At 44.9% G+C, this 57,671-nt stretch carries 52 protein-coding genes and 1 pseudogene (1 of these 53 running past the window's edge); 34 read left to right on the top strand and 19 right to left on the bottom strand.

Translation table 11 applies throughout. The features are described from left to right. The 3 genes from AAA952_RS19540 to pepQ form a co-directional block, all read right to left on the bottom strand. Positions 1 to 837 carry the 5' portion of a TrkH family potassium uptake protein gene (locus AAA952_RS19540; RefSeq protein ID WP_105250821.1) on the bottom strand. The gene continues 621 nt to the left of window position 1, outside the view, so 837 of the gene's 1,458 nt are visible here — the first part of the coding sequence; it begins with the start codon at positions 835 to 837; its stop codon lies off the left edge, out of view. Between the two features lie 77 nt (positions 838 to 914). After that, positions 915 to 1,529 carry a YigZ family protein gene (locus AAA952_RS19535; RefSeq protein WP_338258964.1) on the bottom strand — a complete coding sequence of 205 codons (615 nt, stop codon included), beginning with the start codon at positions 1,527 to 1,529 and terminating at the stop codon, positions 915 to 917. Between the two features lie 27 nt (positions 1,530 to 1,556). After that, entirely contained in the window at positions 1,557 to 2,879 is a 1,323-nt protein-coding gene (gene pepQ / locus AAA952_RS19530; protein WP_338258962.1) for a Xaa-Pro dipeptidase, read from the bottom strand. 490 nt (positions 2,880 to 3,369) lie between these two features. Between pepQ and fadB the strand changes: the two genes are divergently transcribed. The 6 genes from fadB (at position 3,370) to AAA952_RS19500 (ending at position 12,464) form a co-directional block, all read left to right on the top strand. Further along, positions 3,370 to 5,520, top strand: coding sequence for a fatty acid oxidation complex subunit alpha FadB (gene fadB, locus AAA952_RS19525; protein ID WP_338258961.1), 2,151 nt, complete (start codon positions 3,370 to 3,372; stop codon positions 5,518 to 5,520). A 22-nt stretch (positions 5,521 to 5,542) separates the two neighbouring features. After that, complete coding sequence (gene fadA, locus AAA952_RS19520; protein ID WP_006083808.1) at positions 5,543 to 6,706, top strand: acetyl-CoA C-acyltransferase FadA; 1,164 nt, start codon at positions 5,543 to 5,545, stop codon at positions 6,704 to 6,706. A 242-nt stretch (positions 6,707 to 6,948) separates the two neighbouring features. Next, positions 6,949 to 8,115 (top strand): diguanylate cyclase domain-containing protein, encoded by a 1,167-nt coding sequence (locus AAA952_RS19515; protein ID WP_113941402.1) that lies wholly within the window; start codon positions 6,949 to 6,951, stop codon positions 8,113 to 8,115. A gap of 175 nt (positions 8,116 to 8,290) precedes the next feature. After that, a complete protein-coding gene (gene tusA, locus AAA952_RS19510) occupies positions 8,291 to 8,536 on the top strand; it encodes a sulfurtransferase TusA (protein WP_338258956.1) in 246 nt (81 codons plus the stop codon). A 48-nt stretch (positions 8,537 to 8,584) separates the two neighbouring features. Then, the gene (locus AAA952_RS19505; RefSeq protein WP_338258954.1) at positions 8,585 to 9,031 is read left to right on the top strand and encodes an MOSC domain-containing protein; all 447 of its coding nucleotides are present in this window, start codon (positions 8,585 to 8,587) and stop codon (positions 9,029 to 9,031) included. 244 nt (positions 9,032 to 9,275) lie between these two features. Then, a complete protein-coding gene (locus AAA952_RS19500; protein ID WP_338258952.1) occupies positions 9,276 to 12,464 on the top strand; it encodes an amidohydrolase family protein in 3,189 nt (1,062 codons plus the stop codon). A 190-nt stretch (positions 12,465 to 12,654) separates the two neighbouring features. On the opposite strand, the gene AAA952_RS19495 is transcribed toward AAA952_RS19500, so the two are convergent. Next, entirely contained in the window at positions 12,655 to 13,251 is a 597-nt protein-coding gene (locus AAA952_RS19495) for a DNA-3-methyladenine glycosylase I (protein WP_338258951.1), read from the bottom strand. A 117-nt stretch (positions 13,252 to 13,368) separates the two neighbouring features. Here AAA952_RS19495 and glyQ point away from each other — a divergent pair, with 117 nt between their 5' ends. Beyond that, complete coding sequence (gene glyQ / locus AAA952_RS19490; protein WP_006084781.1) at positions 13,369 to 14,274, top strand: glycine--tRNA ligase subunit alpha; 906 nt, start codon at positions 13,369 to 13,371, stop codon at positions 14,272 to 14,274. Positions 14,275 to 14,284: 10 nt separating this feature from the next. Further along, positions 14,285 to 16,354, top strand: a complete 2,070-nt coding sequence (glyS, locus tag AAA952_RS19485; RefSeq protein WP_338258946.1) for a glycine--tRNA ligase subunit beta — start codon at positions 14,285 to 14,287, stop codon at positions 16,352 to 16,354. 100 nt (positions 16,355 to 16,454) lie between these two features. Here glyS and AAA952_RS19480 read toward each other — a convergent pair. Further along, a pseudogene (locus tag AAA952_RS19480) lies at positions 16,455 to 17,497 on the bottom strand (HDOD domain-containing protein). 333 nt (positions 17,498 to 17,830) lie between these two features. On the opposite strand from AAA952_RS19480, the gene AAA952_RS19475 reads away from it, so the two are divergent. Continuing rightward, entirely contained in the window at positions 17,831 to 18,751 is a 921-nt protein-coding gene (locus AAA952_RS19475; protein ID WP_338258944.1) for a 5-oxoprolinase subunit C family protein, read from the top strand. A gap of 93 nt (positions 18,752 to 18,844) precedes the next feature. Here the strand turns inward: AAA952_RS19475 and AAA952_RS19470 are convergent, their stop codons facing one another. From AAA952_RS19470 to AAA952_RS19455, 4 genes are read right to left on the bottom strand one after another with little or no spacing between them, the layout of a single operon-like run. Continuing rightward, complete coding sequence (locus AAA952_RS19470; RefSeq protein WP_198573716.1) at positions 18,845 to 19,180, bottom strand: c-type cytochrome; 336 nt, start codon at positions 19,178 to 19,180, stop codon at positions 18,845 to 18,847. After that, positions 19,177 to 19,560: a cytochrome C gene (locus AAA952_RS19465; protein WP_338258943.1), complete on the bottom strand. Its 384-nt coding sequence runs from the start codon at positions 19,558 to 19,560 to the stop codon at positions 19,177 to 19,179. Before AAA952_RS19465 ends, AAA952_RS19470 begins: the two co-directional genes overlap by 4 nt. Further along, entirely contained in the window at positions 19,560 to 20,786 is a 1,227-nt protein-coding gene (locus AAA952_RS19460; protein WP_338258941.1) for a sulfite oxidase, read from the bottom strand. Before AAA952_RS19460 ends, AAA952_RS19465 begins: the two co-directional genes overlap by 1 nt. Before the next feature lies 1 nt (position 20,787). Then, positions 20,788 to 21,090, bottom strand: a complete 303-nt coding sequence (locus AAA952_RS19455) for a c-type cytochrome (protein WP_006083821.1) — start codon at positions 21,088 to 21,090, stop codon at positions 20,788 to 20,790. 238 nt (positions 21,091 to 21,328) lie between these two features. Here AAA952_RS19455 and AAA952_RS19450 point away from each other — a divergent pair, with 238 nt between their 5' ends. Continuing rightward, positions 21,329 to 21,991, top strand: coding sequence for a glutathione S-transferase family protein (locus AAA952_RS19450; protein WP_338258987.1), 663 nt, complete (start codon positions 21,329 to 21,331; stop codon positions 21,989 to 21,991). Positions 21,992 to 22,101: 110 nt separating this feature from the next. Here AAA952_RS19450 and gyrB read toward each other — a convergent pair whose 3' ends face one another. Genes gyrB through dnaA form a run of 5 tightly spaced genes read right to left on the bottom strand, consistent with a single transcriptional unit; the run spans position 22,102 to position 28,328 of the window. Beyond that, positions 22,102 to 24,519, bottom strand: a complete 2,418-nt coding sequence (gene gyrB / locus AAA952_RS19445) for a DNA topoisomerase (ATP-hydrolyzing) subunit B (RefSeq protein ID WP_338258936.1) — start codon at positions 24,517 to 24,519, stop codon at positions 22,102 to 22,104. A 16-nt stretch (positions 24,520 to 24,535) separates the two neighbouring features. Further along, entirely contained in the window at positions 24,536 to 25,618 is a 1,083-nt protein-coding gene (recF, locus tag AAA952_RS19440; RefSeq protein ID WP_219255772.1) for a DNA replication/repair protein RecF, read from the bottom strand. After that, positions 25,615 to 25,845, bottom strand: coding sequence for a hypothetical protein (locus AAA952_RS19435; RefSeq protein WP_147250508.1), 231 nt, complete (start codon positions 25,843 to 25,845; stop codon positions 25,615 to 25,617). Before AAA952_RS19435 ends, recF begins: the two co-directional genes overlap by 4 nt. Beyond that, positions 25,820 to 26,920, bottom strand: a complete 1,101-nt coding sequence (gene dnaN / locus AAA952_RS19430; protein WP_105250803.1) for a DNA polymerase III subunit beta — start codon at positions 26,918 to 26,920, stop codon at positions 25,820 to 25,822. The genes AAA952_RS19435 and dnaN overlap by 26 nt, the downstream gene beginning before the upstream one ends. A gap of 19 nt (positions 26,921 to 26,939) precedes the next feature. Beyond that, entirely contained in the window at positions 26,940 to 28,328 is a 1,389-nt protein-coding gene (dnaA, locus tag AAA952_RS19425) for a chromosomal replication initiator protein DnaA (RefSeq protein WP_006083826.1), read from the bottom strand. Positions 28,329 to 28,773: 445 nt separating this feature from the next. Between dnaA and rpmH the strand changes: the two genes are divergently transcribed. The 5 genes from rpmH (at position 28,774) to mnmE (ending at position 32,604) form a co-directional block, all read left to right on the top strand. Beyond that, positions 28,774 to 28,911, top strand: coding sequence for a 50S ribosomal protein L34 (rpmH, locus tag AAA952_RS19420; protein ID WP_006083827.1), 138 nt, complete (start codon positions 28,774 to 28,776; stop codon positions 28,909 to 28,911). Between the two features lie 15 nt (positions 28,912 to 28,926). Beyond that, positions 28,927 to 29,283: a ribonuclease P protein component gene (gene rnpA / locus AAA952_RS19415; RefSeq protein ID WP_105250802.1), complete on the top strand. Its 357-nt coding sequence runs from the start codon at positions 28,927 to 28,929 to the stop codon at positions 29,281 to 29,283. Next, positions 29,250 to 29,504, top strand: a complete 255-nt coding sequence (gene yidD / locus AAA952_RS19410) for a membrane protein insertion efficiency factor YidD (RefSeq protein ID WP_006083829.1) — start codon at positions 29,250 to 29,252, stop codon at positions 29,502 to 29,504. Before rnpA ends, yidD begins: the two co-directional genes overlap by 34 nt. Before the next feature lie 3 nt (positions 29,505 to 29,507). Further along, entirely contained in the window at positions 29,508 to 31,136 is a 1,629-nt protein-coding gene (gene yidC / locus AAA952_RS19405) for a membrane protein insertase YidC (RefSeq protein WP_286992498.1), read from the top strand. Positions 31,137 to 31,242: 106 nt separating this feature from the next. Beyond that, positions 31,243 to 32,604 (top strand): tRNA uridine-5-carboxymethylaminomethyl(34) synthesis GTPase MnmE, encoded by a 1,362-nt coding sequence (mnmE, locus tag AAA952_RS19400; RefSeq protein WP_131524518.1) that lies wholly within the window; start codon positions 31,243 to 31,245, stop codon positions 32,602 to 32,604. A gap of 90 nt (positions 32,605 to 32,694) precedes the next feature. Here mnmE and AAA952_RS19395 read toward each other — a convergent pair whose 3' ends face one another. Then, on the bottom strand, positions 32,695 to 34,248 hold the full coding sequence (locus AAA952_RS19395; protein WP_338258923.1) for a POT-type proton-dependent oligopeptide transporter: 1,554 nt from the start codon (positions 34,246 to 34,248) through the stop codon (positions 32,695 to 32,697). A 250-nt stretch (positions 34,249 to 34,498) separates the two neighbouring features. On the opposite strand from AAA952_RS19395, the gene mioC reads away from it, so the two are divergent. The 14 genes from mioC to AAA952_RS19325 all read left to right on the top strand — a co-directional run bounded on the left by mioC (position 34,499) and on the right by AAA952_RS19325 (position 46,904). Beyond that, entirely contained in the window at positions 34,499 to 34,939 is a 441-nt protein-coding gene (mioC, locus tag AAA952_RS19390) for an FMN-binding protein MioC (RefSeq protein ID WP_105250799.1), read from the top strand. A gap of 439 nt (positions 34,940 to 35,378) precedes the next feature. Beyond that, entirely contained in the window at positions 35,379 to 37,268 is a 1,890-nt protein-coding gene (gene mnmG / locus AAA952_RS19385) for a tRNA uridine-5-carboxymethylaminomethyl(34) synthesis enzyme MnmG (protein ID WP_338258920.1), read from the top strand. A gap of 117 nt (positions 37,269 to 37,385) precedes the next feature. Continuing rightward, on the top strand, positions 37,386 to 38,006 hold the full coding sequence (gene rsmG / locus AAA952_RS19380; RefSeq protein WP_263212659.1) for a 16S rRNA (guanine(527)-N(7))-methyltransferase RsmG: 621 nt from the start codon (positions 37,386 to 37,388) through the stop codon (positions 38,004 to 38,006). A 73-nt stretch (positions 38,007 to 38,079) separates the two neighbouring features. Next, positions 38,080 to 38,868: a ParA family protein gene (locus AAA952_RS19375; RefSeq protein WP_105250796.1), complete on the top strand. Its 789-nt coding sequence runs from the start codon at positions 38,080 to 38,082 to the stop codon at positions 38,866 to 38,868. A 9-nt stretch (positions 38,869 to 38,877) separates the two neighbouring features. After that, entirely contained in the window at positions 38,878 to 39,756 is an 879-nt protein-coding gene (locus AAA952_RS19370; protein ID WP_105250795.1) for a ParB/RepB/Spo0J family partition protein, read from the top strand. A gap of 225 nt (positions 39,757 to 39,981) precedes the next feature. Continuing rightward, a complete protein-coding gene (locus AAA952_RS19365; protein WP_105250794.1) occupies positions 39,982 to 40,365 on the top strand; it encodes an ATP synthase subunit I in 384 nt (127 codons plus the stop codon). Between the two features lie 12 nt (positions 40,366 to 40,377). Continuing rightward, entirely contained in the window at positions 40,378 to 41,172 is a 795-nt protein-coding gene (atpB, locus tag AAA952_RS19360; protein ID WP_105250793.1) for a F0F1 ATP synthase subunit A, read from the top strand. 64 nt (positions 41,173 to 41,236) lie between these two features. Further along, entirely contained in the window at positions 41,237 to 41,488 is a 252-nt protein-coding gene (gene atpE / locus AAA952_RS19355) for a F0F1 ATP synthase subunit C (RefSeq protein ID WP_006083840.1), read from the top strand. 37 nt (positions 41,489 to 41,525) lie between these two features. Next, positions 41,526 to 41,996 (top strand): F0F1 ATP synthase subunit B, encoded by a 471-nt coding sequence (gene atpF, locus AAA952_RS19350; RefSeq protein ID WP_006083841.1) that lies wholly within the window; start codon positions 41,526 to 41,528, stop codon positions 41,994 to 41,996. A 15-nt stretch (positions 41,997 to 42,011) separates the two neighbouring features. Beyond that, the gene (gene atpH, locus AAA952_RS19345; protein WP_006083842.1) at positions 42,012 to 42,545 is read left to right on the top strand and encodes a F0F1 ATP synthase subunit delta; all 534 of its coding nucleotides are present in this window, start codon (positions 42,012 to 42,014) and stop codon (positions 42,543 to 42,545) included. 14 nt (positions 42,546 to 42,559) lie between these two features. Next, a complete protein-coding gene (gene atpA / locus AAA952_RS19340; protein WP_168827626.1) occupies positions 42,560 to 44,101 on the top strand; it encodes a F0F1 ATP synthase subunit alpha in 1,542 nt (513 codons plus the stop codon). Positions 44,102 to 44,151: 50 nt separating this feature from the next. Beyond that, entirely contained in the window at positions 44,152 to 45,012 is an 861-nt protein-coding gene (atpG, locus tag AAA952_RS19335) for a F0F1 ATP synthase subunit gamma (protein WP_006084762.1), read from the top strand. A 35-nt stretch (positions 45,013 to 45,047) separates the two neighbouring features. Further along, the gene (gene atpD, locus AAA952_RS19330) at positions 45,048 to 46,439 is read left to right on the top strand and encodes a F0F1 ATP synthase subunit beta (RefSeq protein WP_105250791.1); all 1,392 of its coding nucleotides are present in this window, start codon (positions 45,048 to 45,050) and stop codon (positions 46,437 to 46,439) included. Between the two features lie 36 nt (positions 46,440 to 46,475). Further along, positions 46,476 to 46,904 (top strand): F0F1 ATP synthase subunit epsilon, encoded by a 429-nt coding sequence (locus AAA952_RS19325; protein ID WP_105250790.1) that lies wholly within the window; start codon positions 46,476 to 46,478, stop codon positions 46,902 to 46,904. A 48-nt stretch (positions 46,905 to 46,952) separates the two neighbouring features. Here the strand turns inward: AAA952_RS19325 and AAA952_RS19320 are convergent, their stop codons facing one another. Next, positions 46,953 to 47,225: a hypothetical protein gene (locus AAA952_RS19320; protein WP_338258985.1), complete on the bottom strand. Its 273-nt coding sequence runs from the start codon at positions 47,223 to 47,225 to the stop codon at positions 46,953 to 46,955. 140 nt (positions 47,226 to 47,365) lie between these two features. On the opposite strand from AAA952_RS19320, the gene glmU reads away from it, so the two are divergent. The 4 genes from glmU to glmS all read left to right on the top strand — a co-directional run bounded on the left by glmU (position 47,366) and on the right by glmS (position 53,974). After that, entirely contained in the window at positions 47,366 to 48,730 is a 1,365-nt protein-coding gene (glmU, locus tag AAA952_RS19315) for a bifunctional UDP-N-acetylglucosamine diphosphorylase/glucosamine-1-phosphate N-acetyltransferase GlmU (protein ID WP_338258908.1), read from the top strand. Between the two features lie 276 nt (positions 48,731 to 49,006). Continuing rightward, positions 49,007 to 51,127: a TonB-dependent receptor gene (locus AAA952_RS19310; protein WP_338258907.1), complete on the top strand. Its 2,121-nt coding sequence runs from the start codon at positions 49,007 to 49,009 to the stop codon at positions 51,125 to 51,127. 202 nt (positions 51,128 to 51,329) lie between these two features. Next, a complete protein-coding gene (locus tag AAA952_RS19305; RefSeq protein WP_011791272.1) occupies positions 51,330 to 52,100 on the top strand; it encodes a DeoR/GlpR family DNA-binding transcription regulator in 771 nt (256 codons plus the stop codon). A gap of 44 nt (positions 52,101 to 52,144) precedes the next feature. Continuing rightward, positions 52,145 to 53,974 carry a glutamine--fructose-6-phosphate transaminase (isomerizing) gene (gene glmS / locus AAA952_RS19300; RefSeq protein WP_131524527.1) on the top strand — a complete coding sequence of 610 codons (1,830 nt, stop codon included), beginning with the start codon at positions 52,145 to 52,147 and terminating at the stop codon, positions 53,972 to 53,974. Positions 53,975 to 54,082: 108 nt separating this feature from the next. Here the strand turns inward: glmS and AAA952_RS19295 are convergent, their stop codons facing one another. The 3 genes from AAA952_RS19295 to AAA952_RS19285 all read right to left on the bottom strand — a co-directional run bounded on the left by AAA952_RS19295 (position 54,083) and on the right by AAA952_RS19285 (position 55,850). Next, a complete protein-coding gene (locus AAA952_RS19295) occupies positions 54,083 to 54,286 on the bottom strand; it encodes a DUF2061 domain-containing protein (protein ID WP_105250772.1) in 204 nt (67 codons plus the stop codon). A gap of 183 nt (positions 54,287 to 54,469) precedes the next feature. Continuing rightward, positions 54,470 to 55,375 carry a 1,4-dihydroxy-2-naphthoyl-CoA synthase gene (locus tag AAA952_RS19290; RefSeq protein WP_113941423.1) on the bottom strand — a complete coding sequence of 302 codons (906 nt, stop codon included), beginning with the start codon at positions 55,373 to 55,375 and terminating at the stop codon, positions 54,470 to 54,472. A 124-nt stretch (positions 55,376 to 55,499) separates the two neighbouring features. After that, positions 55,500 to 55,850, bottom strand: a complete 351-nt coding sequence (locus tag AAA952_RS19285) for a hypothetical protein (protein ID WP_105250770.1) — start codon at positions 55,848 to 55,850, stop codon at positions 55,500 to 55,502. Positions 55,851 to 55,941: 91 nt separating this feature from the next. Here AAA952_RS19285 and ccoG point away from each other — a divergent pair, with 91 nt between their 5' ends. Continuing rightward, the gene (gene ccoG, locus AAA952_RS19280) at positions 55,942 to 57,369 is read left to right on the top strand and encodes a cytochrome c oxidase accessory protein CcoG (RefSeq protein ID WP_105250769.1); all 1,428 of its coding nucleotides are present in this window, start codon (positions 55,942 to 55,944) and stop codon (positions 57,367 to 57,369) included. Positions 57,370 to 57,671: the final 302 nt, after the last annotated feature.

Genomic DNA, 57,671 nt, shown 5'->3' with positions numbered 1-57,671 from the left:
CAGCATCTTAAATTCAGCATCTTTAAAATAGACTCTAACGTTAATCCCACGTCGTGAGAATGCCGCAAAATGCACGCTAAAGTTAACCGCAGAAACAATTAAAAAGAACACACAAATAAGGTTAATAGTAGGACTATCGAAATAGCCCATGCTGGCATCGTGGGTCGAAAAACCTCCGATGGCTATGGTCGAAAATGAATGACAAATGGCGTCAAAAATACTCATGCCCGCCCACCAATAAGCCGTCGCGCAGGAAATCGTTAGCAGTAAATAGATATACCACAGTGCTTTAGCGGTTTCGGCTATCCGCGGGGTCATCTTACTGTCTTTCACTGGCCCCGGAATTTCTGCGCGATAAAGCTGCATTCCTCCCACACCGAGCACAGGTAAAATAGCCACTGCGAGCACAATAATCCCCATGCCGCCAAGCCATTGCAGCATATGGCGGTAAAACAAAATGGCCTTAGGTAGGAAATCGAGCCCGACAATGACAGTGGCTCCGGTGGTGGTTAACGCAGAAAAAGATTCAAAGAAGCTGTCTGTCCAGCTTAAGTCTGGCTGACTCGAAAAGATAAACGGCAAGGCACCAATAGAACCCAGTACAGTCCAGAACAGCACGACAATCAGGAAGCCCTCTCGCGTACGCAATTCTTCTTTGCAGTGGCGGTTTGGATACCAGAGCCAAAAACCAATAAATAGGCTAACAAAAAATGCCTGCATAAACGCCGTGCCGCCGCCATCGTTATACCAAACAGCGATCAGTGCTGGTGGCAGCATAGTGATTGAAAATAAACCAATCAGCAGGCCTATGATTCTAATTATGGTTTTATATTGCATTACGCGAGTTCAATTATTCCATTGGCTGTAAAGGTATTTTCAGCATTTGGGCTATTTTGGCATAATTTACGCAGGCATCACAGCTCAAACTCGGGCCTCAAACTTCCTTGACTCAGTGTCGCCAGTGACTCACAAAGCCATGCCTGTTGCTCTCGCCCTATCTCAAACACAATATCGACCGCTGCGGCAAATTGCTTATCGATGATCACGGCATCCACTTGCTGTAATAGATGCTCGACATCGCGCAGCTGCGCATAATCACAATGCAACTTGGCGGGATACCGTAACTGTTTGAGTCGCGTCGGTAATTGAATCAAGCCTTGCCTTAAGCCCGACGTATAAGCCCGAACGAGTCCACCTACGCCTAGCTTAGTACCGCCATAGTAACGCACGACAACAGCGCCAACTTCGCCAATATGTGCCCCTTGCAACACAGCTAACATAGGGCGACCAGCACTGCCAGCGGGCTCACCGTCATCACTCGAACCAATCAAGACGCTATCATCCGGTGCGCCAGCAACAAAAGCTGAGCAATAGTGGCTTGCGCTGGGATAGTCACGCTTTATGTCAGTAAGTACTAACTTTAATTTATCGACACTATCGCAATGAAAGAGAAAAGAGATAAAGCGACTATGCTTTATCTCTTCTTCAATGACGATTTCATCACAGGGAACGTTATAACTTTCGAGCACGAATTCGCCCTAATCTATTTTCAAACATCAATCGGCTAAGCCGAGCTCACGGGTCATGTTCTCGTTTCTATCTTGATGCACTATGACGTTATCTTCGATACGAATACCGCCAAAAGGCCTTAACTCATCAACCGTTTGCCAGTTGATCTGCAGGCCACGACTATCTTGTTTAAGCTCATTGAGCAAAGTATCTATGATGTATAACCCAGGTTCCATAGTCAGCACTTGGTTTGGCGCTAAAATGCAGGTGCAGCGCAAGAATGGGTGGGCCTCAGGTGCAGCGATATGGGTACCGCGCTCATCGTGGGAGAAGCCACCCACATCATGCACTTGTAAACCTAACATGTGGCCTAAACCATGGGGGAAGAAAGCACTGGTAATGCCTTGATCAACCAAACCTTGGGCATCCCCCGTGGCTAAATCAAAATCCAATAGCATTTGCGCGACTTTAGCATGAGTCGCTAAGTGTAAATCAGGATAACGCACGCCGGGGCGCATCATGTCGATGAGTTCAAGCTGCGCCTTATTCATCGCAGCGATCAACTCATCAAAACGATTCTTCTCGAATGCATAGGTTCTAGTGATATCAGACGCATAACCAAAGTAGCTCGCGCCCGCATCAATAAGAAAAGACAAACGTTTCGCAGGGCTTTGATGCTCGAGCGCGGTGTAATGCAAAATCGCCGCATTTTGATTAAGAGCGATAATATTGCCGTAGGGCACTTCATTTTCGCTCTGGCCCACGGCAGATAAATAGTGCTGTTGGATCTCGAACTCACTCGCACCGTTATAAAACGCATTTTTAGCCGCCAAATGTCCCTGCACCGCAATTTGGTTGGCGCGGCGGATACATTCCAGCTCATATTCAGTTTTAGTGGTTCTGTGGTAATGCAAATAGCTCATCACAGCATCGGGATTGCGACTGGTAAAACCCAGCACTTCGGCTACATCTAAATGCTCACCCAAATAAGCCCAATTAACAGTGTCTTTGGGTAACAGTTCAGCGACCTTATCGGCCTTAGTTAACAGCTTAATATCAAAATGCTCGGTCCAGAACATATCCGGCACATCGGATACTTTGTGCCAAAAATCCACAGGACGATAAAAAATCAGCTGCGGCTTATCGCGACCATTGACGACTAACCAGCAATTAGGATTATCTAACACTGGCAACCATGCCTTGAAGTGCGGGTTTGCTTTAAAGGGATAATTGATATCATCCAAAAACATCCGATGCGGCTGACCCGAATGGATCACTAAACCAGACAAGGCTTCTCGAGACAAAATCTCTGCGACTCGGCGGTTTAACTCGGCAATATGGGCACGATAGTGATGAGCCAACTGATCCATTTGTCATCTCCTGCAATGAATAAAAGTTAATATTATGAGCCAAATTTGCCCACATAATCTTAATCTGATCATGAACAACAGATTCAATCAAAACGTTAAACTGTCACTCAATCTAAAATACATGGCTGCTGAATAAAGAACATTAAAGCGATAACATCATGATTATTTTTAATAATTCTATTCAACCCTAGCATGGCTACAGCGTTTAAACGTCTAAGGAAAACAGCCACAAAGACCTATTTATCCGCAAAGTGATTTAACGCATTCTAGGTGTTCTACACTCTGTGCAGTGTATCACAAAGGTGAAAAATCACTCTAGCCGACAAGAAATTAAACAGTCGTTTAAATTGGGTGTTGTAATTTATCGAATTTCGAAGCACACTGGCACACAACTGGTCAAATGATGGCCGAAGCTGCTGTGAGATAGAGAGTCGTACTAGCACCAACACATAATGGTGGGTATCACTTTTAAGCCAAAAGGAAGCAAGCAATGATCTACCAAAGTCCTACAATTCAAGTTGAGTTACTCGAGGATAATATTGCCAAGCTGTGCTTTAACGCACCCGGTTCGGTGAACAAATTCGACAGAGAAACCCTCGCTTCGCTCGATGCCGCATTAGACAGCATCAAGCAAAATTCCAATATCAAAGCGTTAGTGCTGACCTCAAGTAAAGATACCTTTATTGTGGGTGCCGACATTACCGAATTTTTAGGCCTATTTGCACAAGATGACGCCGTACTGCTCTCTTGGGTTGAACAAGCCAACGCTGTATTCAACAAACTCGAAGACTTACCTTTCCCAACCGCATCTGCAATCAAAGGCTTTGCCTTAGGTGGCGGCTGTGAAACCATTCTGGCAACGGATTTTCGTATCGCAGATACCACAGCCAAAATCGGTTTACCTGAAACTAAACTCGGCATCATCCCAGGCTTTGGCGGCACAGTTCGTCTGCCACGTGTGATTGGTGCAGATAACGCACTTGAATGGATCACCACAGGTAACGACCAACGCGCTGAAGATGCACTGAAAGTCGGTGCTGTGGATGCTGTGGTTGCGCCAGAAGCATTAGAAGCGGCTGCGATTCAAATGCTCAAAGATGCTGTTGCTGAAAAGTTGGATTGGCAAGCGCGTCGTAACCGCAAGCTGTCTGCACTAACACTGCCAAAACTTGAAGCTATGATGTCATTCACCACAGCCAAAGGCATGGTGTTTGCGGTTGCGGGTAAACACTACCCTGCACCAATGGCCGCAGTAAGCGTAATTGAGCAAGCATCAACTAAAGGCCGCACCGAAGCACTGCAAATCGAGCATCAAGCCTTTATCAAACTGGCTAAAACTGACGTTGCTAAAGCGCTTATCGGTATCTTCCTTAATGATCAATTCGTTAAAGGCAAAGCGAAAAAAGCGGGTAAATTAGCCAAAGAAGTGAAAAACGCTGCCGTATTAGGTGCTGGCATTATGGGCGGCGGTATCGCCTACCAAAGCGCCAGCAAAGGCACACCGATTGTCATGAAAGACATTGCCCAGCCAGCATTAGATTTAGGCCTCAATGAAGCCGCCAAACTGCTGTCTGCCCAAGTTGCTCGTGGTCGTTCAACACCCGAAAAAATGGCCAAAGTGCTGAACAACATCACGCCTTCATTAGATTATGCTGCGATCAAACACAGTGATGTCGTCGTTGAAGCCGTTGTTGAACATCCAAAAATTAAAGCACAGGTTTTAGCCGAAGTTGAAGGCTATGTGAGTGAAGATGCAATTATCGCGTCAAACACCTCAACGATTTCAATCAACTTGCTCGCTAAGAGCATGAAGAAACCTGAGCGTTTCTGCGGTATGCATTTCTTCAACCCAGTGCACAAAATGCCGTTGGTAGAAGTTATCCGTGGTGAGCACAGTTCTGAAGAAACCATCGCCTCTGTTGTGGCTTACGCCAGCAAAATGGGCAAAACCCCAATCGTGGTAAACGATTGCCCAGGCTTCTTCGTTAACCGCGTACTCTTCCCTTACTTTGCAGGCTTTAACGGCTTACTTGCCGAAGGTGGCGACTTTGCTGCAATCGACAAGGTAATGGAAAAACAATTCGGTTGGCCAATGGGCCCTGCTTACCTGCTCGACGTAGTGGGTTTAGACACAGGTCATCACGCCCAAGCCGTTATGGCTGAAGGTTTCCCTGATCGAATGGGTAAATCAGGCACTGATGCGATTGATGTGATGTTTGAGAACAAACGTCTTGGCCAGAAAAATAGCAAAGGTTTCTATGTCTATTCAGTCGATAGCCGTGGTAAACCGAAGAAAGATGTCGATCCTACGAGCTACGGCCTATTGAAAGCTGCCTTTGGCGAATTAAAAGTCTTTGAAGCCGATGACATTATTGCCCGTACAATGATCCCTATGATCATCGAAACCGTGCGCTGTTTAGAAGAAGGGATTGTCGCATCGCCTGCCGAAGCGGATATGGGCCTAGTTTATGGCTTAGGTTTCCCGCCATTCAGAGGCGGCGTGTTCCGTTACTTGGATACCATGGGTGTCGCAAACTTTGTGGCCTTAGCAGACAAATATGCTCACTTGGGCGGTCTGTATCAAGTCACAGATGCGATGCGTACATTAGCAGCCAATAACGGTAGCTACTACCAAGCCTAATTAGCGGGAAAGGAATTTAATCATGAAACAAGCTGTTATCGTAGACTGCATCCGTACTCCGATGGGCCGCTCAAAGGCTGGCGTATTTCGTAATGTGCGTGCAGAAACTCTGTCTGCCGAATTAATGAAAGGTCTGTTGCTGCGTAATCCGCAACTCGACCCAAACCTAATTGAAGACGTGATTTGGGGTTGTGTGCAACAAACCCTAGAGCAAGGCTTCAACATTGCCCGTAATGCTTCACTATTAGCCGGCATTCCAAAGACCGCTGGCGCTGTGACGGTTAACCGCCTATGTGGTTCGTCAATGGATGCTATCCATCAAGCTGCGCGGGCGATTATGACTGGCATGGGCGACACCTTTATTATTGGTGGCGTAGAACACATGGGCCACGTGCCGATGAGCCATGGTGTCGACTTCCACCCAGGTCTTGCTAATAACGTGGCAAAAGCCTCTGGCATGATGGGGTTAACTGCTGAAATGCTGGGTAAACTGCACGGTATTACCCGTGAGCAGCAAGATGCTTTTGCGGTACGTTCTCATCAACGCGCTTATGCAGCCACCGTTGAAGGCCGTTTTGCCAAGGAAATCTATGGCATTGAAGGTCACGATGCTAACGGTGCCTTAATTAAAGTCCTGCAAGACGAAGTGATCCGCCCAGAAACGACTATGGAATCTCTAGCAGCACTGCGTCCGGTATTTGATCCAGTCAACGGTACTGTCACTGCGGGTACTTCTTCTGCACTGTCTGATGGCGCTTCAGCCATGTTAATCATGGAAGAATCTAAAGCGCGCGCACTTGGCTTGCCGATTCGTGCACGTATTCGCTCTATGGCGGTTGCGGGTTGTGATGCGGCTATCATGGGTTACGGCCCAGTGCCAGCCACGCAAAAAGCGCTGGCTCGTGCCGGTATCACAGTTGCCGATTTAGATGTGATTGAACTGAACGAAGCGTTTGCTGCTCAGTCTTTACCTTGTGTGAAAGATTTAGGTTTAGCGGATGTGGTTGACGACAAAATCAACCTCAACGGCGGCGCGATTGCACTAGGTCACCCACTGGGTTGTTCAGGTGCGCGTATCTCTACGACGCTGATCAACTTGATGGAAGACAAAGACGCGACCTTAGGTTTAGCGACCATGTGTATTGGTTTAGGCCAAGGTATCGCCACCGTGTTCGAACGCGTTTAATTCGTTAATCAAATAATCATCAAAGCCGGAACTTGTTCCGGCTTTTTTATGCCAAATCTTCTGCCATCATAAATATTAATATTTCTCATTTCTTCTGCTGTTCATTTGAAAATCAGTCCGTTATCGACTTAACTACAAGGGCATTACTGGCTATTGTGGACGACAAGTGGCAGCAATCATCAGCCAAATCTAGGCATTGTAGTGCAAGGATGCAATTCGTTGTTTTACCAGAGGAATGCCAGATGCTACAAACGGAACAAACCCTTTTCGAACAAATGCGGATCACTGAGCTGGAGATCGAGTCTCGTAAGGCGCTCTTCTCTTTTACTGGGGCGGACGTAAAGGCCCTGCAATCCTTTAAGCCCATCATTGAAGAAAACATAGATAAAATCGTCGACGACTTTTACGGCTTACAAACCAGTGTGTCAGAAATTGCGCTCTTGATTGGAGACTCAGACACCCTTGCCCGCCTACGTACCGCACAGAGAAGATATGTGCTTGATTTATTTAATGGTGTTTATGATCTTGAGTACGTAAACAATCGCCTGCGGATTGGGTTAGTCCATAAACGCATTGGTGTTGAGCCCAAACTTTACCTGTCTGCGGTGCACACACTCAAGGAGTTGATCTATGCAGTGATCAACGGCTCAGTACAAGATGTACGTCAAGCCGAACGTATTCGAGCCGCAATTGATAAACTCGTGCTGTTTGATGTCACACTAGTATTCGATACTTATATTCGCAGTTTAGTCTCCGAGATTGAGAACGCTAAAGATAAGGCTGAGAAATATGCCCAAAGCATGGAAAGCAAAGTCAAAGAGCGGACGCAACAGTTAGAAGAACTCTCGCAAACCGATCCCTTAACAGGTTTGCTCAACGTAAGGCACTTACAAGAAACCGCAACTCGCATACTCAGAGCAGCCCAAAGACGCGCCGAGCCAGTATGTGTCATCTACTTAGATGTAGATGATTTTAAATTATTTAATGACACTCAAGGCCATAGATCAGGTGATGAAGTACTTTGTGCTGTCGCAAAAGCGATTAAAGAAACCACTCGTGCTGAAGATCATTGTTTTCGATATGGTGGAGATGAGTTCTGTATCATCATGCCTAATTGTCGTGAGGAACAAGCTCGCGAGAATTTCATCACTCGGTTTAATCAAAAAATAAAACTCAGTCTAAACAATATTTCCTTAAGCTTTGGCATTACAGATACTGGCCCCTATGAATATGAAGAAGCCAATAGCTTAATTCATAAAGCCGATCAAAAAATGTATAGCTACAAACGGGCGTCCAAATTGCAGCAACAAACTATGGCAGCTGCAAATGATTTAGCACCAGAGAATAGTACAGCTGTCATCCATCCAATCTCTCAATCTCAAAGCGCTGCTGATAAAGCCGTTGAGTAATGTTAATTACTATCAGCCATAAGTTTGTTCCACGTGGAACATTTTATCTCTAGCTTTGGTAACGACAAAAAGCACACCAATTAAACCACATCACAAATTGAGACCACCAACTTGGTTTATCATGGGGGCTGGAGTAACATTAGCTAATTCTGCTTAACCGTTCAGTAGAGGTAATATGAACGACGCTTTCTCAACCGCACAGCATAGGCTCGATGCACTAGGCTTACGTTGCCCAGAACCTGTAATGATGGTGCGTAAAACGGTAAGACAAATGGCTGTAGGCGAGACACTGCTGATCATTGCCGATGACCCTGCAACGACACGCGATATTCCAAGCTTCTGTGAGTTTATGGATCACACCCTTATCGCCAGCGAAACGGCTCAGACGCCATACCAATATTTGATCAAAAAAGGACTTTAAGTCGTATCGTTTTAACGACTTAATCATTAAAAAAGGATGTGAGGAACTATGCCAAAACTGCTGGCAATTGCCTATAAAACTGTAAAGCGCGGCCCAATGAATGAGGTTCTCTGTGCCAATGTCACCCAGTTAAATGGTGTAGAGAAAGATGTATTTGGTCGTCCTGGCAAACGCCAAGTCACTGTGCTTTCCAAACTACAATGGCAACAAGCCTGTCGTGCTATCGAGGCAGAATTGCCTTGGACGACTCGCAGAGCAAATCTGCTCGTTGATGGTCTGGTATTTAGCAGTGCAGATGTTGGTAAACATTTACAAATTGGTGAGTTACTACTTGAAATTACAGGTGAGACCGATCCCTGTAAAAAAATGGAAATTTCACATGTCGGTTTAGAAGCCGCACTCACCCCAGATTGGCGAGGAGGTGTTACATGCAGGGTATTAAATGATGCCATGATCCACCTAGGTGATGAGATAGCCATTTTCTTTCCTCGCTAATCCAATCAGCCTATCTCAGCTAGTTATCCATATTCCTCTATAAATAGAACCAAATAACTTGGTTCTATTTCTGTTGTCCCAATCCTAATATAAATATCAGCTTTCTAGCTCGAACATCAATTGAAACAGTATTTACGTTTTCCTTCCTATCTATTTATGCGATAACTACACCAAGTATTAACAAAACTTTATCTTGTGATTAATACCGATCATGTAGCCCATAAGAACGATAATAGGAAGTGACATGTTGAACTCTAAACTTACCCTGCTTTATATTGCCCTCACTCTTGGGATGAATACCCTCGCAGTTAACGCCACAGAAACGAAAGAATCGACTTGGAATGTTAACGCTCCAGCGAATGCTCCCTTAGTGCAAGTCAAAGTTGATGTTAATGAAGGCACTTGGATGAACTTGAGTGTCAGTCCAGATGGTAAGCATATCGTCTTCGACTTACTCGGTGACATCTACCAAATTCCAGTAACAGGCGGTGAAGCTAAGCCATTAGCCCAAGGCATAGCTTGGCAGATGCAGCCCGTCTATAGCCCCGATGGCAAGCACATTGCTTTTACGTCCGATGGCGATGGTGGTGATAACATTTGGATTATGGATGCCGATGGTAAAAACCCAAGAACAGTCACCCAAGAAACCTTCAGGCTACTAAACAGTCCAGCTTGGAGCCCAGACTCCCAGTATCTGGTTGCCCGTAAGCACTTTACTGCCAGCCGCAGCTTAGGCGCGGGTGAAGTGTGGCTATATCACGTAGCGGGTGGTGAAGGCGTTAAATTGACCGAACGTCCTAATGATGAGAAAGATTTAGGTGAACCCGCGTATTCACCCGATGGTCGCTATATCTACTTTAGTCAGGATGACACGCCGGGTAAAACATTCCATTACTCAAAGGATTCGGTCAACGGTATCTACAAAATAAAACGCTACGATACTCAAACTGGTGAGATTGAAGTATTAATCGAAGGCACGGGTGGTGCGATTCGGCCAACGCCGAGCCCAGACGGCACTAAGCTCGCCTATATTAAGCGCGATGATTTTCAATCTTCACTCTACCTGCTCGACCTTAAGTCTGGTGAAACCACTAAACTGTTTGGAGAGCTAGACCGTGATATGCAAGAGACTTGGGCCATTCATGGCGTCTATCCAACAATGGCATGGACACAAGATAACAAGGATATTTTCTTCTGGGCTAAGGGAAAAATTAATCGTCTGAATGTTGCTAATAAAACACTCACAGATATCCCCTTTAGTGTAAAAACTGAGTTAGCCATACAACCCTCGGTGCGCTTTAAGCAAGATATCGATAAAGACGTTTTCGATGTAAAAATGCTACGTATGGCGCAAGTCTCACCGGATGGTAGCAAAGTCGCCTTCGAAGCACTGGGGAAAATTTGGTTAAAATCCTTACCCGATGGCAGAATGTCGCGCTTAACTGATCTAGACAAAAATATTGCAGAACTTTATCCCCAATGGTCGCGCGATGGTAAAAATATTGTTTTCACCACGTGGAATGACCAAGACCAAGGCACAGTACAAGTGATTAGCGCCAAAGGTGGCAAACCTAAGCAGCTAACATCTGAACCAGGAAAGTATGTCGAACCCACCTTTTCACCCGATGGTGAACTCGTAGTGTATCGTAAAACTCAAGGCGGTAACCTCACACCAAGAACTTGGTCGCAGGAGCCCGGGCTATATAAAGTCGATATTAAAGGTAAACAAAATAGCAAGATCAGTACCGATGGCTATCAAGCTCAATTCGGTGCCAATGCCGATCGCATCTTTTTTATGAATAGCAGCGAAGATGAAACGCCGCAATTATCATCGATCAACTTAGACGGCTTCGATAAGCGGGTTCATTACAGCAGCAAACATGCAACTGAATTTAGGGTTTCACCCGATGGTGAGCAACTCGCCTTTGCTGAACGCTTTAAAGTTTGGGTAACACCTTTTGCTAAACACGGCGAGACAGTTGAGATTGGCCCCAATGCCAGCAATCTACCCGTAAGCCAATTGAGTGCACGTGCGGGCGAAAGTATCAGTTGGAACAGTAAAAGCGACCAACTCTATTGGACTCTTGGCCCCGAGTTGTACCAAGCCAAGGTTGACACTCAATATCGCGACAAAGGTGAAAAGGCACAACCAAGCATTATCGATTTAGGCTTTACCGAAAAGGCCGATGTTCCACGTGGAACAATCGCCTTCGTCGGCGGTAAAGTGATTACGATGGAAAATGACCAGGTGATTGATAATGGTGTGGTCATAGTCAAAGACAATCATATTGTCGCCGTAGGTGAAGCCAATGTTGCGATTCCTAAGGATGCGCAGATCATCGACATCAAAGGCAAATCCATTATGCCAGGACTATTCGATGCCCACGCCCATGGACCGCAAGCAGATGATGAAATTGTGCCACAACAGAACTGGGCGCTGTATTCCGGTTTATCCTTGGGTGTCACCACGATTCACGATCCCTCGAATGACACCACAGAAATCTTTGCCGCATCTGAGCAACAAAAAGCAGGCAATATTGTTGGCCCACGAATATTCTCCACCGGCACCATACTCTATGGCGCAAATGCGCCTGGCTACACATCGCACATAGACTCACTGGATGATGCCAAATTCCATCTTGAACGCCTGAAAAAAGTCGGAGCCTTTAGCGTAAAAAGCTATAACCAACCGCGCCGCAATCAGAGACAGCAAGTTATCGCAGCCGCACGTGAACTCGAAATGATGGTCGTGCCTGAAGGTGGCAGCTTGCTGCAACATAATTTAAGCATGGTCGCCGATGGACATACTACGATTGAGCACTCCCTCCCCGTTGGTTCAATCTATAACGATATCAAACAGTTTTGGAGCCAGACTCAAGTTGGTTACACGCCAACCTTAGTGGTCGCCTATGGTGGTATTTCTGGTGAAAACTACTGGTATGATAAAACCGATGTGTGGTCCCATCCACGCCTATCCATGTATGTGCCAGCCGATATTTTGCAAGCAAGATCAATGCGACGCCCCCATGCTCCAGAGAGCCACTACAATCATTTCAATGTTGCTAAGGTTGCTAACGAGCTCAATAAGTTAGGGGTTCACCCAAATATTGGCGCCCACGGACAGCGTGAAGGTTTAGCGGCACATTGGGAAATGTGGATGTTTGCCCAAGGCGGCATGAGCAATATGGAAGTGTTGAAAACGGCCACCATTAATCCAGCGACGACCTTTGGCATGGAGCAGCAACTCGGTTCTATCAAAGAAGGTAAGCTCGCAGACTTGATCGTTATTGATGGTGATCCATTAGCCGACATTCGAGTCACCGACAGAGTCACTCATACTATGGTCAATGGTAAGTTATTTGATGCAGAGACTATGAATGAACTTAATGGGGATAAAGCACAGCGTAAGCCATTTTTCTTTGAGAAAATCTAAGTTCGACCTCAAGGCAAAATGAAATTGTCGCTTTTCTATAAGGCCATTTAGACTTTATAAGAGTGATGACTAACTCCTGCGAATAACAAAAAGCATGTTCCACGTGGAACATGCTTTTTTATCGCTAGGCTTCTAATACCACGACAATTCCCAACCCCTACTTCAACATAGGCAAGCTCTGCGATTAATGTTACTCGTGGTTATGCAGTCCGGCACAAGAATCGACACAGGCCTGATAAGCAATACACTCGACAAGATGATCGTTCACCATACCCACCGCCTGCATAAAAGCATAACAAATGGTTGGGCCGACAAAATTAAATCCAAGCTTCTTTAACGCTTTTGACATGGCTTCAGATTCTGGCGTTTGTGCCGGAACCTGCGACATTGCCCTAATCTGATTAACTATGGGTTTACCGCCCACAAAGCTCCATAAAAAAGCAGAGAAATCCTTCCCATCGGCAGTATAGGCTAAATAACCTTTAGCATTCTTGATGATAGAGTTCACCTTCAAGCGATTGCGCACTATACCGGGATTCAACATGAGCTCCTCTATTTTCGCCTCATCGAAAGTCGCAATAATCTCAGGTTCAAAATTAGCAAAGGCCTGTTCATAGTTTTGTTGCTTCTTCAGGATAGTTATCCAAGATAATCCGGCCTGTTGACCATCTAAACACAACTTAGCAAACAGCTCCTTTGGATCATAAACAGGTTGCCCCCACACGTTGTCGTGATACTCACGATACAAGGGATCATCACTTACCCAGCCACAGCGGATCTCTTCCATGGTATATAACCTTATTGTTTTAATTAAGAAGGTAAAAAATAACCTACATAAGCAGATATCTACAAGGTATAATCGAACCCATTTTCTATTCAGGCTGACGGCAGTAGACAAGTAGACATGACGACAAAACACGACGTAAAAACATTTCAGGGTTTCATTCTCACCCTGCAGGAATATTGGGCACAGCAAGGCTGTGCAATTGTTCAACCTCTAGATATGGAAGTCGGCGCTGGTACATTCCACCCACAAACTTTCCTACGTTCTTTAGGGCCTGAACCTATGAGCAGTGCCTATGTGCAGCCATCGCGCCGCCCTACGGATGGTCGTTACGGTGAAAATCCTAACCGCCTGCAGCACTACTACCAATTCCAAGTCGTGTTGAAGCCTTCACCTGACAATATTCAAGAGCTGTATTTAGGCTCACTACAAGCACTGGGTATTGATACTCAAATCCACGATATCCGCTTTGTAGAAGATAACTGGGAATCACCAACATTAGGTGCTTGGGGCTTAGGCTGGGAAGTCTGGCTTAATGGCATGGAAGTGACTCAGTTTACTTACTTCCAACAGGTCGGCGGCATCGAATGCAGCCCAGTCACAGGTGAAATCACCTATGGCCTAGAGCGTCTGGCAATGTATATCCAAGGCGTTGATAGCGTTTATGATCTCGTATGGACCGATGGTCCACTAGGCCTAATCACCTATGGCGATGTGTTCCATCAAAACGAAGTCGAGCAATCGACCTATAACTTCGAGCACGCCGATGTGGACTTTATGTTCACCCTGTTCGATCAGTGCGAAAAAATGTGTCAGCATTTATTGTCGCTTGAAAAACCTTTACCTCTGCCCGCTTACGAGCAAGTGATGAAAGCCTCACACGCCTTCAACCTGCTCGATGCCCGCCATGCCATATCAGTTACAGAGCGCCAACGCTACATCTTACGTGTTCGTACTATGGCGAAAGCGGTCGCTGAATCTTATTATCAGGCACGCGAAGCGCTTGGCTTCCCAATGTGTAAGTAGAGGTAAAAACATGAATTTTGAAAACTTACTCATAGAGTTAGGCACGGAAGAATTACCACCTAAGTCACTGCGTAAACTGGCTGAATCCTTTTTAGCTAACTTTACTGAAGAACTCACCAAAGCCGATTTAGCGTTCAGCTCAGCCGTTTGGTACGCAGCGCCACGTCGTCTGGCAATTGACGTCACTGAACTTGCCCTTGCACAAGCTGACAAAGTCGTTGAAAAACGCGGCCCAGCAGTGAGTTCAGCATTCGATGCTGAAGGCAAACCGACTAAAGCCGCCGAAGGTTGGGCACGTGGGAATGGTATTACTGTTGAACAAGCCGAACGTTTAGTTACAGATAAAGGCGAATGGTTAGTCCATAACGCCAAAGTTGAAGGCGTCGAAACCAAAAGTTTGATCGCTGCGATGGCTCAACGTGCACTCGATAAATTGCCCATTCCTAAGCCAATGCGTTGGGGCAATAATAAAACCCAATTTATTCGCCCTGTGCACACAGCAACTATGTTGTTAGGCAGTGAGTTGATTGAAGGTGAATTGCTGGGTATCAAATCGGCACGCACTGTTCGCGGTCACCGCTTTATGGGGCTCAAGCAGTTTGAATTAGCACACGCTGATCATTACCTTGCCGACCTAAAAGAAAAAGGCAAAGTCATCGCCGATTACGAAAGCCGTAAAGCATTAATCAAAGCCGATGCCGAAAAAGCCGCCGCTAAGATTGGTGGCACAGCCGATATCGAAGATAGCCTGCTGGAAGAGGTCACCTCTTTGGTTGAATGGCCAGTAGTATTGACAGCTAGCTTCGAAGAAAAATTCTTAAGTGTACCGTCTGAAGCTTTGGTCTATACCATGAAAGGCGACCAAAAATACTTCCCAGTCTTTGATGATGCAGGCAAGTTACTGCCAAACTTTATCTTTGTGGCCAATATCGAATCTAAAGATCCCGCGCAAATTATCTCTGGTAACGAGAAAGTCGTTCGCCCACGTCTTGCCGACGCCGAGTTCTTTTTTAATACCGATAAAAAACACACGCTGGAATCACGTTTACCTAGCCTAGAAACCGTCCTGTTCCAACAACAGCTCGGCACCTTAAAAGACAAAGTGAATCGTATTTCTGCCCTAGCCGCCTTTATTGCCGGACAAACTGGCGCGAATGCGGTTGATGCAGCCCGTGCAGGTTTGTTATCTAAAACCGATTTGATGACCAATATGGTGATGGAGTTTACCGACACTCAAGGCACTATGGGCATGCACTACGCCCGCCTCGATGGTGAAACCGAAGCCGTTGCGGTTGCAATGGAAGAGCAATACAAGCCTAAGTTCTCTGGCGATACAGTGCCTAGTGCTGGCGTATCTTGCGCTGTCGCATTAGCAGACAAGCTCGACACCTTAGTCGGCATCTTTGGTATTGGCCAAGCACCAAAAGGCGCTGCCGATCCCTTTGCCCTACGCCGTGCCGCCATCGGTGTGCTGCGTATTATCGTTGAGAACAAACTGCCACTGGACTTAGTAACACTGATTGCTAAAGCTCAGGAGCTCCACGGTACTAACTTAAGCAACGCCAATGCAAGCGACGAAGTGTTAGAGTTCTTAATGGCTCGCTTCCGCGCTTGGTATCAAGATAAAGGCATTGGTGTTGATGTTATCTTAGCAGTGCTAGCACGTCGCCCAACACGCCCAGCTGATTTTGATAGTCGTATCAATGCGGTATCACACTTTAGAAGCCTAGAAGCTTCTGGCGCACTTGCAGCAGCGAACAAACGTGTATCTAACATTCTGGCTAAGGTTGAAGGCGCTTTACCGACAACGATCAATGCAAGTTTGTTGACCGAAGCCGCTGAGCAAGCATTAGCGGCCAAGTTGAACGAGCTACAACCACAGTTGGCACCTTTGTTTGCCAATGCAGATTACCAACAAGCCTTAACTTTGTTAGCTGCCCTGCGTGAAAGCGTCGATCAGTTTTTCGAAGATGTGATGGTTATGGCGGATGATGAAGCCTTGAAAAACAATCGTTTAGCATTATTGAATAATCTACGCGAGCAATTCCTGCACGTAGCGGATATATCACTACTGCAATAACGATACTAACGTTTTTAAATTATCACCTTATAAAAAACGCGCTACATAGCGCGTTTTTTATTGTCCTGATTTCTTATACCACAAGTATTAAATTGCCCAATCAGAACTGCAGCAGTTTTTGATGTAAGCCATCAAATTGGGCATGATCCAAGTTAACTTGCTGCAGTAAATTCGCCAGTATCTCAGGGGATAATTGCCCTGCTTGATGCAGCATAGAAATCTCGCTGATCACATTCGCCCGCCATATCACAGCGGCGAGCCCAGCTTGCGGGCGCGAGTTCACACTGGCGAGCTTGTCTAATTCTGTTTCAAAGGTATTGGGTAACTGCCAATGCTTAGCGAGCAATGAACTTAAGGTTAACGATTTCGTCGTCATCACTTGTCTAAATAGCCCAGAATTAGGCTGTTCTCCCGGCTCCGCCTGCACAAACGCATCGAGTAGCATTTTGAAAATGGCCAGCTTGCCGACATCATGCAATAAGCCCAATAAAAAAGCCGTATCTTGATCTTCATCGCTTAACTCACTGGCGAGAAAGGCGACCTGCATCGAGTGGCGCCAAATTTCAGCGCCGAAACGACGAAAATAAATTGGCTTGATATCCAACATTTCACGCACTAGACAAGTGGTGACAAACTTTCTCAACTGTTCACGACCAAGCTGTACCAAAGCCTGTTGCAAACTGGTGATATCCCTATCACTACGTTTAAACGCAGGGGAATTACATAGCTTAAGTACCTCAATACTCAGTAAAGGATCTCGCTCAATAAGCGCTAATAGATCCTTAATATCAAACTGAGGATCGGCCAGCTTACGATCTAATTCCAATACCTTTGACGGCAGCTTTAGCACTTTTTCGGCGATCACTTGTGGCGATGCCAAGGCCTGCTCTATCTCCGCCATGACTCGACGTTCAAGATTATTCGCTACACCGCCAGTGTCCTTAACCCGTGTCGGAAATAACAAACTATAAAAGAGTGCTGATAAATCCACAGATACCACACTAATGTCTTCGAGAGGTTTAGCTGGCTTTCGCGCAGGTTCACAAGCGACTTACCTAAGTCCGTCGTTGAAAAACTTTTAGGTCTCTCAACGGTCGCCGTATCGCGAATATTAAAGAGTTTATTAAAAAGTGATTTAATCAAGAAGCATCAACCTGTCATTATAAATAATTGTTAAAAAGTCAGTTAAATATTGCCCATCATAAATCCATTTTGATCAGCTCAAGCCATGTATTAAGGCATTGTAGACAGGCTAATACTTAGCTTAAGTGTAACATATTCAATTCATTTCGGACTTCTTCTATACCACCATTACTGCTTTTACAAAGACAATCTTGGTTACAAGTTGAAACCTCAAAAAACTTACATTTCAGCATCATTTAACTGACAATGTGCCGACCATTCATAAAGGGATACGTATTTTGTCTCCCTTTAAGTGATTAACAATCTACTCGCGAGCTAACAACGGAAAATTTGATGATCGAGGTAATAAAAGCGGGTGCACTAACCACAGTTCAAGATATCGGACGCATAGGATATCGACATTTAGGCGTAACCCAAGCTGGTGCCTTAGATAGACCTGCCCTGTGTTTAGCAAACCGCCTACTCTCAAATCCAGACAATACACCCGTACTGGAATTGACCTTCGGCCAATCGATTTTTTTGTTTAAACGCGATGCTTGGATTGCCTTAACGGGTGCCGATTTCGATGCCCGCATAGACAATAAACCCATAGTTTGCGGCTGGCGTTACTCCATTAAGGCAGGACAAAAACTCAGTCTTAGAGGGGGAAATAAAGGCATGCGTGCCTATGTTGCGGTTGACGGCGGCGTTAAAGTGCCGTTAGTGATGGATTCTGCTGCAACTGATTTAACCTCAGGTATCGGTGGATTTCATGGCCGCGCATTAGAAGCTGGCGATAGCCTGACCTTAGGTTCCGCTCATCCACTAAGAAGGCAAGTTGGCGCAATTCAAAAAAGTTGGAATGGGCATATTCGCGCACTCGCAACAAAGCACACCCAAGCCTTCTCGTTGAAATCGCAGCAAACATTCTGGCAAACACAGTGGCAACTTTCGGCAGAAAGCAATCGTGCAAGTGCAATACTCAACGGGGAAATATTGACCTTAGCAAAACCATTTCCCGTTCAATCACATACAGTCAAGCCCGGAGTCATTCAAGTGTCAGCTTCAGGGCAACCTTTAGTGTTACTTGCTGATGCTAAGACCACCAGCAATCATCCTCAAATAGCCGTGATTATTGAAGCCGATCTGTGGAAACTCGCGCAAACTCGCCCAGGGCAGACAGTTAAATTCGAATTAGTCGACGATGAACAAGCCGCAACGGCGCAGGCAGAATGGCATGACTACTTCTATCGCTTACAACGCAGTCTAGGTTAACGAACCACTGCATAATCAAATCTACAAAATATCACCCCGTATTCCCAACTAAACCCTATATCGGTTTTATTCAAATAACGCACTATACTCGCGCTAATTCGCACTTAGGTTCGGTGTAACTTGCTGGCTATAAAATAGCGCCACATCTTGTAATTGCTCTGAGCTTAACGCGCTGACTTGTGATTGCATCAAAGGATCGAGTCGTAAACCGGTTTTAAAATCGACGAGCTGTTTATTAAGATAAGCTAATTTTTGTCCCTTTAAGTTTGGGAATTGCTTGGCCATAGCGATCACCGCATTGCCATGGCATGACTCACACTGTGCCGTAGCCAATGCCTGACCTCGCTCTATATCTGCTTGATAAACCTCCCCATTAACCTCTGTGGATAAGCCACATAGCGCAATCAAACTTATGATAATCGCTTTCATTTTGGCTCCTTAGGGAAAGGGTTAACTAGCGCAGGCTGCAGGCTCGGTTCTAAAGGTAGACGTCTGAAGATCGTCATATCCATTTCAGCCTGCCCATAATGACTGCTTAGATAACTCAAGGTCGGCTCCCAAGTATCCGACAAGTCCCATAAACCCTGAGTACCTACCATCCACTGCAAAGTCTCTTTCCAAAAGGCTTTATCACCGCGATTTTGGGTAACAATCATGCTGGTGTGACAGGCATTGCATTGATAATTAACCAGCTCCCAACCAGGAGCCATGATCAAACCCGATTTAGGGTCCACTGGATACTCAGCAGCTAGCGAAATACTGGATGCCACTAACCCAAGCAATATCAGTTTATTGATATGTGATTTCATCACATTACCCTAACGGCAATACGGTGGCAGCCGTTAAACATATATCCCTTAGGATTCCATTGCGGTTGTACGACAGGCTGACTATCACCTTCACTATCGGTCGCTTTGGCCCAGATTTCATAATAGCCCTGCGACGGTAATTGCAATTCAATCTTCCATTGCTGCCATGCTGTTATGTTTTTAGGTTTTTCTAATTCAGCGGCAAACCAACGGGTGCCATAATCGTAACTGACTTCCACCTTAACCACTTCCCGCAATCCCGCCCAAGCATGGCCTGCGATAGTCATCTTTTGACCCACAGCTAATTCGGTTCCAGATTGGGGTTGAGTGATCAATGACTTCACTATCATTTCTTCAATGATTTTATAGTCTTTATCATCAACAGACTCACCTGGCGCTATCGGATATTTAGGGAGTTGATACGCTGGTGCTTCCATTTTATGTCCATCATGAACTTTATTACGCACACTGATCCCCGTCGCCGCTTTTTGCGAAACGGAGCCCGGCCGTCCACCAAACACAATACGTAAGGGATATCCATGTAGATAAGGAATGTCCTCACCATTCATCGACCATGCAATAAGCCCAAGCTCTTCAAGCGCCGCCTTTATTGGTACGCCGCGTGAAATCGCCTCACCTTTGCCGCTCAAATGCCGATCAACACCGTGATGGCCTGTGTAAACAGCATCAGATTTAATACCGCAATCCTTAAGCACATCACTCACTAAGACACCTGTCCACTCGGAGCAAAATACGCCGGCATTATTCCACTGATTACCCTTAGTACTAGGAAAAAAGCCAGAGCGACTATTACCGCCACATTCAATCAGCAACTGCAATGTGTAATGCTTAAAGCGACGCTTAAGTTCATCAATTGTGTAGGTTTTTGGGGTGATTACAGACTCACCATCCACTTGAAAAGTCCAAGTTTTAGCATCTAACGCCTTAAAGTCAGGCACTATGCCATTCCAACGGATAAACGAGGCATCTGCAGGCGTCACGGCAGGAGCGAGCTTATGCTCCGGCGGAAACGCATTCAGTGGATGAGTGTTTAACACTTTGAAATAACTCGGTAAGTCATCTGCCTTAGTCCAAGTTAATGCTGATATATCCAGAGGAGTGACGGCTGCGGGAAGCTGTTCGGCAAATACCCACTTAACGGGTAAAGCTGATAACACAGACGTCGCTACCGCACCTTTAATAAAAACCCGACGATTAAGATCCATGTTATTTATCCTTTCCGAGGTAAAAGTAATCCGCCATCAGCTGCATATCAGCCTCAGTCAAGAGTTGGGCGACTTTAGTCATAGTGGGATCTTGGCGATTCCCCGCCTTAAAGGCTCGCAGTTGCTTCAATAGGTATTCTGAGTTTTGCCATCCGATATTAGGAATATGCTCAAAACGACTCACACCGGACTCGCCATGACAGGCCTTACACATATTCAATAACTTATTTGCCTCATCGGCGTTTGCCACCGCCGATAGCATAAAAATCAGTGCACTTACGGGGTAAATCACTCGCTGCCACATCCATTTATCTCGCCAATTAGCCTTTATCTCGACAGAATCCATCGAGCAAAGTAATTAAGATATGGTTAAATTATCTCAATGCTGTGGGTCGTTTAAATTCAATAAAAGTGACTCGTAAGCTCAAGAGAAATGACGCGTATTAGCGGATGTAGAAAGGGTAGAATATTTATTAGTCATAGGTGAAATGAGTCCATATAGTAGCTTTGCAGAAACACTGCATTTCACTCAAGGACAAACAATGGATCTTTATATCGGCAATAAAAATTACTCTAGCTGGTCACTGCGAGCTTGGTTAATGGCCGCAAAATCTGGCGTGCAGTTCAACGAAGTATTACTGCAACTCGATACCGACAGCTTCTATCAGCAACTCAAAGCCATTTCGCCGACTTTAAAAGTACCGACATTAGTCGATGACGATATCACGGTATGGGATTCACTTTCGATTTGCGAATATCTCAATGACACCTATCTTGCAGGTAGCGCATGGCCGCAAGATCCTAAACAAAAAGCCAAGGCTAGATCGATTGCCAGTGAAATGCATTCAGGCTTTAATGCCGTGCGTAACGCTCTACCAATGAACATACGCGCGAGGCGCTATGTTGAACTCACAGATGCGGTCCGCAAAGACATTGAGCGCATCGATGCGATTTGGTCAGCACAAATGGCCGAGTTTGCCCCATCACATGCCGAAGGTACTTGGTTATTTGGCCAATGGTCGATTGCCGACATGATGTTTGCCCCTGTGGTTATGCGTTTTCTTACCTACGATATTGAAGTCTCGCAGGCAAGCCGTGCCTATATGCAGCATGTGATCAGCTGTCCGGAAATGCAGGCGTGGATTAATGCGGCTAAAGCAGAGACTGAAATTGTTGCAGCGGATGAAGCGGGTATTGATCGATAAAGAGATAAATCATAGAGATAAAAAAGGGAAAGCCTTGGCTTTCCCTTAATCATTCAAGTACTAACACGAGTCTTAACACGCATTACACGTCTAATATTATACATCTAGCATTAAACGTCTAAGTTAGCCACGTTCAATGCGTTCGCTTCGATGAACTCACGACGAGGTTCAACTTGATCACCCATCAAACAAGTGAACAACTGATCGGCACCCACAGCATCATCGATCGTGACTTGCAACATACGGCGTGATTCAGGATCCATTGTAGTTTCCCACAATTGCTCTGGGTTCATCTCACCCAATCCTTTATAACGTTGAATGTATAAGCCGCGTTTGGCTTCAGAAATCGTCCAATCTAGCGCTTCGAGGAAGCTGCCGACTTCTTTAACACGATCGCCGCGTTGTACATAGCCGCCTTCTTCAATCATGCCATCTAACGCCGCACCTAACTTACCGATACGTTGATAATCGCTTGATTGGAAGAAGTCATAAGTAAACAGATAGTTAGTATCGATACCGTGCTTACGAATGGTGATCTTAGGCAGATACACTTTACGCTCAGGATCGAGAATCGGCTCAGCAGAATACAGTACACCGCTGTTTTCCATTTCCACCAGCTCATGGATAAAGGCATCGATCCACTCTTTCATCTTGCCTTCATCGGCCAACATATCGTTGGTGATCATTGGGTGGTAAAGCATACGGTTAGTAATGTGCGTTGGATAGCGCTGCTCTAAACGGGCCACAATGGCTTCCACTTCACGATACTGAGTCACTAAACGCTCTAACGGCTCACCTGACATACCAATCGCACCTTGCGTTGGATACACAACAGTGCCATCCAATGCTTGAGTCGTGAGGTATTGAGTCAATGCTGGCTCATCTTTCAAATACTGTTCTTGCTTGCCCTTTTTCACTTTAAATAAAGGCGGTTGAGCAATATACACATAACCACGTTCAATCAATTCAGGCATTTGACGGAAGAAGAAGGTCAACAGCAAAGTACGAATGTGCGAGCCGTCGACGTCAGCATCCGTCATGATGATGATGTTGTGATAACGGGTTTTATCTGGGTTATATTCGTCGCGACCAATACCACAGCCAAGTGCCGTGATCAGTGTGGCCACTTCTTGAGAAGACAACATCTTATCGAAGCGGGCCTTCTCAACGTTTAGAATTTTACCTTTCAGTGGCAAAATCGCTTGGTTCTTACGGTTACGTCCCTGCTTAGCACTACCGCCAGCAGAGTCACCTTCCACTATGTAAATTTCTGAAAGACCAGGATCTTTTTCTTGGCAATCGGCCAGCTTACCTGGCAAACCACCTAAATCGAGTGCGCCTTTACGACGGGTCATTTCACGAGCTTTACGCGCCGCTTCACGGGCACGGGCAGCATCGACAATCTTACCGACGATCAACTTCGCATCAGCTGGGTTTTCCAGCAGATAATCGTTCAGCTTCTCACCCATGGTTTGTTCAACCGCGGTTTTCACTTCACTAGAAACCAGTTTGTCTTTGGTTTGCGAGCTGAACTTTGGATCTGGCACTTTAACAGAGATAACGGCAGTCAAGCCTTCGCGGGCATCGTCGCCAGTCGCGCTGGTTTTGCCTTTCTTGTTATAACCTTCGTTTTCCATGTAGCTGTTGAGGTTACGTGTCAACGCACTACGGAAACCGACTAAGTGAGTACCACCATCACGCTGTGGGATGTTGTTGGTAAAACAGAAAATATTTTCCTGATAACCGTCATTCCACTGCATAGCCACTTCAACGGTAATGCCATCTTCACGTTCTTGCATAAAGTGGAATACATCTTTGTTGACTGGCGTTTTATTACGGTTCAGGTAATCGACGAATGCGCTAATCCCGCCTTCGTATTTGAAAAATTCATTTTTATTGTCGCGTTCATCAACCAGACGAATACCCACGCCTGAGTTAAGGAAAGACAGTTCACGCACACGCTTTGCCAGAATTTCAAAGTGAAACTCAACATCGCTGAAGGTATCTTCACTTGGCCAAAAACGGATTTCAGTACCGGTTTTGGTTGCATCACCAATCTCTTTGATCGGCGCATCAGGCACACCGTGAGTATAAAACTGCTCGTATACTTTGCCAGCACGACGAATGGTCATTTGCAGCTTTTTAGATAAAGCGTTTACAACCGATACACCCACGCCGTGGAGACCGCCAGACACTTTATAGGAGTTATCGTCGAACTTACCGCCGGCATGCAATACCGTCATAATAACTTCTGCCGCCGATACGCCTTCTTCCTCATGGATAGAGACCGGAATACCACGGCCGTCATCCTTAACAGAAACCGAACCATCTACATGGATAGTAATCGTAATATCGCTACAGTGGCCGGCTAAGGCTTCATCGATAGAGTTATCGACTACTTCGAACACCATATGATGTAGACCCGTACCGTCGTCGGTGTCACCAATATACATCCCAGGTCTCTTACGTACTGCATCAAGGCCCTTAAGGGCCTTAATACTCGAAGAATCGTAACTATTCTCTGACATATTATTCTCTCAATGGTTATTCAATTACCGTTACACGTCCCTGTTCCACATGAAACATCCTACTGGGAGGCGTGTGTAACGAATCGACTATTGCAGCAGGATCAATGGCGGTCACAAAAACTTGTGCTCCGGTATCCGTTAACTGCTTAAGCAATAGCTGCCTATGCTGTGCATCCAACTCGGACGGAAGATCGTCCACAAGATAAATACTGTTTTTATCTATTTGTTGTTTGAGCAACTTTCCCTGTGCAATACGCAGTGCACAGACTAATAATTTCAATTGACCACGGGACAGGGCATCCTGCGCCGGCAAAGTGCCTACACGAAGTCTAAGGTCAGCTTTATGGGGACCGCTGACGGTATGACCTGTGGCCAAATCTCTGGAATATTGGTTTTCGAGTAGTTCTGCAAAATCCGTTTTACTATCCCAGCCGCGCGTAAATGAAACCTTCACATCTACACTCGGTAAAAACTCCCCGATTATACCCTTAAGTAGCTCATTTAACGAGTCTACATAATGGTTTCGTATTTCGGTGACCTGCTCGGCATAGCGCACAAACTCTTGATCCCAAAATTGAATATGACTGTAAGCCGAACCGTTTCTAAGCAATTGATTTCTTTGCTTAAGAACGCGACGAACATTCGTCCAAGCGCCATAAAACTGTGGGTCAGCATGAAATGCGCCCCAATCGATAAATTGTCGACGGGATTTTGGGCCTTCAAACAGTAAAGAAAAGCTTTCAGGTGTGATCACTTGAATAGGTAAAGCTTCGGCTAAGGTCGACAGACGTTTGACTTTTTCGCCGTCGATTTTCACTTCCGTCTCACCATTGCGAAATCGGCGTAAACCAATTTTACTGTCACCGCGCGCTAAATTTAAAGTCGCAAATAGCGTTAATTTATCGTCATCGTGATTAATCACTCGTTGGGATAAATGACTGCGAAACGAGCGCCCCATACCGAGGAAATAAATGGCTTCTAAAATACTGGTTTTTCCGCTGCCATTTTGACCATAAATCACGTTAATCCCAGATGCTGGGATTAACTGTGCGGACTGAATGTTGCGAAACGCTTCGATATTGAGACGGGTCAGGCTCATGCATTACTCATTAAGCCGCGTAAACGGCGTAGGCAAGGATTCATAGCACTTAACGAGCAACTCAATCGCTGCCACAGGCTAAGACTATCGGTAAATGAGTGAAGGAATGGCCAATGCTGTGCATTAAACACTGTGCCGCCGTTAAGCGGCATAGACATCAAAGACAGAGGTACAGACACGGGTAACGTAAAAATCGATGGTTTATAAGCGCATCGGCATAACCACATACATGGAATCTTCTTCCAAATGGTTTTCGATTAGGGCGCTGGAGTTACCATCAATGAGTGTGATACGCACATCATCGGACTTAAGGTTGTTGAGCACGTCCAGTAAGTAACTGACGTTAAAACCAATTTCTAGGGCCTGATTGTTGTATTCCACATCGATGATTTCTTCCGCTTCTTCCTGTTCAGGGTTATTAGCGGTGATCTTGAGCAGACCATTTTCGAGTTGAATACGCACACCACGGAATTTTTCATTGGATAAAATAGAAGCCCGCGTCAGCGCTTGCTTCAGGTGATTACGACTCGCAATCACAATTTTATCACCGCCCTTTGGCAATACACGGCGATAATCAGGGAAGCGACCATCGACTAATTTACTGGTAAATACTGTGTTAGCCGTAGTAGCACGAATAGCATTATCACCAATAGCAATGGTGATATCGAGATCGTCAGACTCCAATAAGCGCGCCATTTCAATTACGCCTTTACGGGGCACAATGACTTGTTTTTCCGGTAATTGTGCTTCAATCGTACGATGACTTAAGGCTAAACGATGACCGTCGGTCGCTATCGCACGCAAAACATTACCTTCTGTTTCAAACAATAATCCGTTGAGGTAATAGCGTACATCTTGGTTAGCCATCGAAAACTGCGTCGAGTCGATAATTGACTTCAACACGCCCTGCTTCAAGCTAAATTCAATCTCAGCTTGGAAGGCTTCAACGTTAGGGTATTCTTCTGCGGGCAAAGTCGCTAAGGAAAAACGGCTACGGCCTGAGCGCAGCAACCATTTATTATCTTGTTGTTCGACTTTCAGTTCGCTTTGTTCTGGCAAAGACTTAACAATATCGAGCAGTTTCTTCGCTGGAACCGTAGTACGACCTTCTTCGATATCACCGTGAACCACAGCTTGGCCCACGAGTTCGACTTCTAAATCTGTACCAGTCAGCTTAAGTGAGTGACCACTTACTTCTACAAGGAGGTTAGACAAAATGGGCAAGTTATGGCGTCTTTCTACCGCACCACACACCAATTGCAACGGCTTTAATAGGGCATCCCTATCAATTGAGAATTTCATCGTGTCCAAATTCCTTGTTTTAAGAAGATAAGGTTCTAATCAAATTAGCATAATCTTCTTTAATGTCGTGGCTCTCTTCCCGTAGCTGAGCAATCTTACGACAGGCATGCAACACTGTGGTGTGATCTCTACCACCAAAAGCATCACCAATTTCCGGCAAGCTTTGGTTAGTTAATTCTTTGGATAACGCCATTGCCACTTGCCTTGGGCGCGCGACACTGCGTGAACGACGCTTAGACAACATATCAGCCATCTTGATCTTGTAGTATTCAGCTACGGTTTTCTGAATATTGTCTATAGTGACTAATTTTTCTTGAAGTGCCAAGAGGTCACGTAAGGCTTCACGAACAAAATCAATAGTAATTGGCCGACCCGTGAAGTTAGCGTTGGCGATAACACGGTTTAATGCCCCTTCTAGCTCGCGTACGTTTGAACGTAAACGCTTAGCAATAAAGAAAGCCACTTCATCGGGCAAGTTAATGCCGCTCTCTTGAGCTTTACGCATCAAGATCGCTACGCGGGTCTCTAACTCTGGTGGCTCAATAGCCACAGTTAAACCCCAACCGAAACGCGATTTCAATCTGTCTTCAACACCGTCGATCTCTTTTGGATAACGATCTGAAGTCAAAATAATTTGGTGATTCCCTTCAAGTAACGCATTGAAGGTATGAAAGAATTCTTCTTGGGATCTGTCTTTATTGGCAAAAAATTGAATATCATCAATAAACAAGGCATCGACGCTACGGTAGTAACGTTTAAATTCTTCGATCGCATTGTTTTGCAGCGCTTTAACCATGTCCTGGACAAAACGCTCGGAATGCATGTAAACCACTTTGGCATTAGGATTATTTTTAATGATCCCGTTACCGACAGCGTGCAACAAGTGAGTCTTACCTAGACCTGTTCCGCCATATAAAAATAGTGGGTTATAAGCACCACCCGGATTTTCAGCCACTTGTAACGCCGCAGCCTTACCTAATTGGTTAGACTTACCTTCTACGAAGTTATCAAACTGGTAGCTCGGATTAATGTTACTGCGGTGATTCGCGTTCGCCATAGGCTCGGCTTGGACATTAAACGTCGTGCCTACCGTCGCTTTAGTTTGGGTATTCGCTACACGAGTTGGCGCAATCGGTGCTGGAACACTAGGCTTTTTCGCCGAAGGACGACTACCTATATCGAAACGCAATTTAGGCGCGTCGCTACCCATTTGCTCAGTAAAGAACTGATTAATGATATTGATGTACTTATCTCTGACCCAATCAAGCACGAAGCGGTTGGGCGCATAAAGCACCAGAGTATCTCCATCCATTTCGGCTTGTAACGGTCTGATCCACATACTGAACTGCTGAGCAGAAAGCTCATCTTGCAGTCGTCCGATACATTGTTGCCAAAGTGAAACAGCCACTTAGTTATCCCCAAAAGATCATCAAAAAAGAGGTGTATTCTATAGCGAGATCTCAAGGATCGCTATCCTTAAAAAATATTTATCCCCAGCGAGATCATTCTATGTGGATATCCTCGATCATCAAAGATCCAAAACGATCCTTTTATTCAGCACTAACCGCAAATCCTGCTTTATTAAGCGATCCACATTGATCTATAATGGCGCCCCTTCGATCGGCTCGAAGATCCCCTGCACTACTACATGTAGTGTCCGTACACAGAGTTATCCACATCTTATGGTGTATTCTGGGGGTTGATCTAAGGATACGCTGGCAGAAATAATGCACTTACTTACTTTCGTTGTTGACGTGACTAAGTATTGTGATTACAATTCGGCCTCTTTTTTGCCCTTACCTCTATCCTAGAGATAAGGATATGTTCACTAATAACAAAGACGGATTGCCATCATGAGTAAACGTACTTTTCAACCTAGCAACCTGAAGCGCAAGCGTTCTCACGGCTTCCGCGCTCGTATGGCTACTGTAGGCGGCCGTAAGGTGCTTGCACGTCGTCGTGCGAAAGGTCGCGCTCGTTTATCTGCTTAATAAGTGGGTAACTAGTTGACTAGCTATACCTTTTCGCGGGAGTTACGTTTGTTAACTCCCGCGCAATTTAAATCTGTATTTTCCAATCCCATCAAAGCATCTTCTGCTGAAATTACCTTGCTCGCTATTCCTAACACGGAACAACATCCGCGTATGGGCCTTACTGTTGCTAAACGCTATGTAAAACGCGCCAATCAACGTAACCGTATTAAGCGCGTGATCAGAGATAGTTTTCGCTTAAATCAACACGACATTCCTCATCTTGATATTGTTGTGCTTGTCAGAAATGGCGTGATGGAAATGGAAAACGCTGAAATCAACAAATTGATAGAAAAGCTATGGCGCAAACTCAGTCGCCGCTACAATGGCTAGCGACCACGTTAATTCGTGGCTATCAAGTATTCATAAGCCCTATACTGGGCCCTCGATGCCGTTTCAATCCCACCTGCTCTCACTACGCTATTGAAGCAATAAAAGTGCATGGAACCGCGAAAGGTTGTTGGTTTGCATTGAAACGCATATTAAAATGTCACCCTTTACATCCCGGCGGTAGTGATCCCGTCCCCCCTAAAAATGATAGGTGTAATAAATAGGCTATGGAATCTCAACGCAATATATTGCTCATAGGACTACTGTTTGTCAGCTTTTTGCTGTGGCAACAGTGGCAAGCAGACAAAGCTCCTAAACCCGTTGCAACCGAATCGTCCTTAGTGGCGAACGCGGCAAGCTCGCACAGTGCCGATGTTCCAGAAGCTGATACAGGTGTTCCTGCTGCTGCAGTTACTGCAAACAGCAAACTGATTACGGTAAAAACAGATCAGTTAGACATTCAGATCAATCCAGTGGGTGGTGACATCGTTTTTGCTGCGTTAGTTTCGCACAAAAAAGAACTAGAGAAAGATCAACCATTCGTATTGCTTGAGCAAACGAATGATTTCACTTATATCGCTCAAAGCGGCCTAATTGGTCGCGATGGTATAGATAGCAGCGCAAAAGGCCGTGCCGCATTTAGCGCAACGGCAACTGAATATACCTTAGCCGAAGGCCAAGATACCTTAGAAGTACCGTTAACTTATATCGCTGACAATGGTGTGACTTACACTAAAGTGTTCGTATTCCATCGCGGTAAGTTCAACATAGATGTTGACTATAAAATCAACAACACTTCAGCAGCACCGCTGCAAGTTCAGATGTACGGTCAGATTAAACAAACGATCAAGCCATCTGAAAGCAGCATGATGATGCCTACCTATCGTGGTGGTGCGTTCTCAACGAATGATGTGCGCTATGAAAAATACAACTTTGACGACATGGCCAAAAGTAACCTGAACCAAGCCACTTTAGGCGGTTGGGCAGCCATGTTACAACACTATTTCGTTTCAGCTTGGGTGCCACCCGCAACTGACAGCAACACCATTTTTTCTAGTGTCAGTGCTGGCGGTTTAGCTAATATTGGTTTCCGCGGCGCGGTATACGATATTGCACCTGGTGCCAGCCAAGAAATTAGCTCACAGTTCTATGTTGGTCCTAAGGATCAAGCGGCACTGTCAGCGATTTCTGAAACCTTAAATCTAGTGGTCGATTACGGTTTCTTATGGTGGTTAGCAGTTCCTATTCACTGGCTATTGATGTTCTATCAATCATTCGTCGGTAACTGGGGTGTGGCAATTATTCTGATCACGTTAACCGTTCGTGGTTTACTGTTCCCACTGACAAAAGCGCAGTACACCTCAATGGCGAAGATGCGTAATCTGCAACCTAAGCTGACAGATTTGAAAGAACGCTTTGGTGATGACCGTCAAAAGATGGGTCAAGCCATGATGGAACTGTATAAGAAAGAAAAAGTTAACCCTATGGGTGGCTGTTTACCTATTATTTTACAGATGCCAATCTTCATTGCCTTATACTGGGTATTGTTAGAAAGCTTCGAATTACGTCATGCACCATTTATGCTGTGGATCCACGATTTATCGGTACAAGATCCTTACTACATACTGCCGCTGCTGATGGGCGTCTCTATGTTTGTAATGCAGAAGATGCAACCAATTGCGCCGACAATGGATCCAATGCAAGTGAAAATGATGCAATGGATGCCAGTAATCTTTACCGTATTCTTCCTGTGGTTCCCATCAGGTCTAGTACTGTACTGGTTAGTAGGTAACATAGTTGCCATCACGCAGCAGAAGATTATTTATGCAGGTCTTGAGAAAAAAGGCTTAAAATAAGCCCTACCTTTAGCAAAGCATAAAGTGAAAATAATACTAAAGGCGGCTTAATTAGCCGCCTTTTCCTTTACATGATTTGGTAGATATTAGTTTGGTGGGTATTTCCGTGACAACTGACACTATCGTGGCTCAAGCCACCGCGCCCGGACGTGGCGGCGTTGGCATCATCCGAATTTCAGGCAACAAGGCCAGTGATGTCGCTATGGCCGTATTGGGTCATCTTCCTAAAACGAGATATGCCGATTATTGCGACTTTAAAAGTGCAACAGGCCAAGTAATCGACCAAGGCATAGCGCTGTTTTTTAAAGGACCCAATTCCTTTACCGGCGAAGATGTATTGGAACTTCAAGGCCACGGCGGCCAAATCGTCCTCGACATGCTGATCAAACGTGTAATGGAAGTCGGTGGTATTCGAATAGCCAAACCCGGTGAGTTCAGCGAACAAGCCTTTATGAACGACAAGCTAGACTTAACCCAAGCCGAAGCGATTGCCGATCTTATCGATGCCACCAGTGAGCAAGCGGCTAAAAGCGCGCTGCAATCACTCCAAGGTGAATTTTCTAAGGAAGTCCATGAGCTGGTGGATCAAGTCACTAACCTACGTTTATATGTAGAAGCTGCGATTGATTTCCCCGATGAAGAAGTCGACTTTTTAAGTGATGGTAAAATTGCCAATGCACTCTACAAAATCATCGACAAACTTGACCTAGTGCAAGCCAGTGCTAAACAAGGTTCTATCATCCGCGAAGGCATGAAAGTGGTGATCGCGGGTCGTCCTAACGCCGGAAAATCCAGCTTATTAAACGCCTTAGCCGGTAAAGAATCGGCTATTGTTACCGAAATTGCTGGTACAACACGGGATGTATTACGCGAGCACATCCACTTAGATGGCATGCCACTGCACATTATCGATACCGCAGGCCTACGTGATACGACAGATACCGTTGAACAAATTGGTATAGAACGTGCTTGGAATGAAATAAACAGTGCCGATCGGGTGTTATTTATGGTTGATGGCACCACCACAGCCGCCGTTAATCCCCATGATATTTGGCCTGACTTTGTCGATCGCCTGCCCTCAAATTTAGGTGTAACAGTGATCCGCAATAAAGCCGATCTCACTGGCGAAGACTTAATGATGACCGAAGAACAAGGTTATAGTGTTTACCGGATCTCGGCCAAAACGGGCTTAGGTGTTGAACAGTTAAAGCAGCATTTAAAATCACTCATGGGCTACCAGAGTAACCTCGAAGGTGGCTTTATCGCCCGGCGTCGTCACTTAGAAGCCCTTGAACTAGCCGCAAGCCATCTGCAATTGGGTAAAGAACAATTAGAAGTGTATCTAGCAGGAGAACTGCTGGCAGAAGAGTTACGCATGTGCCAATTAGCACTATCAGAAATCACTGGCCGCTTCACCTCAGATGATCTCTTAGGCAAAATTTTTAGCTCTTTCTGTATCGGAAAATAACTAACCTTAATATTATTTCCATATAAATCAGCCCATACAATATGGGCTGATTTTTTATCTACAACTGAATATTTCCACTCATCGACTAACTCATGATTCGACGTGGCGGTAATTATCTTGCATTTGATAGGATCTTGCATAAAGCGCAAACATCAATGCTGCCAAGATGGCAAAACCTGCGAAGAAAAACATCTGAAATGCGGTAATACTGATCCCCGTCTGGGCAATTTGTTCCGTCACTACCGGACTTTTCACACTGACGTTCGCTAGTAGCACCCATAAGTTACCGACGGTCACCGATAAGGTCCAAAAACTCATAATAGTGCCTTTCATGGCTTTAGGCGCTTGGCTGTAGGCAAACTCTAGCCCAGTGGCAGAGACTAATACTTCACCAAAGGTGAGCAAAGCATAGGGCACAATCTGCCAAAATATTGATAATACCGAGCCGCCATCCATCACCAATTGAATGCTACCAACGACTATCCAACTCACGCCCGTGATGGCAATCCCAGCCCCCATTTTACGCAAAGCAGTTAACTTTATACCCATGCGCTCAATCGCCGGATATAACACAAAGTTATTAAATGGGATAAGTAACATAACTAATAATGGGTTTAAAGCTTGCATCATGGCGGGTTCAAACCATTCCGGTTTAGACATGTCATTGGCTTGCAGTATCCAAGTGGACGCTTTCTGATCGAACAAAGACCAAAAAGGAGTCACTAACGCAAATAAGATTAAGATCCGTAGTACTGAACGTACCCCATCAACGGCGATATCCGGATGGATCCCCCTAGCCCGTTCGAGTTGCAATGAAGCCCCTGCGCCAACAAATCCCATCACAAGCACTAACGCACAACACAAACCAGCAACGATACCTAAGGTAGGAATATTCACTAAAGCATACGCTGCAGAAATTATCCCAACTAAAGCTAACACTAAACCTATGTTGGCTTGACCAGCAATTTTAGTGAGCAATGCGGTACGAATAACGGGTAAAAAACCATGGGGATTTTTCGGTTCGGGTGGCATATGCACATAACGTTTGCGGCCTAACCAGAAGAACACAGTTGCAATAAACATTAAGACACCAGGGATCCCAAATGCGACCGCTGCACCATAATATTTCAATAGTAATGGCATAGATAACGAGGCGAAGAAGGAGCCAAAGTTAATCGTAAAATAAAACAGATCAAACGCTTTCTGCGCCAATGTTTTATTGGTTTGATCAAATTGATCCCCCATAAAGGAAGAAACCAAGGGCTTAATCCCACCCGATCCGAGCGCAATTAAAAATAATCCCGTATAAAACCCTTGAATACTGTGTTCAAAAATAGCGAGAAATGCATGGCCAACACAATAAATTAAACTTAACCATAAGATAGTATTGTATTTACCGAAAAAACGATCGGCAATCCAACCCCCGAGTAACGGGAAAAAATACACTCCAATGACAAAGGAATGGAACACATCCTTAGCCATAGTTCCGCGCAGTTCTTCTGGAATAGACAACAAAAGTGCTGTCATCAAGAATGGGGTAAGAATATTCCGCATACCGTAAAAGCTAAAACGTTCACAAGCTTCACTGGCTATGATGTAAGGAATTTGCCGTGGCCACTGGGGCGCATTTACGGGTGTTGTCATGGATCATCCTATTATAATTATTTGATTTTAAATGAAATTAACTTTTTAAATATATTAATTATGTATCAAGAAGCTAAAGGTAACATGTAAGCGAAACCAACCTTATATAAAGGATGCAAAAACTGCAAAAATCACATATTGCTTCTGTGGTCCTATCCACATTTCCTTTATGATGAACATAATAATAGCCATTCAGCTATCTATTTAATTGAAATTAGTTTTAAAAACAACAACACACTGAGAAATCATAATGGCAAAGATTGAAGTAATCGTTGGTACAACATTGGGCAGTGCAGAGTATGTTGCCGACGAAATGATGGCCCAATTAACGGAGCAAGGACACCAAGTTCAAGTTCATTTAACCCCAACATTGTGCGAAATAGACACCCATGCACTGTGGATTATCGTGTCATCAACTCATGGAGCTGGTGATCTTCCAGATAATATTCAGCCTTTTTTCAACGAAATTACCGAACAAAAACCGGATCTCAGCCAAGTAAACTTTGCCTTATGTGCAATTGGTGACTCAAGTTACGATACCTTTTGCCAAGGCCCAGAAAAATTAATTTCAGCCATTCAAGACTGCGATGCAAAAGCCTTTGTGGATAAGATCCAGATCGATGTACAGCTTGATCCTGTGCCGGAAGACCCAGCCCTTGCATGGTTAGCACAATGGCAACAGGACATTTAAGATCGCTTATTGGATAAGGTCCCGATCTATGTACAGTTTAGATCCTATTTATCCACAATTTACTTATTTAAAGTATAAACATGTGGATAAGCTATTATTTAGATCTGATCAACCTCTGTACTATTCACAGTCCGATCTGCTTAATGATCCGCCTTGTGGATAAGTAGGCGATCTATCCCCATGTTTAATGACATTAGATCGCGATCAGATCACAGGATCAAGATCGCGCTAATTAATGATTTATATAATGAATTTGGGTTATGCACAGAAAAACGCGATCCTAATAGTAAACATAATAAGAAGATCTATATAAAGATCTTAAGATCTATTAGTCCGGATCATCTCGATCGAACAGCGTAAAATGATCATTCACCTAAGACGAAGCAAATGCTAAAATGCTCGGCTCGTACTGAGTCTCTTAGCAATTGAAGGTAGTGGCATGCATTTTCATGAACGGTTTGATGTTATTGTTGTTGGTGGTGGTCATGCCGGAACTGAAGCCGCGTTGGCAGCAGCAAGAATGGGATCAAAAACATTATTACTAACGCACAATATCGATACGTTAGGACAAATGTCATGTAATCCAGCGATCGGTGGCATAGGCAAAGGCCATTTAGTGAAAGAAATTGACGCCTTAGGTGGTGCAATGGCAATCGCAACCGATTATGCAGGGATCCAATTTAGAACCTTAAATTCAAGTAAAGGCCCAGCAGTACGAGCAACACGTGCACAAGCTGACCGTGCACTGTATCGTCAAAAAATCCAAAATATATTACAAAACCAACCTAACTTACGTATTTTCCAACAAGCCGTAGATGACTTAATTGTTGAAAATCATCAAGTAGTTGGTGTAGTTACCCAAATGGGTTTAGCCTTTGAATCTCCAGCTGTTGTATTAACAACAGGTACATTCTTAAGCGGCAAAATTCATATAGGCTTAGAAAACTACAGCGGTGGCCGTGCAGGCGATCCACCAGCGATTGCTTTAGCAAATCGATTACGTGAATTACCGATCCGAGTCGGCCGTTTAAAAACAGGTACACCGCCACGTATCGATGCAAACACGATCGATTTTTCTCAAATGGCTGAACAGAAAGGCGATTCTCCGTTACCTGTCATGTCATTTATGGGGGATGTCAGTCATCATCCAAAACAGATTTCTTGCTGGATCACTCACACTAATGAAAAAACCCATGAAATTATTCGTGGTGGTTTAGACAGAAGCCCTATGTATTCAGGCGTCATCGAAGGTATTGGTCCACGTTATTGCCCATCGATTGAAGACAAGATCCACCGCTTTGCGGATAAATCTTCGCATCAGATCTTCATCGAACCAGAAGGTTTAAATACCAATGAGATCTATCCAAATGGGATCTCTACTAGCTTACCTTTCGATGTACAGTTGAATTTAGTACGTTCGATCAAAGGCATGGAAAACGCAGAAATCATGCGTCCAGGTTATGCGATCGAATACGATTATTTCGATCCAAGAGATCTGAAAAACTCATTAGAAACCAAAGCGATCAACGGTTTATTCTTCGCAGGCCAAATAAACGGCACTACAGGTTATGAAGAAGCTGGTGCTCAAGGTTTATTAGCAGGCATGAATGCCTCACTGCAAGTACAAGGCAAAGAAGCCTGGTGTCCACGCCGTGACGAAGCATATCTTGGAGTACTAGTTGACGATTTATCAACTCTAGGTACCAAAGAACCGTACCGCATGTTTACTAGCCGTGCCGAATACCGTTTGCTACTTCGTGAAGATAACGCTGATATTCGCTTAACGGCAAAAGGTCGCGAATTAGGTTTAGTTGACGACACTCGCTGGGCGGCATTTAGTGAGAAGTTAGAATCGATCGAACTTGAGTTACAACGTTTGCGCGCTCAATGGGTGCATCCAAATTCACCTTTGATCCATGCATTAAACCCACACTTGAATACGCCGATCTCTCGCGAAGCATCATTTGAAGAATTACTGCGTCGTCCAGAAATGGATTACGGCAAGTTGATGCAGATCGAAGGTTTTGGTCCAGGGCTTGAAGATCCACAGGCGGCCGAGCAAGTTCAGATCCAAGTTAAGTATTCTGGTTATATTCAACGTCAGCAGGAAGAGATCAACAAAGCTGTGCGTAATGAGAACACTGGTTTACCTTTGACGCTCGATTACAAAGAAGTACCGGGCTTATCGAACGAGGTGATTGCTAAGTTAAATAACCATAAACCAGAAACCATAGGCCAAGCTTCACGGATCTCTGGTATTACGCCTGCGGCTATTTCAATTTTGTTAGTTCACCTCAAAAAGCGTGGCTTATTACGTAAGAGTGCGTAAAAGCTAGCTTAATCGCTGCTTAGGTCATAGAAGGGAAGCATTCAGGCTTCCCTTCATCGTTTTCGGGCTTCATAATAGCCTTCGCGTTCATAATCGTATATTTGTTGAGGTTGCTCAGTGTTATCTGCCCAGTTAGAGGCTTATTTAGCCGAAATTAATTTGCCCGCCACCGCCGAGCAGAAAAAACAACTAATTGATTTTGTTGGCATGCTCAACAAATGGAATAAAGCCTATAACCTGACATCGGTGAGAGATCCCGAAGCTATGCTGATCCGTCATATCATGGACAGTTTAGTAGTTTCAAAACACCTGCAAGGTGAATGTTTTATCGATGTAGGCACTGGACCGGGTTTACCTGGGATCCCGTTAGCCATTATGAACCCCGATAAACAATTTGTGTTATTGGACAGCTTAGGTAAACGTATTCGTTTTCAAAAACAAGTGTCCTTTGAATTAGGCATACATAACATCAGCTCAGTTGAAAGCCGCGTAGAAGCTTATCAACCGGAGGATAAATTCGACGGCGTATTAAGTCGTGCATTTGCCTCAATCCAAGATATGCTGACTTGGTGCCATCATCTCCCCGCTGAACACGGACAGTTTTATGCACTTAAAGGCCAGTTGAATGATGAAGAGATGCAACATATTCCAAATGGATTTGTGGTGAAAGAAGTTATCGAGCTTAAGGTGCCTAAACTCGATGAAAAAAGACATTTATTGAAGATAATCAAAGAATAACAGGCTTAAAAGTGATAAATAAATCATTTATAAGCAAGGGCAATAAACCAGCATTTACATACAGGGTGATATTGTGGGTAAAGTGATTGCCGTGGCTAACCAGAAAGGTGGCGTAGGAAAAACAACTACTTGCGTTAACCTCGCCGCTTCGTTAGCAGCAACAAAACGTAAAGTATTATTGATCGATCTCGATCCTCAAGGTAATGCCACCATGGGGAGCGGTGTCGATAAGTATGACGTAGCTAATACAGCCTATGAATTATTGGTTGAAGAAAAATCCTTCGACGAGATCGTCATTAAAAACACCGCGGGTAAGTATGATCTGATCGCCAGTAATGGCGATGTCACTGCGGCAGAAATCAAATTGATGGAGTTTTTTGCCCGTGAGATTCGTTTGCGTAACGCACTCGCACCGATCAAAGATCAATATGATTATATCTTTATCGACTGCCCTCCTTCATTGAACATGTTGACCGTAAACGCTATGTCTGCGGCCGACTCTGTACTCGTGCCTATGCAGTGTGAATATTATGCCCTCGAAGGCTTAACTGCGCTGATTGATACCATCACTAAGCTTGCTGCTATGGTTAATCCTGGACTTGGCATCGAAGGCATTTTACGTACTATGTATGATCCGCGTAATCGTTTGTCTAATGATGTGTCCGATCAGCTAAAACAGCATTTTGGTGACAAAGTCTATCGTACCGTTATCCCACGTAATGTGAGGCTGGCAGAAGCACCAAGTTTTGGAGCGCCTGCTATGTACTACGATAAATCGAGTGCTGGCGCTAAGGCGTATCTAGCGCTTGCGGGTGAAATGATCCGTCGTTCAGAACAACAAACTCAGGCTAAGCAAGCGTAAAGGATCACCATGACGTTAAAGAAAAGAGGATTAGGCAAAGGGTTAGATGCCCTACTGAGTAACAGTCATGCCGCCAGTAAAAAGCACACTGACGAAGCTGATGTTGTCGATAAAAAAGAAGAGCTTATCCATCTCGATTTAGACTTATTACAGCCAGGTAAGTATCAACCTCGTAAAGACATGTCCCCTGAAGCGTTAGAAGAACTGGCACACTCTATCCGCAACCAAGGCATTATTCAGCCTATCGTTGTGAGACAAGTGACGAATAACATGTATGAGATCATTGCGGGTGAACGTCGTTGGCGTGCTGCGCAACTTGCTGGCTTGAATAAAATCCCCTGTATTGTAAAGCAAGTAGCTGATGAAGCCGCTGTTGCTATTGCTTTGATTGAAAACATCCAGCGTGAAGACTTAAATGCCATGGAAGAAGCCATTGCATTGCAACGTTTAATGCAAGAATTTGAACTGACTCACCAACAGGTTGCCGATGTTGTGGGAAAATCCAGAGCGAGTGTATCTAACTTGTTACGTTTAAACGGCTTAAATGAGCCGGTTAAGCGTCTACTCGAGTATGGCGACATTGATATGGGTCATGCTCGCGCTTTGTTGGCAATTGAGGGAGAAGAACAAACAAATCTTGCGAGATTAGTGGCCGCTAAGGAATTAACCGTTCGCGAAACTGAACGATTAATTAATCAAACCTTAAATCCGCCTAAACAAGCCGAAACTACGACTAAAGATCAAGATGTTTGTCGTTTAGAGCAGCAGTTAATTGAAAGATTAGGTGCCAAGGTTTCGATCGCTCATAGCAGTAAGGGCACGGGTAAAATTGTAATTAACTATCAGAATCTGGCTGAATTAGACGGAATTCTTAGTAAAATTCATTAATGTCTGTAGATTAACAGTTTTTAATGTAAATTTGTGACAGATGCTAATCTTACATTTTAACTCGTTTGGCGCGAGATCACGTTAAAAGTGTTGTTTTTCCTTATCTCAAAGTTGCAATGAAGGCGTGAAAAGGTATACTTTCGCAAGCTTTTTGTGCATCGACATAAATACGGGTATTTGTCATCCGGTCATCGAAACAAAAAGTATGAATGCGGAGAGGATGAATTGAGTAAGGTTTTAGCGCGTCGTGGCCGGTGGTCAGCCTATAAATTGGTGATGATGCAGGCGGCGGTCGCTGGGGGTGCTTCAATTCTCTTTTTCGCCGTGTGGGGAGTTCAGTTTGGCTATTCTGCATTAGCAGGTGGTTCAATCGCTGTGCTCCCTAATTTTGTATTCGCAACCCTCGCTTTCTCCCACACGGGAGCAAGTTCAGCTGCAAAAGTCATAAAGACTTTTTACTGGGGGGAAGCGGTAAAGTTGCTGTTAACCATCGCAATGTTTTCGTTTGTGTTTATCAATCTTAAGGTCGCTTTTATGCCGCTTTTTGTTTGTTATGTGCTGACGCTAATCGTGCATTGGACAGCTCCTTTATACTTCAAGCAAAGTTAAGTGGGATGAATCATGGCTGCAACTGGTGAAGCGTTAACACCGCAGGGCTATATCCAACATCACCTTACCAACTTAAGTGTTGGTGAAGGCTTTTGGACATGGCACATTGATTCGTTGTTCTTTTCGGTTGGTCTTGGTGTTCTGTTCCTGTGGATTTTCCGCAGCGTTGGTAAAAAAGCGACTTCCGGTGTTCCTGGCAAACTGCAATGTTTTGTTGAGATTATCGTCGAGTTCGTAAATAACAGCGTGAAAGAAAGTTTTCATGGCCGCAATGCTCTGATCGCGCCTTTAGCTCTGACCATTTTTGTATGGGTATTCATGATGAACTTCATGGATATGATCCCTGTAGATTGGCTGCCTCACGCAGCAAGTTTAATGGGTATTCCCTATCTAAAAGCGGTTCCGACGACTGACGTTAACATTACCTTTAGCTTAGCTATTGGTGTGTTCGTGCTGATTATTTTTTACAGCATTAAGGTCAAAGGTGTGTCTGGGTTTGTTAAAGAATTGACACTACAGCCCTTTAACCATAAGGCAATGATACCCGTCAACCTCCTATTAGAGACTGTTACTTTGATTGCTAAGCCAATTTCATTGGCATTGCGACTCTTTGGTAACTTGTACGCAGGTGAGTTGATCTTCATCCTTATTGCGCTGATGTATGGTACCAACTTGTTATTATCTACCCTAGGTGTGACTCTGCAACTGGGCTGGTTAATATTCCACATTTTGGTTATCACGCTGCAGGCGTTTATCTTCATGATGTTGACCATTGTTTATTTAAGCATGGCGCATGAAGATCATTAAGGATTGCTGAAGAAATTTTAAACTAAATCATCAACTAATATAGATTTAGATACTGGAGATACAGATGGAAACGATTTTAGGCATGACAGCTATCGCTGTTGCTCTGCTGATTGGTATGGGTGCTCTTGGTACTGCAATCGGTTTCGGCTTATTAGGCGGTAAGTTCTTGGAAGGCGCTGCGCGTCAACCAGAAATGGCTCCTATGCTACAAGTTAAAATGTTCATCGTAGCGGGTCTTCTTGACGCCGTAACTATGATCGGTGTTGGTATCGCATTATTTATGCTATTTACCAACCCACTGGGTGCAATGCTGTAAAAAACGCTTCTGTCTTAACTCTAAATAGGAGGCTGTTGTGAATTTCAACGCTACCCTAATCGGTCAGACGGTCGCCTTTATCATCTTCGTGTGGTTTTGCATGAAGTTTGTATGGCCCCCTTTGATGAATGCCATCGAAGAGCGCCAAAAAAGGATTGCTGACGGTCTAGCTGATGCTGATCGTGCGGTAAAAGACCTGGAGTTGGCACAAGCGAAAGCGACTGACCAACTAAAAGAAGCCAAGGTAACGGCTAATGAAATTATTGAGCAAGCTAACAAGCGTAAAGCTCAAATAGTTGAAGAAGCCAAAACTGAAGCAGACGCTGAGCGTGCTAAAATCATCGCTCAGGGTAAAGCAGAAATCGAAGCTGAACGTAATCGCGTCAAAGAGGATCTGCGTAAGCAGGTTGCTACTCTTGCCATCATGGGTGCTGAGAAGATCCTTGAGCGTTCTATTGATCCAGCCGCCCACAGTGACATAGTTAATAAACTAGTCGCTGAAATTTGATAAGGGAGTTGAGTTATGGCTGAATTAACCACCATCGCTCGCCCTTACGCAAAGGCAGCTTTTGACTTTGCTATTGAACAAGATGCAGTGGATTCTTGGGCTGAAATGCTCACGTTTGCCGCATTGGTGAGTGAAAACGAAACCATGCAACCACTGTTAGCTGGCTCTTTAGCCAGCACTAAGCTCGCAGCACTCTTTATTAGTGTGTGTGGTGAGCAAGTCAATGTGCAAGGTCAGAACCTGATAAAGGTAATGGCTGAAAACGGTCGCTTAAAGGTGCTACCTGCTGTATCTCAGTTATTTACTGAATACCGTAATGAGTGGGCAAAAGAAGTAGAAGCCGATGTGGTTTCTGCAACTGAGCTGAGCTCTGAACAACAACAGCAGATTAGTATTTCTTTAGAGAAACGTCTCGCACGCAAAGTTAAGCTGAATTGTAGCACTGACGCCGCGCTCATCGCCGGTGTAATCATTAAGACAGGAGACCTAGTCATCGATGGCTCGGTCCGCGGTAAGTTATCGCGTCTGTCTGATAAGCTGCAGTCGTAATTGGGAGTTTGAGCATGCAACTGAATTCCACTGAAATCAGCGATCTGATTAAGCAGCGGATCGAGCAGTTCGAAGTCGTTAGCGAATCTCGTAACGAAGGTACTATCGTTGCGGTAAGTGACGGCATCATCCGCATCCACGGCCTAGCCGACGTGATGCAAGGTGAGATGATCGAACTGCCTGGTAACCGTTTTGCAATCGCGTTGAACCTTGAACGTGATTCTGTCGGTGCCGTAGTAATGGGTCCTTATGCTGATTTAGCAGAAGGCGTAAAAGTGAAAACGACTGGCCGTATTCTGGAAGTTCCAGTTGGCCGCGGTCTTCTTGGCCGCGTTGTTAACACTCTAGGTGAGCCAATTGACGGTAAAGGACCTATCGATAACGATGGTTTCTCGCCAATTGAAGTTATCGCACCAGGTGTTATTGAACGTCAGTCTGTTGATCAACCAGTTCAAACTGGTTATAAAGCCGTTGATGCCATGATCCCAATCGGGCGTGGTCAACGTGAATTGATCATTGGCGACCGTCAAACTGGTAAAACAGCAATGGCGATCGACGCAATCATCAACCAGAAAAATTCTGGCATTAAATGTGTGTACGTCGCGATTGGCCAAAAGGCTTCTACTATCGCTAACGTAGTACGCAAGCTAGAAGAACACGGTGCGTTAGCTAACACTATCGTTGTTGTTGCAACTGCTTCTGAAGCCGCTGCTCTACAATACTTAGCGCCATATTCTGGTTGTTCTATGGGTGAATACTTCCGTGACCGCGGTGAAGATTCTTTGATCGTATACGATGATTTGTCTAAGCAAGCAGTTGCTTATCGTCAAATTTCGTTACTGCTCAAGCGTCCACCAGGCCGTGAAGCTTACCCAGGTGACGTATTCTATCTACACTCACGATTATTAGAGCGTGCATCACGCGTTAACGCGATTTATGTAGAAAAGTTCACTAAAGGTGCAGTAACTGGCAAAACTGGTTCTTTAACCGCGCTGCCGATTATTGAAACGCAAGCGGGTGACGTTTCTGCATTCGTACCGACCAACGTAATTTCTATTACCGATGGTCAGATCTTCCTTGAGACCGATCTGTTTAACTCTGGCCTACGTCCAGCGGTTAACCCAGGTATTTCTGTTTCTCGTGTTGGTGGTGCGGCTCAGACTAAGATCATCAAGAAACTGTCTGGTGGTATTCGTACCGCACTAGCACAGTATCGTGAGCTTGCTGCGTTCTCGCAATTTGCATCTGATCTTGACGATGCAACACGTGCTCAGCTTGAGCATGGTGTGCGTGTTACCGAACTGATGAAGCAAAAGCAATATGCTCCTATGAGCGTAGCCGCTCAAGCTGTGTCTATTTTCTCAGCTGAAAAAGGTTACCTGAAGAGTGTTGAGCTGAATAAGGTCGGTAATTTCGAAGCCGCTCTGCTCTCGTTCATGAACAGCGAGCATGCTCCTTTAATGAAGCTTATCAATGATACTGGCGATTATAGCGCTGATATCGAAGCTGAATTAAAAGCTGGCCTCGACAAGTTCGTAGCAACCCAAACCTGGTAACAATGATAGAGGTGTCTTAAGACACCTCAGGTCCAGATTGGAGAGTAGAGATGGCCGGCGCTAAAGAGATTAAAACCAAGATCGCGAGTGTGAAAAACACTCAGAAGATCACGTCCGCCATGGAAATGGTGGCAGCCAGCAAAATGCGCAGAGCGCAGGAACGCATGGCTGCGAGCCGTCCATATGCGGAAAGCATGCGTAAGGTGATCGGTCACGTCGCGCAAGGTTCTCTCGAGTATAAACACCCCTATTTGGAGGTGAGAGAGGCTAAGCGGGTTGGTTACATTGTTGTAGCAACCGACCGTGGCCTTTGTGGTGGTCTGAACGTTAACCTTTTCAAAAAGGTTATTGCAGACGTGAAAAGCTGGAAAGCCCAAGGTGCAGAATTTGAATTTTGCCCTATCGGCGCACGTAGTGTGCAGTTTTTCAAAAACTTCGGTGGACAAGTGTCTGCTCACGCTTCAGGTTTAGGCGATGCTCCAAAGCTCGCTGACTTGATCGGGACAGTCGGTGTCATGCTAGAAGCTTACAACGAAGGCAAGCTGGATCGTCTGTACGTGGTATTTAACAAATTTGTGAATACTATGACGCAGACTCCTGTGATCGAGCAGCTGCTACCTTTGCCTAAATCAGAAGATGATGAAACTGCTCATCGTTGGGATTATATCTACGAGCCAGATCCAAAAGCACTTTTGGATACTTTATTGGTCCGTTATGTAGAATCTCAGGTTTACCAAGGTGTTGTTGAAAACATTGCCTCTGAACAAGCTGCCCGTATGGTAGCAATGAAGTCGGCAACAGACAACGCGGGTGAGCTTATCAACGACTTGCAACTGGTCTATAACAAGGCCCGTCAGGCTGCGATTACGCAGGAACTGTCGGAAATTGTTTCTGGTGCCTCTGCGGTTTAGGTTAGGTAACGAATACAAGTTTTAGAGGATTAATCATGAGCACAGGTACTGTTGTCCAAGTGATTGGCGCGGTTGTGGACGTAGAGTTCCCACAAGATGCCGTACCTCAAGTATATGACGCTCTGAAAATCGTAGGTGAAGGCCCGTGTAATGGTTTGGTGCTGGAAGTTCAGCAACAGCTAGGTGGTGGTGTAGTTCGTACCATCGCTATGGGTTCTTCTGACGGTCTGCGTCGTGGTCTTGAAGTAGTAAACTCAGGTTCACCTATTACTGTTCCAGTTGGTACCGCCACTCTTGGCCGTATCATGAACGTATTAGGCGAGCCTATTGATGAAGCGGGTCCAATCGGTGAAGAAGAGCGTTATGTCATTCACCGTACAGCTCCTTCATACGAAGATCAATCAAGCTCTACTGAACTGTTAGAGACTGGCATCAAGGTTATCGACCTTGTTTGTCCATTCGCTAAGGGCGGTAAAGTCGGTTTGTTCGGTGGTGCGGGTGTTGGTAAGACAGTTAACATGATGGAACTGATTAACAACATCGCTAAAGCCCACTCGGGTCTTTCTGTATTCGCCGGTGTAGGTGAACGTACTCGTGAAGGTAACGACTTCTACTACGAGATGAAAGATTCTGGCGTTCTCGACAAAGTGGCCATGGTTTATGGTCAGATGAACGAGCCTCCAGGTAACCGTTTGCGTGTTGCACTGTCTGGTCTGACTATGGCAGAGAAGTTCCGTGACGAAGGTCGTGACGTACTGTTGTTCGTTGACAACATCTATCGTTATACCTTAGCCGGTACTGAAGTATCTGCACTGTTAGGTCGTATGCCTTCTGCGGTAGGTTATCAACCAACATTGGCTGAAGAGATGGGTGTTCTGCAAGAGCGTATCACTTCAACTAAGACGGGTTCTATTACTTCTGTACAAGCGGTATACGTACCTGCGGATGACTTGACCGATCCGTCACCAGCAACAACCTTCGCTCACTTAGATGCGACTGTTGTACTGTCACGTCAAATTGCTTCTCTGGGTATTTACCCAGCGGTTGACCCATTGGATTCGACTTCACGTCAATTAGATCCATTGGTTGTTGGCCAAGAGCATTATGACGTTGCTAACGGCGTGCAAACTGTACTGCAACGTTACAAAGAGCTGAAAGACATTATTGCGATTCTGGGTATGGATGAATTGTCTGATGAAGACAAGACTGTCGTATTCCGTGCTCGTAAGATTGAGCGTTTCTTATCTCAGCCTTTCTTCGTAGCAGAAGTCTTTACTGGATCTCCTGGTAAGTACGTTTCTCTGAAAGACACTATCCGTGGCTTTAAGGGTATTTTGAACGGTGAGTTTGATCACCTGCCAGAACAAGCGTTCTACATGGTTGGCTCAATCGATGAAGTCATCGAGAAAGCGAACAAAAAGAAATAACTAAGTATTCATACTTAGTTTTTTAAGGAGAACGGGATGGCAGCCATGACAGTACATCTTGATATTGTAAGCGCAGAGAGCAAAATCTTCTCTGGTCGTGTAGCTTCGCTGCAAGTGACTGGTTCTGAAGGTGAGTTGGGCATAATGCATGGCCACGCTCCTTTGCTTAGTTATATCAAACCTGGCATGGCGCGCATCGTCAAGCAAGACGGCAGTGAAGAAGTGTTTTACCTTTCAGGTGGTATTCTGGAAGTGCAGCCTTCTTCTGTCTCCGTATTGGCTGATGTGGTTATGCGTGCCAAAGATATTGATGAGCAAGCGGCATTAGAAGCTAAGCGTCGTGCAGAAGCCCATATGGCAACTGCTGGCGCTGACTTCAATTATGACGCGGCTATGGTTGAGTTAGCTAAGGCTATGGCTCAATTACGTGTTGTTGAAACCATCAAGAAAAACATTGCCAGATAAGGTTATTGTTTGTGAAAAAAGGCGACCCTATGGTCGCCTTTTTTGTGTCTAAAAATGGGATAGATTGGCATTCTTGCATGTCTTTGATTGATGAGTGTCGCTATCTACTTCGCTTTTCGATGTGCTTTCCGTTAAAATTGCGCCACTAATACCAATCGTATTAAATATCTGTTCATTCAGCGGGAGTTCAACGCGCTTTAGACAAGGCGAAGGCTTGAAGGCATAGTGGTGCTCTGTCGAAAGCCTTGAACGCAGTATGAAGCGCGTTGAAACCCGCCCTTTGGGAGCCTCACAGGCATCCCACTCCCGTGTTGCATTGATTTAAAAGGGAATAACCATTTCTGCGTCAATGCGCCTTGGATTGAGATGCCTGTGAGGCTCTGAACTGATTAGATATTTAATGTGATTGGTATACGACCGTAATTTTTCACCCTCTTGGGTATTTTTTCAAGGATATGGTAATGGCATTAAATGTAGTGATCTTAGCGGCTGGCAAGGGAACACGGATGCGCTCTGATCTTCCTAAGGTATTACATCCCATCGCCCATAAGAGCATGGTGCAACATGTCATCGATACCGCTAATAAAGTTGGCAGTGACTCTATTCAGTTAGTCTATGGTTATGGTGCCGACAAGCTACAAGCCTGTTTGGGTGAGCAACAACTTAACTGGGTATTGCAAGCCGATCAATTAGGCACAGGTCATGCGGTTGCACAGGCTAGCCCACATATCGCCGACAGCGATACAGTACTTATTCTTTATGGCGATGTGCCGTTGCTCCAAACATCGACTCTCGAAGCATTACTCGCCGCCCGTCCTGAAAATGGTGTTGCTATTTTAACAGTGAATTTAGCGAATCCTATGGGTTATGGCCGTATTGTCCGTGAGCAAGGAAAAGTCATTGGAATTATTGAGCAAAAAGATGCGACTGCAGAACAGTTGCTGATCAACGAAATTAACACCGGCATCATGGCGGTTCCGGGTAAACAACTTAAAACTTGGTTGAGCCGTTTATCGAACAATAATGCCCAAGGCGAATATTATCTAACGGATATTATTGCTATGGCGCACGCTGATGGCGTTGCTATTGATACTGCTCAGCCACAATCGGCCATTGAAGTGGAAGGCGCTAATAATCGCGTGCAATTAGCGCAACTTGAACGTGCTTACCAAGCCCGTGAAGCCGAAAAGCTCATGTTGGCGGGGGCTAACCTTCGCGACCCAAGCCGTATCGATATCCGTGGTGAAGTCACTGTTGGTATGGATGTGATGATCGATATCAACGTGATATTCGAAGGCAAAGTGACCTTGGGTAATAATGTCACTATTGGCGCAGGCGCGATTTTAATTGATTGCGAGATTGCCGATGATGCTGAGATCAAGCCTTACTCTATTATCGAAGGTGCTACGCTTGGCGTTGCTGCCAGTGCTGGCCCATTTGCACGTTTACGTCCGGGAGCAGAACTTAAGCAAGATGCACATATAGGCAACTTTGTTGAAGTGAAAAAAGCGGTGATTGGCGTTGGATCCAAAGCTGGACACTTAGCCTATTTAGGCGATGCCATCATTGGTGATGGCGTCAACATTGGTGCTGGCACTATTACCTGCAACTATGATGGCGCGAATAAGCATCTTACTGTTATCGAAGATAACGTCTTTGTCGGTTCTGACACTCAGTTGGTGGCTCCAGTGACCATAGGTAAAGGGGCAACTTTAGGGGCCGGTTCAACGATTACCCGTGATGTAGGTGAGAATGAGTTAGTGATCACTCGTGTTAAACAAAAACACCTCACAGGTTGGCAACGTCCAGTGAAAATTAAAAAGTAAGTTTTAAAACTCAACTTAATGTCAAAAAAGCGGCCATGTGCCGCTTTTATCTTTATTGTGTTCAATGTGTTGCACTAAAAAGCCTTTTTATTAAGCAATGCTTAATAATTAAGATTTTCTTCATGTTTTTGTGGTATGGGCAAATTGTTGGTTTTTAAGTTAATTTGATCACTATCACACTCAATTGTAAATTTTAGTAAAGAAGAGAAAATAAAAACACTTCTCATTTATATTGCCTGCAATTCTAAGACGAAAGGTCTATTTGAGGTGTTGGCAATGGTATTTAAATATTCAGTTATAGGTTTAGCTGTAGGCTCGGCATTAATGGCTATGCCGGTTATTGCAGAAGTGGCGAGCGATAAAAATATTGAGCGCATCAATGTGACTGGCCGTACTTTTAACGACTATAAAGTCGGTAGTGCATCGGGTGCCATGCGTGGCGATATCGACTTAATGGATACTCCACAGTCAGTTAATGTGATCCCTGATTTTGTGACTGATGAACAGTTGGCAACCAATCTAGCGGAAGTATTAGTTAATGATTCGAGTGTTACAGCGGGAACCACGCGCTGGAACCGTCAAGTCTTCAGTATCCGCGGCTTCGAGCTCGATTCGGGTAACGGTTATCTTATCAATGGCCATCAACAATGGTCTCACTACGTACAACCAATTGAAACTTTACAGCAAGTCGAAGTATTGAAAGGTCCTTCGAGCATGTTGTACGGCCAATCTGGCCCTGGTGGTTTAGTGAATATGGTCACTAAGAAACCGACCTATGATTCAATGCTCGATTTAGGTTTTGATACTGATGGTTTTGGTTCGACCCGTGCTCAGCTAGATGCGGGCGGCAGTTTAAATGATGCTCAGAGTCTTCGTTACCGCGGCGTGTTAGTGAAGCAAGACACAAAATACTGGCGTGAGTATTCCGCTAACGATGAGAATCAAGAGCGTGACCGTTGGTTGGGCTACTTAAACCTAGAATTTGATGTCAGTGATGATGTTCTGTTATCGGTTAAGTACGATCATACCCAAGATAAAGCGGGCATTGATGCGGGTGGGTGGTTAGATAAACAAGGTAATGTTATCGGTGAACATAAAACAGTATGGGATGCACCTTGGGCCTTTACCGATAATACAGTCTCTAACTTAGGTGCCGATCTAACTTGGCAGATGAGTGATGATTGGAAAGTCAAAGTTGGTTATAACGATCAGCAGTTTAATCGCCAACGTTTAGACTCTGCGCCAAGTTTGATTGAAGGCTCTGAAGATCCATTCAAAGATGGTTATAACATCAAACCATTCGACCGTTATGACGATTGGCAGCATAAAACGGCCTATGTCGATTTCACGGGTGAATTTTCTTTGGCAGGAATGGAGCATCAATTCCTTATTGGAGCTAACTATTTAGACTATTTCTATCAGCAGCAAATTCAGAAAGGCAAAAGTCAGCCCGTAATTCCTGGGCAACCAATTATTCAGCAAGATCTTGATTATCACCAAGGTAAGCTAAGCAACCCAAGCGAATACAAGTATTACGGTTTCTATTTACAGGATTTGATGACGCTTAATGAGCAATGGAAATTGCTTGCTGGTGTGCGTTACGACGAACAGAAGAAAGACGGAGAAGGTGAAAACAGCTATGCCGTGTCGCCTAAGTTTGGGGTAATTTACTCGCCAATGGCTAATGGTAGCATTTACGTTAATTATTCAAAAAGCTTTACACCACAGGGTTCAGTAACCAGTTCTGAAGATGTCAATCATGGAGATAACCTGAAACCTGAGTACGGTACTCAATATGAACTAGGGACTAAATGGGAGTTATTTAATGACAGCCTACTGCTAACAGCAGCCCTTTTTGATATTACGGTTTCTAATGTCACCACAGTACAAGATATTCCTGTAACGAATGAAGGAGATAAAACGATCACTACCCAAGGTGGTGAGCAGCATCATCGAGGTTTTGAAGTTGGCGCCCAAGGCCAGTTAGATGATAGCTGGTTTGTGACTTCTTCTATGATGTATTTAGATGCGGAATATAAAACGGGTGCTGGCAAGATCGATGGGAAAATCTTAGATGGTAAAACTCCTATTGATGCGCCTGAGTGGTCGGCTAATATCTGGACTCGTTATGAAGTAACTGACAACTTTGCGATGAACTTTGGTGCTATTTATGTGGGTGAGCGCTTCGCCGATAAAGATAACAGCATTACCAAAGATGGTTATGTGCGTTTTGATTTAGGTGCAGCCTACACTATGGATATCATGGGTAAAGATGTCAGTATTCGTGCCAACGTCAGAAACCTCTTTGATACTGAATATTTAGATGGTGGCAGTGATAAGATGGTGACGATTGGCCAAGATCGTAACTTCAGTGTTGCTGTTGAAGCTAAGTTCTAATACTTATTAGGATTTTTAATCTATTTGAAGCAGTTTATCCCTAAAGGATAAACTGCTTTTTTATTGGTTGGTTTTTAAGTTCACAATTTTAAATTAATTAAAATGACTCGCGATCATGCGAAAGAGTGCTTCGTATGACTAGCAAAAAAGTTTCGTTTCACTATAATGCACCTTTCGAATCGAAACTTAACTGAAAGGTTTTATGAATAAACGAAACACACAGCAGCGTCGCCACAGCATAATCACCATATTGAACGAACAGGGTGAAGTGAGCGTTGATGAACTGTCGTTACGTTTTGAAACCTCAGAAGTGACGATTCGTAAGGATCTCGCCGCGCTTGAGAAAACGGGTTTATTATTGCGCCGTTACGGTGGCGCCGTGGCGATTCCAGACGAAGTCACTCAACAGTTCTCTGCCAAGATAGCGCCTAATAAACTTTCTATTGCGAAAACCGCCGCGCAGCTGATTAAAGATCACAATCGCATTATTATCGATAGCGGCACTACGACGTCAGGCTTGATTGAACAGCTGAACGATAAGCGTGGGCTGGTGGTCATGACGAATGCGCTACACCTTGCAAATGCCATTCATGAACTCGAAAACGAGCCCACCTTATTGATGACCGGTGGCACTTGGGACCCGCATTCTGAATCCTTTCAAGGTCAAGTCGCCGAGCAAGTGTTGCGTTCATATAATTTCGACCAACTGTTTATCGGTGCCGATGGTATCGATCTTGAACGCGGGACCACCACCTTTAACGAGTTAACAGGCCTAAGCAAAGTGATGGCCGAAGTTTCCCGCGAGGTAATCGTTATGGTGGATTCAGACAAAATCGGCAAGCGGATCCCTAACTTAGAGTTACCGTGGGCCAAGGTCAGTGTGTTGGTCACCGACTCACGTATCGACGAGAGTGCGTTAAAACAAATTTCAGATCAGGGCGTGCGAGTTATGTTAGCGCCCTACGCTCAATAGACAAAATAGCTTAACAACTTCATTTTAATTTATAGGTAAAGACTATGTGTGGAATCGTAGGCGCCGTGGCGCAAAGGGATGTGGCTGAAATTCTGGTAGAAGGCTTACGCCGTTTAGAATATCGCGGATATGACTCTGCAGGCGTTGCCGTTATTCACAATGGTGAACTCAACCGTACGCGCCGCGTTGGCAAAGTACAAGAGTTGTCGGCTGCGCTTGAAACTGACCCATTAGCAGGCGGAACCGGTATCGCGCACACTCGTTGGGCGACCCACGGTGAGCCGAGTGAGCGTAATGCTCATCCGCATTTATCGGAAGGTGATATTGCCGTGGTGCACAACGGTATTATCGAAAACCACAATAAACTGCGCGAAATGCTTAAAGGTTTAGGTTACAACTTTAGCTCAGATACCGACACCGAAGTGATTTGTCACTTAGTGCACCATGAGCTGAAAACCCATAGCACTCTGCTTGGTGCCGTACAAGCCACGGTTAAACAACTCGAAGGCGCCTATGGCACAGTCGTTATCGACCGTCGTGATAGTGAACGTATGGTTGTTGCTCGCTCTGGTAGTCCATTGGTGATTGGTTTTGGTCTAGGTGAAAACTTTGTCGCTTCAGATCAACTCGCCTTATTACCCGTCACTCGCTCATTTGCTTTCCTAGAAGAAGGTGATGTGGCCGAAGTGACCCGTCGCAGCGTGAGTATTTTCGACTTAAACGGTAATGCCGTTGAGCGTGAAGTTAAAGAATCTGAAATTACCCACGATGCCGGTGACAAAGGCGAATATCGCCACTATATGCTTAAAGAAATTTACGAGCAGCCATTGGCACTGACGCGCACAATTGAAGGTCGTATTGCTAATAAGCAAGTGCTAGACACGGCTTTTGGTGACAACGCTGCTGAGTTTTTAAAAGATATCAAACATGTGCAAATCATCGCCTGTGGTACTAGTTACCATGCGGGCATGGCGGCTCGTTACTGGTTAGAAGATTGGGCTGGCGTGTCTTGTAACGTCGAAATTGCCTCTGAATTCCGTTATCGCAAGTCGCACTTATTCCCAAATAGCCTGTTGGTGACGATTTCACAATCGGGTGAAACTGCCGATACTTTAGCGGCCATGCGCTTAGCGAAAGAAATGGGTTACAAAGCCACATTGACCATTTGTAATGCGCCAGGTTCATCACTGGTTCGCGAATCTGACATGGCTTACATGATGAAAGCGGGCGCAGAGATTGGCGTGGCATCGACTAAAGCTTTCACAGTTCAGCTTGCTGGCTTGTTAATGTTGACTGCGGTGATCGGTCGCCACAATGGTATGTCTGATCAAATGCAGGCCCAAATTACTCAAAGCCTACAATCTATGCCAGCAAAAGTGGAACAAGCTTTAGGTTTAGATGCTGCGATTGCTGAACTGGCTGAAGATTTTGCCGATAAACACCATGCATTATTCCTTGGCCGTGGCGATCAATATCCGATTGCGATGGAAGGCGCGTTAAAGCTGAAAGAGATTTCTTATATTCATGCTGAAGCTTATGCCTCTGGCGAATTAAAACACGGCCCACTAGCGCTTATCGATGCCGATATGCCAGTGATTGTCGTTGCGCCAAACAATGAATTGCTCGAAAAACTGAAATCGAATGTTGAAGAAGTGCGTGCCCGTGGCGGCTTAATGTATGTGTTTGCCGATGTAGATGCCGAGTTCGAGTCGGATGACACGATGAAAGTGATCCCTGTGCCACACTGTGACATCTTTATGGCGCCACTGATCTACACTATTCCTTTACAGCTATTGTCGTACCATGTTGCATTAATCAAAGGTACCGACGTGGATCAACCACGTAACTTGGCAAAGTCTGTAACAGTAGAATAAATAGAGATATTTAAATGAAAACCGCCTTTATTGGCGGTTTTTTCATTTAGATTCACGACAAAATGACGATTAACTTACAGTAATAGCAAATGCTGGTGGCTTAACTTTCTATGCTGGAATGGCATCTAGCTCGTGCTGCTTTTTTGCCTCAATGCGTTTCCACACTTTGTCATGGAAGTAAAACACTACAGTGTTAATCGCGGGTTCTACTAAGGCTACTGCGCCACCGACGACTACGCTGCCAGTTAATAAATAGGTTACGGTAAAAGCGACGCTAAAATGCAGTACAGCAAAAGTGAGTGTCTTAGTCATGATCTTGTCCTCTAAATAGGCTCCCAGCGGGAATGTTTAGATGATAACAATTCTCATTAAAATTAAAAGCCGTGTTTTCAGATTAGTTTAAACGGTTTTATCTATTTATCCGTTGTAAAAAACATAAAGCCCTCACGATGGAGGGCTTTGAGCATTTAAACGTAAATTAATACAATTCTAAAATTAGTAGTGCCAAGGGAAGGCTGAAAAATCTTGATCGCGTTTTTCGAGGAAGGCATCGCGTCCTTCCTGTGCTTCGGCGCTCGCATAGGCTAAACGCGTCGCTTCACCGGCAAATAATTGCTGACCGACCATACCATCATCAGTCATGTTGAAGCCGTATTTAAGCATACGCATAGCCGTAGGTGATTTAGAGTTAATCTCTTTCGCCCACATTAATGCTTCGGTTTCTAGCTCTGCATGGGGAACGGATTTATTAACCATACCCATGTCGAAGGCTTCATCAGCGCTGTAGTTAAATCCGCAGAAGAAGATTTCGCGGGCACGTTTTTGACCTATCATCTTGGCGAGATAAGCACTGCCGTAACCTGAGTCGAAGCTCGCAACATCGGGATCGGTTTGTTTAAATATTGCGTGTTCTTTCGAGGCTAAGGTTAAGTCGCACACTACGTGTAAACTATGGCCGCCACCCACCGCCCAGCCCGGCACAACGGCGATGACCACTTTAGGCATAAAGCGGATCAGGCGTTGTACTTCTAATATATGTAAGCGGCCCATTCTGGCTTGATCGGCCTTACCTTCTTCGGCGCCTTCATATTTATAGCCATCTTTGCCGCGAATACGTTGATCGCCACCCGAACAGAACGCCCAGCCACCATCTTTTGCCGAAGGACCGTTACCCGTAAGCAGTACGCAACCCACATCAGACCATTGGCGTGCATGGTCGAGTGCGATAAATAATTCATCAACGGTTTTAGGTCGGAAGGCGTTACGGCACTCTGGGCGATTAATGGCAATGCGTACTGTGCCGTGCGCTTTGGCTCTGTGGTAAGTAATATCGTCGAAATGAAATCCACTGACTTCATCCCATAGGGTGGGATCAAAAATGTCTGATACTTGTTGGGTCATGATTCATAGGCCTTTATGCTGTAATGCCTCAAAGGCTAGGCGGAATCATATATAAGGTCAATCACCTAAGTCTAAACCTTAGCGCTATATAGCAAAATCCCGTTTGCCTATGAGTCTGTAATGATTAAAGGTGATCACATAGATAAAGCTGATTATCTTTGCTAAACACTGGATGTTGAGGTGCCATAGTACCGCAATAGTTAGCCTTAAAGTCGGCAATAGACTCGGGTGTCATTGGAATTTGATTGAAGGCTTCGAGTTCTAATGTGGATAAACGTTCTATGATGTCGGTTCTTACCTTAGTCAGTTTATGGTCGATTTTAATAATTTTTGTTCCTGTCATAGAGTCAACTTTATTCTCTATTTCTTTGATCATCGCCTCAGTCTTTGCAATAGGAACATCTAATTTATCTGTTTCTGTGTATAAGTAATATAAAGCACCCGCGAGTAGCGCCAATATGATCCAACCTTTCATCTTTTAGTCCAACATAAGTGAATAACCATTAAGAATATGGGTATAATAAGCTAGTTTTCGTCCAATATTAAAGCAGTAAAAGGCTGTAACGATGAACTCAGAATCTAACAACAAGGACTATTCGAAAACCAATCGAATTAAGATTCACCAGCCAGATGCGAGTAAAGCCGATCGCTTTAATCCTCGTAATCGGATTTATGTCCGAGCCATAGACGGTTTGTGGAGTAGCGTACGTCGCCGCATGGGCTGGATCGCCATGTTATTTTTCCTGCTTTTACCTTGGATCCCTTGGGGCGACCGTCAAGCCGTATGGTTTAACTTGGGCGAACAAAAGTTTCACGTCTTCGGTTTAACGATTTGGCCGCAGGATCTCACCTTGCTTGCAGCGTTGTTTATGATCGCTGCCTTCGCTCTGTTTTTTGTGACCACCTATCTTGGCCGTGTTTGGTGTGGATACACTTGCCCCCAAACAGTATGGACCTTTATGTTCATCTGGTTCGAGGAAAAACTTGAAGGCGCACGCAATAAACGCATTAAGTTAGATCAAATGCCATGGAGCTTTGACAAACTCTGGCGTAAAACGGCAAAGCATACGGCCTGGCTATTGCTCTCATTGATGACGGCGATGACCTTTGTGTCCTATTTTGTGCCAAGTCGTGAAGTCTATGTCGACGTATTTACACTTAATGCTTCTGGCGGTATCTACTTCTGGGTCGTGTTTTTTACACTTGCCACATACGGCAATGCGGGTTGGATGCGTGAAATCATGTGTATCCACATGTGCCCTTATGCTCGTTTCCAAGCGGCTATGTTCGATAAGAATACTTTTATCGTGGGTTACGATACTAAACGTGGTGAGACCCGTGGTCCGCGCTCACGCAAAGATGACCCTAAAGAGCTAGGGCTTGGCGACTGTATCGACTGTGACTTGTGTGTGCAGGTATGTCCTACGGGAATCGATATTCGTAATGGTCTGCAATATGAGTGTATTAACTGCGGCGCTTGTATCGATGCCTGCGATCAAACCATGGATCGTATGGGATATGAAAAAGGGCTTATCAGTTATACCACCGAGAACAAGTTAGAAGGAATTAAGCAAAAAGTGCTGCGACCTAAACTTGTCGGTTATGGCGTGGTACTGATAGCGATGATATTAGTCTTTATATACTCCAGTGCGACCATAGCGCCTGTGCGTATGGACATCATTCGTGACCGCAACCAGCTCTATAGAGAGAACAATCAAGGTTTGATTGAAAACACCTTCACCTTGAAGATTCTTAATAAGACAGAGCAATCCCACGAATACACTATGAGTGTCGAAGGATTAGACAACTATAAATGGTACGGTCCAACTTCGGTCACTATTGCGGGTGGTGAAGTGTTAACTCTCCCTATTAGCGTGGGTATCGATCCGGTTGAGCTGTCTCGTTCAGTTACTAATATCGAGATAAAAGTGAAAACTCATATCGACGGTGAAGAAGTCGAAGTTGAGCAAGAATCTCGTTTCTTTAGTCCATAGATAACAGTATTTATGATGATCTAGCTGAGCGTGACTCATATAGATTGCCAGACTTAATCGAGATAAAGGGGCTTTTTAGCCCCTTTTTTATACGTATCGTTTGATAAGTAAACGTCTAAACCATTAATCGTTATTTTCCTACAAAAAGCCCTTGCACAAAATCTCCTGCTCCCTATAATGCGCATCCACTGACACGGCAGACAGCGAAAGCCAGCTGACGAGTTAAGTTGAATTGAGTCGCTTTTAAGCACTTAATTCAAGCGCAGCAAGAAGTTGTAAAATACTCCTTGACGCGAAACGGG

The sequence above is a fragment of the Shewanella sp. M-Br genome (assembly GCF_036245925.1).
GTDB lineage: Bacteria > Pseudomonadota > Gammaproteobacteria > Enterobacterales > Shewanellaceae > Shewanella > Shewanella oncorhynchi.
This window is presented reverse-complemented; position numbering and strand designations above follow the sequence as displayed.

Coding starts and splice junctions, on each gene's coding strand:
- AAA952_RS19310 (WP_338258907.1), top strand. CDS start 49,007: ATGGTATTTAAATATTCAGTTATAGGTTTAGCTGTAGGCTCGGCATTA.
- mnmG (WP_338258920.1), top strand. CDS start 35,379: ATGCATTTTCATGAACGGTTTGATGTTATTGTTGTTGGTGGTGGTCAT.
- atpH (WP_006083842.1), top strand. CDS start 42,012: ATGGCTGAATTAACCACCATCGCTCGCCCTTACGCAAAGGCAGCTTTT.
- fadB (WP_338258961.1), top strand. CDS start 3,370: ATGATCTACCAAAGTCCTACAATTCAAGTTGAGTTACTCGAGGATAAT.
- AAA952_RS19435 (WP_147250508.1), bottom strand. CDS start 25,845: ATGTGGTTATGCCGATGCGCTTATAAACCATCGATTTTTACGTTACCC.
- yidD (WP_006083829.1), top strand. CDS start 29,250: ATGGCGCAAACTCAGTCGCCGCTACAATGGCTAGCGACCACGTTAATT.
- glmS (WP_131524527.1), top strand. CDS start 52,145: ATGTGTGGAATCGTAGGCGCCGTGGCGCAAAGGGATGTGGCTGAAATT.
- atpG (WP_006084762.1), top strand. CDS start 44,152: ATGGCCGGCGCTAAAGAGATTAAAACCAAGATCGCGAGTGTGAAAAAC.
- AAA952_RS19290 (WP_113941423.1), bottom strand. CDS start 55,375: ATGACCCAACAAGTATCAGACATTTTTGATCCCACCCTATGGGATGAA.
- ccoG (WP_105250769.1), top strand. CDS start 55,942: ATGAACTCAGAATCTAACAACAAGGACTATTCGAAAACCAATCGAATT.
- AAA952_RS19370 (WP_105250795.1), top strand. CDS start 38,878: ATGACGTTAAAGAAAAGAGGATTAGGCAAAGGGTTAGATGCCCTACTG.
- atpE (WP_006083840.1), top strand. CDS start 41,237: ATGGAAACGATTTTAGGCATGACAGCTATCGCTGTTGCTCTGCTGATT.
- atpB (WP_105250793.1), top strand. CDS start 40,378: ATGGCTGCAACTGGTGAAGCGTTAACACCGCAGGGCTATATCCAACAT.
- pepQ (WP_338258962.1), bottom strand. CDS start 2,879: ATGGATCAGTTGGCTCATCACTATCGTGCCCATATTGCCGAGTTAAAC.
- rpmH (WP_006083827.1), top strand. CDS start 28,774: ATGAGTAAACGTACTTTTCAACCTAGCAACCTGAAGCGCAAGCGTTCT.
- tusA (WP_338258956.1), top strand. CDS start 8,291: ATGAACGACGCTTTCTCAACCGCACAGCATAGGCTCGATGCACTAGGC.
- AAA952_RS19325 (WP_105250790.1), top strand. CDS start 46,476: ATGGCAGCCATGACAGTACATCTTGATATTGTAAGCGCAGAGAGCAAA.
- recF (WP_219255772.1), bottom strand. CDS start 25,618: ATGAGCCTGACCCGTCTCAATATCGAAGCGTTTCGCAACATTCAGTCC.
- AAA952_RS19505 (WP_338258954.1), top strand. CDS start 8,585: ATGCCAAAACTGCTGGCAATTGCCTATAAAACTGTAAAGCGCGGCCCA.
- AAA952_RS19295 (WP_105250772.1), bottom strand. CDS start 54,286: ATGACTAAGACACTCACTTTTGCTGTACTGCATTTTAGCGTCGCTTTT.
- dnaN (WP_105250803.1), bottom strand. CDS start 26,920: ATGAAATTCTCAATTGATAGGGATGCCCTATTAAAGCCGTTGCAATTG.
- AAA952_RS19470 (WP_198573716.1), bottom strand. CDS start 19,180: ATGAAAGCGATTATCATAAGTTTGATTGCGCTATGTGGCTTATCCACA.
- AAA952_RS19395 (WP_338258923.1), bottom strand. CDS start 34,248: ATGACAACACCCGTAAATGCGCCCCAGTGGCCACGGCAAATTCCTTAC.
- AAA952_RS19500 (WP_338258952.1), top strand. CDS start 9,276: ATGTTGAACTCTAAACTTACCCTGCTTTATATTGCCCTCACTCTTGGG.
- AAA952_RS19465 (WP_338258943.1), bottom strand. CDS start 19,560: ATGAAATCACATATCAATAAACTGATATTGCTTGGGTTAGTGGCATCC.
- AAA952_RS19305 (WP_011791272.1), top strand. CDS start 51,330: ATGAATAAACGAAACACACAGCAGCGTCGCCACAGCATAATCACCATA.
- fadA (WP_006083808.1), top strand. CDS start 5,543: ATGAAACAAGCTGTTATCGTAGACTGCATCCGTACTCCGATGGGCCGC.
- AAA952_RS19495 (WP_338258951.1), bottom strand. CDS start 13,251: ATGGAAGAGATCCGCTGTGGCTGGGTAAGTGATGATCCCTTGTATCGT.
- AAA952_RS19455 (WP_006083821.1), bottom strand. CDS start 21,090: ATGTGGCAGCGAGTGATTTACCCCGTAAGTGCACTGATTTTTATGCTA.
- glyQ (WP_006084781.1), top strand. CDS start 13,369: ATGACGACAAAACACGACGTAAAAACATTTCAGGGTTTCATTCTCACC.
- atpD (WP_105250791.1), top strand. CDS start 45,048: ATGAGCACAGGTACTGTTGTCCAAGTGATTGGCGCGGTTGTGGACGTA.
- mioC (WP_105250799.1), top strand. CDS start 34,499: ATGGCAAAGATTGAAGTAATCGTTGGTACAACATTGGGCAGTGCAGAG.
- AAA952_RS19460 (WP_338258941.1), bottom strand. CDS start 20,786: ATGGATCTTAATCGTCGGGTTTTTATTAAAGGTGCGGTAGCGACGTCT.
- AAA952_RS19450 (WP_338258987.1), top strand. CDS start 21,329: ATGGATCTTTATATCGGCAATAAAAATTACTCTAGCTGGTCACTGCGA.
- AAA952_RS19285 (WP_105250770.1), bottom strand. CDS start 55,850: ATGAAAGGTTGGATCATATTGGCGCTACTCGCGGGTGCTTTATATTAC.
- glyS (WP_338258946.1), top strand. CDS start 14,285: ATGAATTTTGAAAACTTACTCATAGAGTTAGGCACGGAAGAATTACCA.
- yidC (WP_286992498.1), top strand. CDS start 29,508: ATGGAATCTCAACGCAATATATTGCTCATAGGACTACTGTTTGTCAGC.
- atpA (WP_168827626.1), top strand. CDS start 42,560: ATGCAACTGAATTCCACTGAAATCAGCGATCTGATTAAGCAGCGGATC.
- AAA952_RS19515 (WP_113941402.1), top strand. CDS start 6,949: ATGCTACAAACGGAACAAACCCTTTTCGAACAAATGCGGATCACTGAG.
- gyrB (WP_338258936.1), bottom strand. CDS start 24,519: ATGTCAGAGAATAGTTACGATTCTTCGAGTATTAAGGCCCTTAAGGGC.
- AAA952_RS19475 (WP_338258944.1), top strand. CDS start 17,831: ATGATCGAGGTAATAAAAGCGGGTGCACTAACCACAGTTCAAGATATC.
- glmU (WP_338258908.1), top strand. CDS start 47,366: ATGGCATTAAATGTAGTGATCTTAGCGGCTGGCAAGGGAACACGGATG.